Genomic DNA, 47,572 nt, shown 5'->3' on the forward strand with positions numbered 1-47,572 from the left:
CCCTACCGGCGGTCACCGCATTGGCCATCGGCCTCGCAGCCGCCACGGCACAGGCCGAGGTCGCCACGGCGGTCACCCGCGGCGGACCGAGCTGCCTGTGGGCCGGTGCGCCGTACACCCAGGGGTCCGTGGTCGTCGCGGGCGGGCGGAGTTTCACCTGTGGCATCGACAATGCCGCCGCGCCGCACTGGTTTCGCGGCGCACCGACCACCCAGCCGAGCACCGTCGCGAATCCGGGCGCCTACACCGATCCCACCGGACTGTTCAGCGGCGGCGCGCGCCAACCCGGAACCAGCTACACCGACTACTGCACGGGCAATCAACTGATCGCGGGCACCGAGGACATCTACCAGGCCGTCGCGCATCGGGACGGCAGGCTCTACTGGAAGGCCGTCGCGCCGATCTCGGAATGGAACTTCGACGCCGCCTCCCAGCGCCCCGAACCCACCTGGCGCACGGGTTCGCTGTGCCACAACGGCAATCTGACATAAAGGAAACGCTCTGTGCGGCAGCGGAATCGCTGCCGCACAGGGCGATCGTCCCACCGCGGATCAGCACCAATTGGCATGCGGACGACACAGCTTGTCACCCGCGCCGACACCGCCCCCGGGACCGACGTAGCGGGTGTCGAGATCCTGAACGCGGTCGCGGTGGTAATCGCGGCGATTGTCGCGATGCTGGGCCTGCCACGTCGAATTCGAGTCGGTATGGCGATAGCCGTTGGGGTCGGCGACGTGATCGCTCCACGAGGAGCCCTTCGAATTACCCTCGCGCACAGTGGATTCCGCCCCGGCGGTGGCCGCCTGGGCCGTCAAGGCCGCGGTGGCGATGGCGAGAATCGCGGCGAATGCCGATATCCGTCGGCGACTGCCGTTTGCCCTGCGTGCGCTAACGGATGAAATCTGCTGCGTTGCCGACTCGGTCGTCAGAACACTTCGCGTCATGGCCACATTGCCTTTCTGCCGTCGTGTTACCTGGTCACCACCGGCATAGCGACCTATCTACGTAGTCGGATAGTAGATCATCAACCTGAGATCAGCCTGAGATGCGAGAAGTTAGCCCTAAGCGATGGCGGCGCGCCGCCAGCCAAACCGACCAGCTTGGACCATATTTCACTGAAACTATCGATGAACTCTCGCGTAATACACTGGGCAACAAACTGTTCCGAGTGTTCATAGGAACCGGGCGGCGTGATGCAAGTCACCTTGTCAAAAACATTGCCGCGCAGGGTTTTTTCATACCAAAAGTACGGTATTGCAAGGCGCGCAACAAGATGCGTGCGCAGACATATCGGGCTAACTTCTTCATTCAGCTTTACACCCGACAGCCGGATGAGGAGGGAACGTGCGGATCCTGTTGGTCGCCAGCGCATTCAACAGTCTCACGCAGCGCGTCTACACCGAGTTGCGTGAACGCGGTCACCGGGTGGGGGTCGAACTGGCGCTCGGCGACGATTCGCTGCGCGGCCGGGTCGCCGAATTCGAACCGGAGCTGATTCTCGCGCCCATGTTGACCACCGCGATTCCGGAGGATATCTGGACCGCGTACCCGGTGCTGATCGTGCATCCCGGACCGAAGGGCGATCGCGGGCCGTCCTCGCTGGACTGGGCCATCCACGAGGGCGCCTGGTCGTGGGGGGTCACCGTACTGCAGGCCGTCGCCGAGATGGACGCCGGGCCGATCTGGGCCACCGAACCGTTCGCGGTCGCCGCGTGCGGTAAGAGCGAGCTCTATCGCAACGAGGTCGCCGACGCCGCGGTGCGCGCTGTGCTGACGGCCGTGCGTCGTTACGCCTCCGGCACATTCGAGCCCGAACCGCTGGATTACACCCGGCCCGATGTGCGCGGGCGGCTGCGCCCCTATCACGACCAGACTCAGCGGCGGATCGACTGGACCGCCGACGACACCGCCACGGTACTGCGCAAACTGCGCGCCGCCGATTCGCAGCCGGGGGTGTTGGACGAACTGTTCGGCCGGGAGTACTTCGTGCACGGCGGCCATCCCGAGGATCGGCTGCGGGGTGTGCCCGGCGCGGTGCTCGCGACCCGCGACGGCGCGATCTGCCGCGCCACCGTCGACGGCGCGGTGTGGTTGCCGCAGTTGCGATCTCGCCGCACGCCGGGCGGCCCGCCGACGTACAAACTACCCGCGACGCTCGCGCTCGGCTCGGATCTGCCCGCCGTCCCCGAGGCGCCCGTCACCCCAACCGAGGCCGCCGGTCGCGACACCTGGTCGGAGCTGCGCTACCGCGAGGAGAACGAGGTCGGCTACCTCGAATTCGCCTTCCCGGGCGGTGCGATGAGCACCGCGCAGTGCCGCCGACTGCTGGCCGCGTACCGCCACGCCTGCACGCGTCCGGTCGAGGTCCTGGTACTGGGTCCGGGCCGCGACTTCTTCTCCAACGGCATCCATCTCAATGTGATCGAGGCGGCCGCGGATCCGGCCGCCGAGTCCTGGCACAACATCAACGCCATGAACGATCTGGTGGAGGCGATTCTCACCACCACCGACAAACTGGTCGTCGCGGCGCTGGCCGGTAATGCCGCGGCGGGCGGGGTGATGCTCGCGCTGGCCGCCGACGAGGTGTGGTGCCGCGAATCGGTCGTGCTCAATCCGCACTACCGCCTGATGGGCCTGCACGGCTCGGAGTACTGGACCTACACGCTGCCGCGGCGGGTGGGCGCGGCCGAGGCCGAACGACTCACCCGCGAGGCCCTGCCCGTGGGCGCCCGGGCGGCCGCGCAGCTGGGTCTGGTGGATCGCGCCCTACCCGGCGACGCCGAGCAATTTTGGTCCAGGGTGCGTCGCGACGCCGAAAATCTAGCGGCCACAATGGAATTGGCAGATCGACTGATCATCAAGAAGCAGCGCCGCGCCGCGGACGAGGCCGAGCGACCGCTGTCGGCCTATCGCGCAAGCGAATTGGCGCATATGCGCCGCAACTTCTCCGAACCAGGCGAGCCCTATCCCGAGCTGCGTCGCGATTTCGTACACAAGGTGCGTCCGGCAACCACGCCGCAGCATCTGACTGTCATATAACGGATAGATCACATTGGAGTTCCGTGTTGCTGCAACTGGACCATTTCAATCATGGCTGGATCACCCCGGCCCTGTCCTATCTGATGTCGGTCATCGGCTCGGTGCTCGGTCTGCGCTGCGCCTTCCACGCCCGCACGGCCCGCTGGCCCGGCGGCTGGTTGATCGCCGCGGCGGTGGCGCTCGGCGGCGCGGGCATCTGGGTCATGCACTTCACCGCGATGCTCGGCTTCGCGATCGTCGGGGTGACCATCCACTACGACATGACCATCACACTGCTCAGCGCGGCCATCGCGATCCTGGTGGTGTGGGTCGGCCTATCGATCGTCGTGCGCTGGCGGCGTGAGATCTTCGCGCTGCCGATCGGCGGCGCGGTCACCGGACTGGGCGTGGCCGCGATGCACTACCTCGGCATGTACGGCATGCGGTCGACGGCGGTGGTGCACTATCGGCTCGGCCTGGTGGCGCTGTCCATCGTGATCGCCGTGGCGGCCTCGACCGTGGCGCTGTGGTTCGTGCTGCATCTGCGCGGCTTCGCGGCCACCATCGGCGCGGCGCTGATCATGGGCGTGGCGGTATGCGGAATGCATTACACCGGAATGGCCGCCATGAACGCCAAACACGGACATCACGATTCCGTGCCCGGTGGTTCGGATCCGATGCAGTTGCTCACGCCGTTGATCGTGATCGTCACCCTCGTCACCATGATGCTGATCGTGCTGGTGGGTCTGGCGGAGATCGACTCCGCCGAGCGGAGCTCCGCCGAACGGGCCCTGCCGGTGGTCGATCCGGAGTTGGCCGCCAGCGGGCGGCAGTGGCCGCGTCAGGACATCTCGCGGCACTGAGCCGATTCGCTCAGCCGGAATGATGGCCGTTGCCGATCCACTCGTCCGCGGAGGTCTTGGCGTCGTCGACCGATCGCGCCGAGGCCTCCCGCAGGAGGCTGCCGTCCTGTCTGCCGATTCGCCACGCGCAGGTGGTGCGGGTGGTCGCCTTCACCCGAGCGCGATAGTCGCCGAAATTCTTGGTCAGCCACCATTCCGCGGGACCACCGGCCAGCGCCCAGCCGTCGGTCGCATGTTCCGGGCGAATCGGGCCGAACGGCCCATCGCCGGAATTCGCGCGGTTGTGGTCGACCACCTGCTTCCCCTCCACGAACCCGCCGATCTTTCTCAGTATCCTCGCCTGCCTTGTGCCGCAACGTGATTTCGGCACCGAATAGATAGTCGCAGTCGAGACGAGATTCGACCAGTCCCTCGATTCGAGCATCGCGAAAGGCCATATGCAAGCACATTTGCAGACGTGATTTGATTGGCGCGCAGAGTGATTCAGAAACGGCGCGCTCCGGTCACCGGCATCTCCGTAATGGGCGACATCACCACTCCGGTTCCGCTGGTGGCGGCGTGGATCACCTGGCCGTCACCGGCGTAGAGCGCGGAGTGATCGCCGCCGTAGAACGACACCAGATCACCCGGCTGCAATTCGTCCAGGCCGACCGGAGTGCCCGCGTCGAGCTGTTCGTAACTGGTGCGGGGCAATTCGACGCCGGCCTGTTCGTAGGACCACTGCACGAGTCCGGAGCAGTCGAAGGAGTCCGGGCCGGCGGAGCCGAAGGAGTAGGAGGAGCCGAGCTTGGATTCGGCGGCCTCGACAGCGAGCTGTCCGTGACTCTTCTCCGGCGTCGCGGCCGGGGCGGAGGGCTCCGGCCGCGGGGCCAGGCCGGGAAGCTGTGGCAGAGAACGGAAGTCGAAGCCCGGCACGAGCGCCTGGACGGCGGCCTGGACATCGGCGGGCACCGCGTCGGCGAGTGTGCCCGGAATGGCTTCCGGAGCGCCGATCTGCTGGGCCTGCGAAACGGCCGCTGGGGCAACGTCTTCGGGAATGGCGATCAGCGCACCCGGCACGGGGCCGGGGGTCGCGATCTCACCGGGAATATCGATGACGCCGATACCCGGGAAGGTGATCGTCTGCGCCGAAGCCTGCCCCGCACTGAACATCAGGGCGCCGATCGCGCCGAGAACGATTACCGCGGCCGCCATGATCCACCAGAACAACGGCCGCAGTATGCGGGTAGTTCGGCCTTCGCTGCTTCCTGCCATGATGCGGTCCTCCGATTCTTCCTTCGAAAGCCCGGGCGGTCGCCCGGCGTTCCGAACAGTTTCGAAAAACGTCGCGATGTGCATTCGCTACAGCGGATCCGAGAAACCATCATTCGCCCGCCCCAAAACAATTACAAACACCGAACGTGCATTTATTGATAACAACGCGATAAACAATCGAAAACCAACAGATTACGAAGAAATGCCCCGCTGTGGATTGTTTTTCCACTGCGGGGCATTTTCTGCGGTTCGGTCAGGCGCTCAATTGCTGTTCGATGCGCGCAGCCAGATCCCGCAATTTCGCGGCGAATTCGCGAGCCGCATTCGGATCGTCGCTCGAACTCTTCACGACCCGGCGGCTCAGCGCGGCCAGGCGTGATTCCACGGTGCTGAACAAATCCACCGGACGATCCTCTGCGGGCTGATGCAATTCGCCCCGCAGCCAGGACTGCAGATGGCGCACCACCTGATCGCTCTCGAATTGACGAGGCAGGACCGAAATCGCCTCGCGGATCTTTCCGGCGGTGACCTTCTGCTCGCTCGCGGCCAATGTCGCATAGACCGTGACCGCGGCCTCTTCGCCGTGCTCGGCCGCCACCGGGAGTAATTCCCGGATCTGACCCTCATTGATTCCCGGCGCCATCGGATGCAGTCGGGCGGCCAGCGGCCAAGCGCGAATCAGCTTGTGGGCGTAGGAGCGTTGCATATCCCACCGCTGTTCCACGTAATCGTCGAAGGTGGCGTAGGCGTCGCGATACAACCGGCCGTCCCGCACGATCTGCAGCGCCCGTCCGGCCGCCCAGAACGCCAGCCGTAACGTGCCGATCGAGGTTTCGCAGGCCGCGAGTTGATCGTGCTCCCGCTCGTCGAGCGGGCCCTCACCGGCCGTGGGCAGTGGCATGTTCAATACGGTGGCCGCCGGATCCGGCACCGCCGGGACCACTGTCAACGTGGCGCCGGAACGACGCCATTCGGCATCGCGCAACGGCGATACCGGCGGAGTGTGCTCGGCCGTATCGGCCAGCGGATTGGCGGCGGCGGCCCCGCCGATACTGGATTTCCTGCGTTGCGGAGGCATCAGGCGGGCACCCCCAGCGCGACGCGGTACGGGCTGACCAATTCCTCGCCCACCTGCTGATATTCACCCAGATCGTGGAGTGGATTCTCGGCGCCCTCGCCGACTTCCCCGTCGGCGGCTTCCCGATACCATTTCCACGCACTGAGATAGGACTCGAAAACCTCATACCCGGCATCCTCGAGATGCGAACGCTGGGTGCGATATTCCGTGGAGACGTTGACACCGTTCTTCATCGTCACCGGAACTTTTGTCATGAGCACGCGGACCCGTATTTCGCGGGCCGCGTCGGCGGCCGCCTCCTCGGCAGCCCGATAGGTACTCGGCACTCGTTTCACCTCCGATGGACTCACGCTCGTCAACAGGATGAGCTCGTCGGTCGAGGGGATTGCGGCCTTGAAGATCTCCGCGGATTCACCACCGGCGTCCACGATCACCACGTCGTAGTCCGCGGCATTGTCGGCGATGCAATCGTCGACATGTCGGGACGGGAATGCGATGAGGGTGAACGGCACTTCGATCTCGCCCTTGAGCAACCTCCGGTACCAGGAGTATCCGGTCTGACTGAGTGGGTCGGCGTCGATCACCAGCACGCGCAGCTGATGCACCTGCGCGAAGTAGCCGGCGAGGAAAAAAGCGGAAGTGGTCTTACCGACGCCGCCCTTCAGATTCCCCAGGGTGATTACCAGGGGTTTGGGCAGATCGAGCGGTGCAACAGAATTCGTCATAGACGGTCCTCCTGTAATGAGGAGAGCATTACTGTGCATCGCCAGTCTTACACGCGTGTAACTCGAACTCGTTTCATTTCCTCGGCGTGTCCAATTGGACACACCGTGTCCAATTGGACACAGTCACTCGGCGAGCAGTGCCGCGGCCAGTTCGCGCGCGTAGGTCTCGTCGGTGCCCGGCATCGAGAACACGACGCGGAAGTAGAGCGGGGCGACGATCCGATCCAGCACGGCCTCGAGCGATGGCGGATTCTCGCCACGGGCGCGCGCCGAATCGAGCACCGTGTCGAATCGGGAACCGACGCGAATCAGGCACTCGCGCAGGCCCGCTCGCCGCTCGTCGACATCGGTGGCGACCTCGGCGCGGAAGAAGGCGATACCGCCCGGGCGGGACAGTTCGGCGAGGGTCCACGCGGCATGGTTCGCCAGATCTCCGGCGAGCTCACCCGTCGGCTCGGGGGCCCGCTCCGCGGAGTGGGCGGCGATATCGGCGAGTAGGGCGGCCAGGGTGCCCCAGCGGCGATAGACGGTGCTCGCGGTGACACCGGCTCGGTTCGCGACCACCGGGATCGTCACCTGATCGGCCCCGAGTTCGGCGACCAGTTCCGTTGCGGCGCGATGGACATCGGCGCACACCCGGGCGCTGCGGCCGCCCGGTCGGCGGGGTCGGGTGTCGCTGGTCATGCTGTCCATATTAACGCAATGATGTTTGCGTTAGACCGAAGCTCGGCGTAGCGTTCGGTAACGCAAAGTTCTTTGCTTTAGTTTCACGCCCGATCGAGGAGTATCGATATGACCGTCACCGAGACCGTCGGCCGCGGCCTGCACACCGCACTCACCTCCGGAGACTGGGCCGCGCTGCGGTCGCTGCTGCACGAGGACGCCACCTGGACGCTGCCCGGTGACAATGCCATCTCCGGTACCGCGGTCGGCGCGGACGGCATCGTCGAGCGAGCGCGCGCGATCGCCGGATACGGCCTGCGGTTCGAACTGCTGCACATCCTCACCAGCCGGGACAATGTGGCGCTGTCACTGCACAACACGGCCCGGCGCGCGGACGTGGCGCTCGACGAGTACGTGGCGACGGTGTGCCGGGTGCGCGACGGGCGGATCGCGGAGATCGAGAGCTTCCTGTCGGATGTGCCGGGGATGAACGCCTTCTTCCGGTGACCGAGGTTCGTCTAGAGTGTCGATCGTGCACCGAATCTTCACAGTCACTCCGCCCCCCGCCGCCTGAGCGGGGTGGTTTCCGAGTCGAGTAGGTAGATCCGCTCGACTGATTCGCGGTATCCGCTCGCGGTACCGGCATCGGTTGCATCCGCCCCGCGTCGTCGATTCCCACATCCTTCGACGCAGGAGCACTTCCTCATATGTCCATCGACGTCGTCGCGCCCGCGCGCGACCGTTCTTCGGCGGCCCTGATAATCGCCGCAATCCTTTGGGGCACAGGCGGTTTGGCGGGCAATCTGCTCGCCCTCCAAACCGGTCTACACCCCCTGTCCGTCGCCGCCTACCGGCTACTGCTCGGCGGCGGGCTCGCGGTGGCGCTGCTCGCGCTGTCCGGCGGCCTCCGGCAACTACCGCGCACGCGCGCCGCGGCACGTCGGATCCTCGTGACCGGCGCCCTGCTCGGCTTCTATCAGTCAGGCTATTTCATTGCGGTGCAATATATCTCGGTAGGCATGGCCACCATGGCGACCATCGGCATGCTGCCGGTCTTCGTAGCGATCGGCGCCGGAATCCGCAACCGCCGCAGGCCCGACCCGACCAGCCTCCTCTCGATAACCATCGCCCTCACCGGCCTCACCCTCCTCACCTGGTCCCGAATCGGAACCACCACCGGCTGGCACCTCCTACTCGGCACGGCCTTCGCCTTGGCCTCAGCCGTGGGCTTTGCCGCCCTGACCCTGCTCACCACCACCCCGGTCCCCCATCTGAACCCCTTGCGCACCACGGCATTCGGCATGCTGACCGGCGGCCTCCTCCTAACCCCCCTGGCCCTCACAGTAGGCATGCCCCTCCCCCTCACCCCCACCACCCTGACCACAGCCGCCTACCTGGGAGCCTTCCCCACCGCAATCGCCTACACCGCCTACTTCCACGGCCTACGCACAGCCACCCCCCTCTTCGCATCCCTGGCAGCCCTCCTCGAGCCCCTGACCGCCACCCTCCTGTCCATAGTCGTTCTCCACGACCACCTCTCCCCCTGGGGCTGGTCCGGCGCAGCCCTACTGATCACGGCCCTGACCCTGAACCCCCGCCGATAACCCGTTCCCCGCCCCGCCCGCTGCGCGGACGGGGCGGGGAACAAGGCGAAGCCCTGGCCTGGAACGGAATTGGAAACTGCACGGGAGAAGGCCGACGCTCACGCAGGAAAGATGTTGGAGCCCTCGGCAAGACAGCAAGCTCAACGGGAAACGAGTTGGCCCGTAAGAGAACTCGGTTGGACTCAAACAAACAACATGTCGCAGCCCTCCCACTCTCCCCGACGCAGCCCTCCCACTCTCCCCGGCCCGGACGGAGTCCGGGCCGGGGACTCGTCAGCTGACCGGGGCCGATTCCGATGTCGGCTGGTCCCCGCCGGTGGCGAGGATGGAGTGGCGGCGGCTGTAGGCGAGGTAGATGATCATGCCCAGGATGAACCAGGCGGCGAAGCGGAGCCAGGTTACCGGGTCGAGGTAGGTGATCAGCCAGATGGAGAAGGCTATGCCTACCAGGGGGATTACCGGCATGAAGGGGGTGCGGAAGGTGCGGGGGAGGTCGGGCTGGCGGTAGCGCAGGACGATTACCGCGGCGCAGACCACCACGAAGGCGAGAAGGATGCCGATATTGGTGAGCTCGGCCACCTGGCCGATGGGGAGCAGGCCCGCGATGATCGCCGAGGCGATGCCGACGATCCAGGTGATGCGGGTCGGGACCTTGCGCACGGGGTGGGTCTTGGCGAACCACTTGGGCAGCAGGCCGTCCCGGCTCATCGAGTACCACACGCGGGTGACGCCGAGCATGAACGTGAACAGCACGGTCATGATGCCGACGATCGCGCCCGCCGCGATCAGGCTGCCCAGCCCGGGCAGGCCGACCGATTGAAACGCCGAGGACAGCCCGCTCTTGGGATTGATCTCGGAGTATTTCTGCATACCGGTGAGCACCAGACACACCAGTACGTACAGCACCATCGAGATGATCAGCGAGTAGATGATCGCCTTGGGCATATGCCGTTTGGCGTCCACCGACTCCTCGGCCGCCGTCGACATGGCGTCGTAACCGAACACCGCGAAGAACACCGTCGACGCACCGGTCACCGCGCCACCGAAGCCGAACGGGAAGTACGGCGAGTAGTTGCCGGACTTGATGTAGAACGCCCCGGCCACGATCACGATCAACACCACCACGACCTTGATGGCGACCACGATCGTCTCGAATCGCGCCGCGGCCTTGATCCCGCGGTTCAGCATGAACGCGATCAACAGGCACAGCAGCGCCGCGAACACGTCCACCTTGTGTCCGGCCCCGGTGCCGGGCGCGCCCAGCATCCACACCGGCAGGTGAATATGCAACTGCTCCAACAGGAACGAGATATAACCGGAGATACCGATGGCGACCACCGCGACGATCGCGGTGTACTCCAGTAGCAGATCCCAGCCGATGAACCAGCCGACCGGCTCACCGAGCACCGCGTAGCCGTAGGTATAGGCCGAGCCCGCTCTCGGGATCAGCCCGGCGAATTCGGCATAGGACAGGGCGGCCGCGGCGCTGGCGACACCCGCGATGAGGAATGAGATCAGCACGGCGGGCCCGGCCTTCTCGTTCGCGACCGCACCGGCGAGGGCGAAGATACCGGCGCCGATGATTCCACCGACGCCGATCGCGGTCAGCTGCCACAGGCCGAGGGCCCGCTGCAGGCCGCTGGCCTCGTCTTCGATCAACTCGATGGGTTTGCGACGGAAGAAGCCGCTCGTGGCTGGACTAGCTGGCATGTCGATTGCTCCTTGTACTACTGATCGGGGCAGTGTAAATGTGAGCGCCAACACCTCGCTTGTCCAGGCCTATGAATGACCCGCGTCGATTTCATCCGATAGAACAAGCCGAGAGTCCGATCGGTGTGCTTTGTCCGAGTGGTAGCACTGGTGGACCGGACCCGACGAAAGGCAGCGTCATGCAGATCGCGATCGTCCTCTTCGACCGGTTCACGGCCCTCGACGCGGTCGGCCCCTACGAGGTGCTCAGCCGACTCCCCGACGCGAAGACGGTTTTCGTCGCCGAACAGGCCGGACCGCGGCGCAGCGACACCGGCTACCTGACCATGGTCGCCGACCGTTCCTTCGACGAGGTGACCAGCCCGGACATCGTCGTGGTGCCCGGCGGCCCGGGCCAGACCGAGCAGATGACCGACAACCGGCTGCTGGACTGGCTGCGCGATACCGACGCCACCAGCCTCTGGACGACCTCCGTCTGCACGGGCGCGCTGCTGCTCGGCGCCGCGGGCCTGCTGCGCGGCCGCCGGGCGACCACCCATTGGCTGGCGCTGGACGAGCTGGCCCGGCTCGGCGCGCGTCCAACCTCCGATCGGGTGGTCGTCGACGGCAAATACGTGACGGCCGCGGGCGTCTCGTCCGGAATCGATATGGGACTGCGACTGCTCGGCACGATCGCCGGTGACGAGCATGCGCGGGCGATCCAGCTCATGATCGAATACGATCCGCAGCCACCCTACGACGCCGGTTCACCCGCCAAGGCCCCGGCGCAGCTGGTCGAAACACTGCGGGCCACAAGCCGTTTCACGCAGGAGGCTCGACCGTGAGGGTGATGGTCGTCCAGCCGCCCACGTGAATACGCGCACCGGCCTCGAGCGGCACCGGGGTATTCGGCGGTATGAGATCGTCGGTGCCGTTGAGGGAGGTGCCGTTGGTGGAACCCAGATCGGTGACCGTGATGCCGTCCGGGGTGAGGCGCAGTTGCGCGTGCGCGCGGGAGACGCCGATGTCGACCGGGGCGATACCCAGATCGATCTCGGGCTGCACGCCCTGGGACACGCTGTGCTTGCCGATCAGAAAATCGCTGCCGTGCAGGATGATTCGGCGCGGCGGATAGTAGGACGGGAATTCGACGCGATCGGCGTCGGGACCCTTGCGGGCCAGCACTCGCTCGTAGAATTCCTCATCGGCCACCACCGTGGCCACCCAAACCGGTTGCACCACAGTGGGTTGCGCCGCAGTACCGGTGCCGATCACCACGGTCGGCGCGACCCGCGAGGGCGGCGGCAGGGCCGAATCATGACCGCACGCCTCGCAGAACCGGCCCGCGATGGGCGCACCGCAGGCCGGACATTCGCCCATCGCCTCCTGCCGGGGCGGCTGCGCGCCGATCGCCTCGCCGCAGACATCGCAGTAGTCGGTGGTCGCGCTGGGATGCCCCTCCGGACAGGTGACCATCACGATTCCTTTCGTACCCGAGCCGTTTTCGTCGATCGCGCGTCGAGGGCGGCCTCGTCGAAGGCGTCGACGGTACGGCGCAACCGCACCGTATTGGTGTGCTCCTCCACCTCGACGACATTGCGCAGCAGTTTGGCGGTGTCGTCGTTACCGGATTCGGCGGCCAGGACCACCGCGCGCTGCAGCATGGCGGTGGCGGCCTCGATATCGCCGTGTTTGCGCGCCGCGAGTCCCTCCTGCACCGCCTGGGCCAGCTCCGCCTGACCGGTGTAGTGGGCCACCCGACGGCTGATGCGCGCCGAGAGTTCGGTATCGGTGGTCCAGACCGCCTTGACCAGGCCCTGACCGACCACCTCCGCGCCCGAGACCACGCTGATGCGCGCCGCGAGCTTCTCCCGACCCGCCGCCGCGGGTTCGACGCGGACCTGCACGTGATAGTCGCGCTCCTCCGCGCCCCACGCGCCGAGCGGGTACTCCCCCACCTGCGCACCGGCCTCGACCCGGCGAGCGGTGAGATCCTCGATGGTCGGCGCGACCTGCTTGACGAAGCGCACCGTCGCGCCCGCCGGAGTCCAAACCCGCAGCGTCAGTTCGGGAATGGTCTTGGCGAGGGAGGTGCGCATCATGGCCTGGAAGTCGGCGGCCAGTTCCGAGCCCGCCTTCACCACATCCACCGAACCGTGCAGGGCCGAGGCGATCGAACGCAGCTCGGCCACCACGTAATCGGATCCGACGCCGCGGCAGTCGCAGGTGAAATGCCCCTGCGACTGCGCGATCTCGGTCGCGAGCTGTTCGGGTGATTCGTGTTCGTTCTTACCGTCGGTGAGCAGGATCGCATGCGCCATCGCCTGCGGATGCTGTTGCGCGACCTGCCGGGCCAGCCCCAGCCAGGTGCCCATGGCCGTACCGCCGTAGGGCTTCAGTTTGTCCAGCGCATGCTTTGCGGCCGTACGGGATTCGCGATCGGCGCGCTGCAGCGGGCCGCGCCGGGGATAGACCACCTGCGCCTCCGAGGTGCCCGACACGATGGCGAACAGGGTGCCGTCCGGCAATTCGTCCAGGGCGGCGACGGTGGCCCGGCGCGCGCCCGGGAACCGATCACCCGCGCCCATCGAACCGGAGCAGTCGATGATGATGATCTCCAACCGTTCCGGCGCGGGCGCGGCCACCGCGAACTCGCCGCCGGTTTCCACGGTCACGACCGCGTCGACCGTATCCGCACCCTCGGCCAGATAGGGATTCTGGTCCACGACGACCGAAATGCCCTCGCGCTGCTCTGAACTCACGATTGCTCTCCTGGCTGTTAGTTCACCGGAGCGACAGCGACGGTGATGTTGTCCCCGCCCCCGCAATGCATGGCGTAATCGGCGAGGTTGCGGGCGGCGGTGGCGGGCGGCGCGGTGGTGGCTATGGCGGCCAGGTCCATGGGATCGGGCAGGTAGTTCCACAGTCCGTCGCTGCACAGCAGCAGCACGCCCGGCCCGCGGACCCGCAGCGTGCGGACGGCGGTATCGGCGGCCTTGTGATCGGAATCCGCGCCGAGCCAGCGAACCAGGGCGTGGGCGCGCGGATCGCGCATGGCCGCGACCTCGTCCATCGCCCCGGCGTCGACCAGCGCCTGAGCCCACGAATCATCCACGGTGAGCCGCCGCGAGGACGGACAGGCGGTGGTGCCGTCGGTGCGCAGCCAATACGCGCGGCTGTCACCCACATTCGCGACCGTTATATCGAATTCGCCTGTCCCGCTGGGCCGTAACACCGCGGTGACATAGGTGCACGACGGGCTGTGCCCCGCGGCCATCGATACCTCGCGCACGGCCTGGAAGGCCGATTCCAGCCCGGCCATCACCGCCTCCTCCACCGGGCGGTCGGCGGCGAGTGCGCCCAGGCAGGCATCCACACCCGCCCGCGCCGCGGCCCCGGAGGCGGCCTGCGGATCCTCGGAGGTCGACACCCCGTCGCATACGGTGATCACCACGGCCGAGGCGGTGGCGGAATCGCCGCCTGTCGGATCCACGGCGGTCCGCGTCGAGTCGTCATCGGATGGCGCCGATTCCTCGGCCGAACCGCCGCCGGGATCGCCGAGTACGGCCGCCGCGACGGCATCCTCGTTGCGGGCGTGCACCTTTCCGCGATCGGTTACCAGATGCACCCCGCCCAGATCCGCGCTGCTGCGATCGGGCGGGCGGCGCAGTTCACCGCATGCGGTGCAGTATCCGTCGGCATCGAAGTCCCCGGCCCCGCAGGCCCCGCAGACCGCGGCGGGATCGATGACGAGATCGGGCAGGGCCGCCCGGCTGATCGCCAGCTCCCGCCCGCATTCCTCACAGAACCGATCGGTGATCCGCACCCCCGCCCCGCAACCGGGGCACACCCCGCTCACAGCGTCGACCTCGGACGTACCGCATTCGCGCGGTCGACCAGTTCGAACCGGTCCCACATATCGTCGGTCTCGTGGGCGAGTTCGCGATAGCACCGTTCCATTCCGGCCCGCACCCCCGCCTCGTCGAGTGGCCTACCGAGTAGTGGATCACGCTGCGCCGGAGCGTGTCCCGACGTCAGCCAGGCCAGCGCGGCCTCCAGAACTCGCAGCCGGATCCGGGCCGCGCGGCGTTTCGATTCGATGGTCAGCCTTTCGATACGGCCGCCGCATTCGCGCAACAGCGTTTCGGTGATCGCGTCCGGATCATCCTCGGCGAGCAGGGTTTCCACGGCCGCGATCCCCGCCTCGGTGTACAGCGAGGAGGACGGCTGTACCTGATCCAGGGCGGCGACCGCGCCCGCGCCGTCCCCTTCGGCCCGGCGCAGCCGCGCGAGACCGAAGGCGGCGCTCACATATCCCCGATCGGTGCGCCACACGAGCTCGTAATAGCGTGCGGCCCTGGCACTCTCGATCTCCGGTTCGACGCCGTGGCGCGCCGCGAGTTCGGCCGCGACGGCCAGCGCCAGTTTGGGCGCGGCCTCACCGGGCAGCGTGGCGTAGACGGATTCGAATTCGGCCGCGGCGCTGTCGTATTCATTAGCCAGCAGGCGGGCCTGCCCTCGATACCACGACAGTCGCCAGTCCTCGCCCAGCGTTTCGGTCAGCTCGTCGATGCGGCGCTGCGCCTCCGGCGCGTCACCGGCCTCCAGGGCCGCGCGCACCAGCCGCAGCGGAATCTCCACCGATTCGGCCGTTCCGGTGACCACCGAACGCAAGCCGGCCTCGAACGCGGGTTCCAGCTCGGCGACGGTATTGCCGTCGGTGGTGGCAAGCAGGCCCGCACCGGAATCGCCCGGATCGACCAGCGGCACGGGCTGGGCGGCCACGATCGCCCGCATATCGCCGAGAGAGTCCCCGGACGCGCCGAATACCGCGCGCGGCGGACCGAAGTTCACCGACAGGCCGGGCCGCGGGGTGTCGTCCTCGACCGCGAGGACCTCCCGCAGCACCCCGGTCAGCTGATCGGCCGCCTCCTCCATCGACGCGAAACGCGTTCCGGCGTCGGAATCGGTGGCGCGCAACAGGAATCGGTACAGCGAGTCATGCCGGGCCAGCAGCGGTTCGGCGGCCGGGCCGGGCAGTTCGGCGAAATGTCCGTCGCGCTGCGGGATGGTCAGCATGAGGACGGCCAGCGTACGGCCGACGGTGTAGACCTCACTGGCGACGGTCGGCCCGGTATCGGCGATCTCGGGGGCCTGATATCCGGCGGTGCCGTAGATGGCGCTGTTCTCGTCGTCCATCGCCATGACCGCGCCGAGATCGATCAGCTTCAGCTGTTCGTCGGTCTGCATCACATTGTCGGGCTTGAAATCGCAGTAGGCCAGGCCGAGGGAATGCAGATAGCCCAGTGCCGGAAGCATTTCCAGCACGTAGGCGATGGCCTGGGCGGGCGGCAGCGGGGAGCCCTCTGATTCGCGGCGGCGGCGCAGCAGCTGTTTGAGCGATATGCCGCCGACGTATTCCATGACGATGTAGTCGGTGCCGTGATGTTCGACGAAGTTGAAGATCTTCACGATATTCGGATGCTCGACCTGCGCCAGGAACCGGCGCTCGGCCACCGCGGCCGCCATGGCGTCGCGGTCGCCCGCGTTGAGCAGGCCCTTCAGCACCACCCAGCGATCGTCGACCTTGGTGTCGGTGGCCAGATAGATCCAACCCAGTCCACCGTGCGCGAGCGGACCCGCCACCCGGTACTGTGCGCCCACCAGATCCCCACCGGACAGCTTGGGCGAGAAGGAGAATCGCGTCCCACAGTGCGCACAGAATCCCTCGGTGCGTCCCGCCGAGCCCTCGCGGGACCGCCCGACCGGCCGTTCGCATCCGGCGCAGAACCGCTTGTTCTCCGGCACCTGCGGATCGTCGAGCACGGCCGTGGCCGGATCGACCCGCGCAACCCGGGGCACCTCGACCATGCCCGCCCCGAGCCGACCGCGCCGCGAGCGACTCGAGGTGGATCGAGTACGCACCGACCGCGAGGTGGCCGAGGTCCGCACGGTTCCGGTCGACACCGCGACGCTCGGCGCGGTGCCGCAGGTATCGCAGTAGCCGTCGACGACAGTCCCGCCGCAGCCCGGCTCACGACAGGCCGGATCGGGGGCCGTCGGCGCGGTGCCGCACGTATCGCAGTAGCCATCGACAATCGTTCCGTCGCAGCCCTTTTCATCGCAGTTCATTCGCGCCTCCCAGATTTCTCCGCGATGATCTGCCGGTAGTCCGCCACCGCACGCGTTACCGCCGCCAGATCGCACGGTCGCCGCGACAGCAGGCCGGTGGCGATTCGGTTCGACGACAGCACGTCCTGATCCTCGCTCACCCCCAGGCGGGCCGCCTTGGCCTGGTAGGCCACCAGCCGGCCCTGCAACTCCGTCCGCCGGTCCAGCAGCCCGCGCCCGAGCTGCTCATCGGCCAGCGCCGTCTCGAGCGCACCGGAGATCCGGAGGCGCAGATCCAGCAGGGCGGCGGCCGCGGACAATGGCGGCACACCTGAAATGAATTGCGCGGCAAGCGCTTCGAGTTCCGCGCGAAGGGAAGCGGCGAGGTTCTCATGACGCGGGATCGGAGCGGTGAGGATCTTCCGTTCCGCTTCCACCCGGGCGGCGTCGGCGCGCTCGTAGGCGGTGCGCAGGTCGATCAGGCGGGCCCGGGTCTCGGCGACGCCCGGCTGCCAGTTCTCGGTCAGATCGCGCAGTTCGGCCAGCGACATCGCCTCCCGGCGCAATCGTTCGGCCAACCGCGCTATCCGGGCATCTATTTCGGTCACCGTGAAGGCCAGCGGATCCGTGGCCGAGTGCGTGGCCAGATCCGCGACGCCCTCGGCGATCGCCCGCAGTTCCGCGGTCGCGCCACCGAATCGGTCGAGCTGGGCTTGCAGCGGCGCCAGCCCCGACAGCACGCGACTGTTGACCGCGTCCACGGCGTCGAGGAATTCGGCGATCTCGGGGAAGGTCGCCCGCATTCGGTCCAGCGTGTCGGCGATGCCGACGAACAGCACGCGCTCGCTGGGTCCGGTGAGGGAGCGCTCGGCCATCGGAATCGGCACTCGCGACAGCTCGTGCGGGCGGTCACGCAGCAGCCGCGTGAGTTCCATCCGCTCGGTATCCCCCGGTCTGGCGTGCTGGGCGCGCAGGGTTCGAGCCTGGTCCAGAATCGACTGCAACCGCCCGAAGTCCTCCCACATCAGATCCAGCCGCTGCCGCATCGAAACCCAGCGCGAGGCGGTGGCCCCGGTCGGGGTGTAGCCGCGCAGCAGCGTCAGGCCGGGATGTTTGTCCAATTCGAGCAGGGTCGCGGTGATGGCGTCGATTTCCCGTGCGCGCACGGCCAATTCGTTATCGATCTCGGCGACGGTGAGCACATTCATCGGCGGCTCACCCGCTGTAGCTCGGAACGGGCGGACCCGGGCTGGGGCCCAACTGGGTCAGATGTTGATCGTAGAGACGCTGCCAGGTGCCGTCGGCGCGAATGCGTTCCAGCACGCCATTGACGAAACGCACCAGCTCGGGTTGATCCTTGGGCACGCCGACCGCATAGGATTCCCGGCCCAGCGGCTCGCCGACCACGCGCAGATTGCGATCCTGGGCGGCCAATCCGACCAGAATCGGCTGGTCGGTGCTGACCGCGTCGACCTGTCCCTGCTGCAACTGCACCAGGCAGTCGGTCCAATTCTCCACGCCGTGCACCTCCGGCGGATCGGGCATATCGAACAGCGGGCGAGCCGAGGTCGCGCCGAAGGTCACACATACCCGTTTACGGCTCAGATCGGCCTTACCGTTCACCTTCGAGTCCAGTGGGGTCAGAATGCGCTGTGCCGCCTGGTAGTACACGGCCGAGAAGTCGATGTCGCGACGCCGATCGCAGGTGGTGGAGAACGTGCGCACGACCAGATCGACCTGATGCTTCTGCAACGCGGGCACCCGATCGGCCGTGGAGACCGACCGCAGTTCGATCCGATCCGGATCGCCGAACAGATCGCGGGCGATCTCGCGGGCCAGATCGATATCGAAACCCTCGAGCTGACCGGTGGCGGGATTGCGGAAACCGAACAGATAGGTGTTCTGATCCACGCCCACGGTCACCCGGCCCTTGGCTACGATCCGGGCCATGGCCGAATCCGGCGGCATCGCACCGGGTTTGGGTTGCGGACCCGGCCGCAGGCTGGCCTGAGCGTCGCAGCCGCCGTCGGCCGCCGGCGCCGAGGTGATGCGCGCGGCCTTGGGCGGCGCGGGTGCGACCGCCGATACCGCGGGCGGCTGCGGTACCCCCGGATCCGCGCCGCAGCCCGCCATCAACCACGCGATCGCGACCAACGCCAGCGCGCGCGACCCATGCCCGCCACTCACAGAAACTCCTTCAGTCGCGGCCACAACCCGGCGACGACGCCGGCGGCCGCGAACACCATCAGCACCAGTGTGCCCGCCGCGGAGCCGAACCAGGCATCCCCGGCCGCACCGAGCTGAGTGCGCAGCTCGGCGCGGGTGGCGGCCAGATCGTCGCGCAGCGAGGTGTCCAATTCGGTGAATCGCCGCGTCGAGGCCTCCGGACCGGGACCGATGGCCTGGTCCACGGCCTCGCGATACCGCGCCGCGTTGTAGTGATCGAGTTGGATTCGATGGCCCTCCAACCATCGCAGGAGCTGTTGATGCGCGGGCGAATCGCCGCGGCCGACCTGGGTCAGGACAGCGCCCAGCCGCTCGGATTTCGCGCCGAAATCGCGCTCGGTGTCGGTGGTGTCGCCGCGGGTGATCAACTCCAGCATCTCGTCGGTGCGCGCCTGCTGCGCGAGTATTCGGGCCTGCGCCAGGTTTTCGCCGCGCACGGCCGGGCCGCCGCGGCCGGTATCGATCGCGCCCCTGGCGACGACCGTGCCCACGATGATCCACAGCAGCGCCAGCACCGCGGCGCACGCACCCACCGCCAGTCCGAGATTCACCCGGCGATTGGTGCGTCGCAGCAGAATTCGCGAGGCCGCGATCGCGCCGCCGATCACGATCAGCAGCAATATCACCGCGAACCAGGGCGGTCCGGTGAGGGCCCGCTGATCGTCGCGCACCGCCGCCATCCGCTGCGCGGTCAGTCGGGATGCGTTGGGCAGCAACGAATTCTGCATGACATCCGAGGCCTCGCGCAGATAGGCGGATCCGACCGGAAAACCTTGCCGATTGTTCGCCCGCGCCGTTTCCACCAGTCCGGTGTAGACCGGCAGATCGGCGATGATGTGCGCGACGATCGCTCGACTGTCGGCATCGTCGGCGCCCGCGGTCGTCGTCGCCAGCGCGGCGGCGGCCTCGGACAGGGCCTGCTGGTAACGCCCACGTACCTGCGGGGATTCGACACCCCCGAACAGGAACGCGGTGGCCGCGGCGGCATCGGCGCTCGACAGCGCGACATACAGTCGCTGCGCGGCGTCGGCCAGCGGTTCGGAATGTTGCAGCGCGGCATCGCGGCGAGCCGTCCGGCCATGCGATTCCGTTGCCCCGACCAGACCCGAAATCAGGCACAGCACGACGGCTGCCGCGACAATCGCGACGATCGCGCCGGGCGTGGTCGCCGCGAAACGGCGCAACCAGTCGACCCAGCCGCGAACCGCTGCGGGTACGCGAAATCTCACGCTCCCTCCCCCTCCTCCTGTGCTGCGCGGAGCCCTGTCCCGCGATCGTACGGGAGCTCGAAGGGGTTCGCCCACGATGCCGTCGCGATGCGGTGACCAGGGCATCCACGCACCGAACCGATACCGAATGGGAAGGAGTTCGCGATCAATTCGCCCCATGACCGGGCGGATTGCGCGTAGAGTTGCCAGCTGTCTTCCCGAGTCCAGAACCGCGGCTCACCCTTTCCACTCTCGACTGCCTGGTGTGAGAATGCCTTTCCTCGACCGCCGCGAAGCCGGCCGCCGACTCGTCGAACGTCTGCGCGCGTTCAGTGGGCCGGGCACGGTGGTGCTGGGGTTGCCGTGCGGTGGCATACCGGTGGCGTACGAGGTGGCATCCGCTCTGCGCACCCCGATGGATGTGGCTGTCGTGCACAAACTCGAGGTGCCGGGACGTCCGCGACTGATATTCGGGGCGGTCGCCGAATGCGGGGTACGGGTGGTCGACGACGAGTTGCTCGTGCGGGCCTTCATCGGACCGCAGGAGCGCGTGCGGCTGGAGCGCGATGCGCGAGAAGCGGTGCTGCGCAAGGCCGCTCGCTTCCGGCGCATTCAGGAACGACTGTCGCTGGCCGATCGCACGGTGCTGCTCGTCGACGACGGCGTCGCCAGCGGCGCGACCGCGCGCGCCGCCTGTCTGCTGGCACGCAAGCGCGGCGCGGCCCGGGTGGTGTTCGCGGCGCCGGTGGGTTCGTGCCGACCGGTGCGGGCGCTGGCCGCACATGCCGACAATGTGATCTGCCTGGAGACTCCGGCGCTGTTCCACGCGATCGCGCAGTGGTATCACAGCTTCGATCCGGTGACCGAGGCGACGGCCTGTCAGCTGCTGGAACGGGCCGCCGAGCGGTTACGGACCCCGCCGACCGAACCCATATTGAAACAAGTTCTAGACAACTGACACGCGCCGTCTTATCGTCGAGACATGCTCGACGAGATGTCTCGCGCCGCGCGCTTCGAACTACGCTCAGGCGAGAGCTGGCGCGATCCCTGGCCCATGTATTCCGCTCTGCGCGACCATGATCCGGTGCATCACGTGTCGCCGCCGGGTCGCGACGGCGAGGACTATTACGTCCTGTCCCGGTACACCGACGTGTACGAGGCGGTGCGTGATCCCGAAACATTCTCCTCCGCGCAGGGTTTGACCGTCGACTACAACAATCTGAGCGAGATCGGCCTTGGCGAGAACCGGCCCTTCGTATTCACCGATCCCCCCGATCACACCGAGTTCCGCCGCCGGGTCGCCAAGGGCTTCACGCCGCGCCAAGTAGCCGAGATCCGACCCGCCGTAACGGATTTCATCGTCCATCGGATCGAGCAACTGCGCGCGGCGGGCGGCGGCGACATCTCGATGGCACTGTTCAAACCGCTGCCGACCATGGTCGTGGCGCATTATCTCGGTGTGCCCGAACCGGATCGGCCCAAATTCGACGAGTGGAGCGAGGCCATCGTGGCGGCCTCGGCAACCGGCGGCGTCCAGCACGCGCAGGATGCGGTCGGCGAGCTCATGGGCTACTTCACGACCATGATCGAGCGCCGCCGCGTCGAGCCGACCGACGACACCATCTCCCATCTGGTCACCTCGGGCCTGGGCGCGGACGGCGATACCGGTGGCATCCTGCGCATCCTGGGCTTCGCCTTCACGATGATCACCGGCGGTAACGACACCACAACCGGAAACCTCGGCGGCGCGGTGCAATTGCTCACTCGCTACCCCGAACAGCGCCGCCGCCTGCTCGACGATCCGGAGCTGATCCCCGGCGCGGTCGACGAATTCCTGCGCCTCACCTCGCCGGTGCAGGGCTTGGCCCGCACCACCACCCGTGACGTGAACATCGCGGGCGTCACCATCCCCGCGGGCCGCCGGGTCCTGCTGCTGTACGCCTCGGCCAACCACGACGAGCGCCGATTCGGTTCGGACGCGGGCGAACTCGATGTGACCCGCAATCCGCGCAATATCCTCACCTTCGGCAACGGCAACCATCACTGCCTCGGCGCGGCCGCGGCCCGCATGCAGGCCACCATCGCACTGCGCGAACTCCTGTCCCGCTGCCCGGATTTCAGTGTCGATCTCGACGGGGTCCGCTACGCCGAGGGCTCCTATGTGCGATGGCCGGTCAGCGTCCCGTTCCGGGCGGCGTCGTGAACTGGCTCGATGATTCGCGCTCGTTGCGGGCGGCCGAACGCATTCTGGACGCGGCCGCCGAACTGTTCGCCGAGCGCGGGGTGGCCGCCACCCAGATGGCCGATATCGCCCGGGCCGCGGGCTGTTCCCGGGCCACGCTCTACCGGTATTTCGACAGTCGCCAGGCCGTGCAGTCGGCCTTCGTACATCGCGAGGCTCATCGGGTCGCCGCCGCGGTCACCGACGAGATCCGCGGTATCGAGGATCCGGGCGCGCGGGCCGTCGCGGGTATCCGGGCCAGTCTGCGGCTGGTGCGCTCCGATCCCCTGCTGATCGCCTGGTTCCGCCCCGATGACGCGGGCATCGCGCTCGGCATCGCGCAGACCTCCCAGGTCATCGAGGCCATCTCCGGATCGCTGTTCGGTTCGCGAGCCGGATTCGACGATCAGGCCCAGCTCGCTCGCTGGCTGACCCGGGTCATCGTCTCGCTGCTGACCGTGCCCGGCCACGACGACGCGGACGAGCGGGCCATGCTCGAACGCTGCGTGGCCCCGCTTTTCGATCCGAACCACGCCGCACGGTTGCGCGACGGACCGCCGCGCTGAAGGCTGGGGCCATGGCATCGCTCATCATGTCCGCCCGCGATCTCGAGTTCCTGCTCCACGAGTGGCTGGACGTGAGCCGGTTCACCGACCGCGATCGCTACCGCGAGCACTCCCGCGAAACCTTCGACCAGGTACTCGAGCTCAGCCGGGAGCTGGCCGAGCGGTATTTCGCGCCGCACAATCGCGACAACGATCTGCGCGAACCCACCTTCGACGGGGAGAAGGTGCATCTGCTGCCCGAGGTGAAGCAGGCGCTGGACGCCTTCGCGGCGGCCGGACTGGTCGGGGCCGGAATGGACGAGCGGGTCGGCGGAATGCAGTTGCCGCACACCGTGTTCACCGCGTGTATGGCGTGGTTCTACGCCGCGAACGTGGCCACCACCAGCTATTCGATGCTGACCATGGGCAATGCCAATCTGCTCGCCGCGCACGCCTCGCCCGACCAGATCGACCGCTTCGTGCGGCCGATGGTGGAGGGTCGCTGGTTCGGCACGATGGCGCTGTCGGAGCCACAGGCCGGATCGAGTCTGGCCGATATCACCACCAGGGCGGTGGCCCAGGACGACGGCGGCTACCGGATCTTCGGACGCAAGATGTGGATCTCCGGCGGCGATCACGAACTCGCGGACAATATCGTGCATCTGGTGCTGGCCCGCATTCCGGGCGCGCCGACGGGCACGCGCGGCATCTCGCTGTTCATCGTTCCCAAATATCTTGTCGCCGAGGATGGTTCGCTCGGCGAGCGCAATGATGTGGTGCTGGCCGGCATCAATCACAAGATGGGCTGGCGCGGAACCGTCAACACCGCACCGGTTTTCGGCGACGGCGCGTTCACCCCCGGCGGTGCGCCCGGTGCGGTCGGCTATCTGGTCGGCGAGGCCAACCGCGGGCTGACCTACATGTTCCACATGATGAACGAGGCGCGCCTGGGCGTCGGCCTGGCCGCCACCGCGCTCGGCTACACCGGCTATCTGAAATCCCTCGACTACGCGCGCAATCGGCCGCAGGGCCGGGCGGTCACCGCCAAGGGACAGGAGACGCCCCAGATTCCGATCGCCCGGCATCCGGACGTGCGGCGAATGCTGTTGGCGCAGAAGTCCTATGCCGAGGGCGCCCTGGCTCTGCAGCTGTACTGCGCCACCCTGATCGACGAACAGCGCAGCGCCACCGACGAGGCCGAATACACCCGCGCGAGCACCCTGCTGCGCCTGCTGACCCCGATCGCCAAGAGCTGGCCGAGCCAGTGGTGTCTGGCCGCCAACGATTTGGCCATCCAGGTGCACGGCGGCGCGGGCTACACCCGCGACTACGACGTCGAACAGCACTACCGCGACAACCGGCTGAACCCGATTCACGAAGGCACCCACGGCATTCAGAGCCTGGATCTGCTCGGCCGGGCGGTGATCGCCGAGAGCGGCGCCGCGCTGGCGGTGCTGCTCGAGACCATCGGCGCCACGGTCGCGGCCGCCCGCGCCACCGCCGATGCCGAACTCGGCGATTTCGCCGACGCGCTCGCCCGGGCCACCGGCCGCATCGCCACCACCACCGCCACCCTCTGGAAGGACGCCGATCCCGATCTGGCACTGGCCAATTCGGCGGCCTACCTGGAGGCGTTCGGCCATGTGGTGCTGGCCTGGATCTGGCTGTCGCAGACCGTCGCCGCACACGGACGAACCGGTTCGTTCCACGACGGTAAGCGGGCCGCCGCGCGCTATTTCTTCCGTTGGGAATTGCCGCGCACCACAGCCCAATTCGATCTTCTGGACTCCCTCGACCGCACCACCCTGGACCTGGACGACGACTGTCTGTAGGGAAATCGCCTGGATGGTAAGGTAATCAGAAGTTCACCCACACGGGGGCAATGGAGCCGTTCCGTACGCGCAATCGGCCAGCACAGTCCACCCGTAGGCGGAACCATGGACCTTCTGAACCCTATCGACGCGATCTTCCTCACCGCCGAATCGCGAGAGCATCCCATGCATGTCGGTGGTCTGCAGCTGTTCGAACCGCCCGCCGACGCGGGTCCGGACTTCGCCCGCTCGCTGTATGCCGAGCTGATGCAAGCCACCGATGTGCGCCCGCGTTTCCGCAGGCAGCAGCGGCGGATCCTGGGCAATTTCTCCAGTGTCGTCTGGTCGCACGCCGACCGCGTCGACCTCGGCTATCACCTGCGTCGCTGCGCGCTGCCCGCGCCCGGCGGCGATTCCGAACTGCTCGATCTGGTCGGTCGGCTGCACTCGAGCCTGCTCGATCGGCATCGTCCGCTGTGGGAGGGGCGGCTCATCGAGGGGCTGTCGCGGGAGCGGTTCGCGGTCTACATCAAGGTCCATCACGCGCTGATGGACGGGGTATCGGCGCTGCGGCTACTGCAGCGCACCCTCACCGAGGATCCGCTCGATTCCCGGCTGCGGGCGCCCTGGACACTCGGCGGGCGTCGGCCCGAACCGAGCGAGAGCGTCGATGTGTGGGATCAATTGCGCCGGGCCGCACCGCGTTTGGCGACCGGGGTGGGGGCCGCCTCGGCGGCGCTGCGCGCGGTGACCGAGGGCCGGTTGGAACTGCCGCTGTCGGCGCCGCCGAGCATGTTCAACGTGCCGATCGGCGGGGCGCGCAGCGTGGCGGTGGGTTCCTATCCGCTGGAACGCATTCACGCGGTGCGCAAGGCGACCGGCGTGACGGTCAACGATGTCGTACTCGCGCTGTCGGCCGCGGCGCTGCGGGCCTATCTACTGGAACACAATGCCCTGCCGGACAAGCCGCTCACCGCGATGGTGCCGGTGAACATCCGCGGTACCGCCGAACCCGATTCCGACGGCAACAAGGTCGCGGCGCTGCTGTGCAATCTCGGCACGCATCTGCCCGATCCGATCGAACGCCTGCAGACCATCAGCGCGTCGATGCGGCGGTCCAAGGAGGTGTTCGCCCAGCTGCCGCCGCTCGAGGCGATGGCGCTGTCGGCCCTGCTGCTCGCGCCGCTGCCGCTGGTGTTCGTCCCCGGCTTCCAGTCCCTGCCGCGGGTTCCGTTCAACCTGGTCATCTCCAATGTGCCGGGCCCGCGCAAACCGGTGTACGTCAAAGGCGCGCGGCTGGACCGCAACTATCCGCTGTCCATCCCGTTCGACGGCCAGGCCATGAATATCACCGTCACCAGCACGGCCGAGAATCTGGACTTCGGCATCGTCGGCTGCCGCCGCTCGGTTCCGCGGCTGGCCAGCCTCATCGATCACATCGAGACCGCGCTCAAGGATCTCGAACGCGCGGTCTTGTGAGGTAGCCCCCGACCGCCCATTTAGGGTGGTCGGGTGGATACGAAGTGGCCGGAACTGCGGGAACGGCGCCGGGTCGAGGAGGACGAGGCCATTCTCGCGCTCAATAAACCCGCCGGAATCTCGGTGACCGGGGAGCGGCACGACACCGATCTCGTGGAATTGGCGGCCGCCTGCGGCGAAACGCTGTATCCGGTGCATCGCATCGATAAGGTCACCTCCGGGCTGGTGCTGCTGGCCAAGGATCTCGGCGCGCACGGGCAGCTCACGCGGCAGTTCAACAAGCGCACCGCCGACAAGACGTATCTGGCCATCACCGCCTCGACCGGCCTACCCGACAGCGGAGTCGTCGAATTGCCGCTGAGCGTGGGCCGCAAGAACCGGGTCCGCATCGCGGCCCCGCGCGAGACCATCACCCGTGACGGCGACACCTGGACCGTCGACGAGCGAGATCTGCTGGCGGGCAAGAACTATCCCTCGCGCACCGAATTCCGCACCGCGCTGCGCACCGATACCCACACCCTGCTGGTGGTCCGCCCGCTCACCGGGCGGCGGCATCAGATTCGCGTTCATCTGGCCTGGATCGGACATCCCATCGCGGGCGATCCGCTGTTCGACAAGTCCGCCAGCCATCCCCGCACCTATCTGCATTCCTGGCGATTGCGGCTCGAGGCCCCGTGGCGCGCGTCCGGCGAACTCGCCCTGACCGCCGAACCGGATGCCGATTTCTGGCTCATCGGCGACGCCTCGGTCCCGAGATAGCGGTCACATCTTATCGTTTCGCCTCCCGCCTGCGGCCCATATACCCTGGTAGGGTGCCTGCGGGCATGTCGGGCGCAACGACGCGGTCCCCTCGAGAAAGCGAACGCCGATGATCTTGCTGGCACAGTTCAGCGATACCCACTTCGACCTGGGTGCGCGCAATTTCGAGCGGGTCGAGCGGGTCATGGGTTATCTGGCCGATCTGCCGCGCAAGCCCGACGCCATACTCGTCACCGGCGATATCGCCGACTCCGGCAAGATCGAGGAGTACGAGCAGGCCCGCGCGGCACTGCGAGCCGATGTACCGCTGTGGGTGCTGCCCGGCAATCACGACGACCGCGGTCATCTGCGCGAAGTGCTGCTGGGCGAATCGGCCTCGGGCGCACCGCTGAATCGGGTACTGCGGCTGGACGGACTGACCGTGGCGCTGCTGGATTCGACCATCCCGGGTGAGGGCGGCGGCGAACTCACCGAGGATACCTACGACTTCCTGACCGATCTGCTGAGCGAGACTCCTTCCGACACTTCGGTTCTGGTGGCCATGCATCACCCGCCGGTCCCGATGTACAGCACGGTCGTCGATCCGATCCGGCTGGCCAATCCGGCGCGGCTCGAAAGGATCGTCGCCGGCGACGAGCGCATCATCGGCGTGTTGACCGGGCATATGCATGCCATGGGCGCCACACTGTTCGGCGGTCGGCAGCTGATCGTCGCGCCCAGTGTCGCCTCGCAGATCGGCGGGGAGTGGGAGGTCGAGCGGCCCGGACAGGTTCCGATCGACTACGCGCCGGATCCGGCGCTGATCCTGCACAGCATCGACGGGCGGCGGCTCACCTCGATCCTGCGCGCGGTGCCGATGGGCGGCTGGCTCGGCGAGCAGCCCAACTGATCAGACCCGCTCTCTCCGGTAGGCCGAGGGCGTGGTGCCCGTCCAGCGCTTGAACGCGTAGATGAATGTCGACGCCTCCGCATATCCCAGCCGGATCGCCACATCACTCACCGAAAGCGGTGTGGCGCTGAGCATTTCCTCCGCCAGCGCCCGGCGCACCTCGTCCAGCAGCGCCCGATAGCTGGTCCCGGCCGAATCCAGATGTCGTCGCAGCGTACGCGTGCTCATATTGAGATCCTTTGCTACGGAGTCGATTCCGGGTGGCGCGGCATAGCCGTCGGCACCGCCGCGCGGCACCAGTCGCTCGCGCACCTCGGCGGCGATACCGGTGCGGGCGCGCCGCCGGTGCACCAGATCCCGGCACTGCGCCAGGCACATCGCCCAGGTGTGCTCATTGGCCTGGGGCAGCGGCTGGGTCAATGCCGCCGGGTCGAGGGCGAACAGATTCCGCGGTCGCCCGAACCGCGGCCGCAGCCCGATGATCTCGGCCATCAGATCGGCGTATTCCGGTTCTGGATAGTCGAATTCGGCGCTGGCCAGCCGGGGCCTGCGGCCGAGTAGATCGCTCATCACCTGGTGCATGGCCAGCACATCGCGTTCCACCAGAAATCGCCGCACGTCGGCGGGCACCTGCTCGTCGCGGATATAGGCCGTGAATTCGCCCGGTTCCGTGCGGATCTCCGGAATACAGAAGGTGAAGCTCAGTTCCAGATAGCGCATGGCGAATGAAATCGCCTCGCCCAGTGTGGGACTGGATACGCAGGCGAAACCGAAGATACCGAAGGTGGTGATGCGATAGCGCTGCCCGACCTCCACGCCGAGCGCGGGTCGCTCCTCGGCGAGTGCACGCACCAGATTGCGGATCACCGCCAATTCGGTGTGCGCGTCGATCTGCGCATCCGGATCGGCGAGCGCCCGCTCACCGAGCCCGGTGCCGCGCAACATGCGGCCGGTCGGAACCCCGTGTTCGCGCGCGTAACCGATCATCAGCGCCGCACTGGCCACGCCACGCGGAAAGTCCCAGTTCCGTATCCCAGGCTGCTGCACCGTCGCCATGGCCCGATTATGGCCGGAAATGTCGATTGTGCGTCAATTCCGCGCCGTAGCGATGATGCGATTCGCCGTATCCCGTGGACTGGCAGACTTGATCCGTGACCGCTCCACCCGACGTCGGCGATGTTCCCTCGACCCTGCACGGCCCGTTGCGGCCGATCGAACTCGCTACCGGAGCGGTGCTGGGTGGGGTGACCATCGGACTGGTGACCGTCGGATCGGTCGTTCCGGCGGCCGCCGCGCTGAATCTCATCGCGGCCGTGCCGTTCGGTCTGCTGGCTCAGCGCTATCGACTGCGGGCCACGGCCGCGGCGACCACGGCCGCCATGCTGGTGACCTTCGTCGCCGCCGGGCTGCTGCCCGCCGGGGCCCTGCTGGCCGCGGCCACGATCGGCGGCATCATCGGCACGGTCAAGCGGCGCGGGGGCGGTCTGCCCCTGGTCCTCGGGCTGTCGACCGGTGCGGGCCTGGTGTGGGCCGCCATTCCGGTCGGCCTGCTGCTGCTGTTCGGGACGACGCGCAGGCTGCTGTTCGACAATGTGCGCAATGGCGCGATCGGCTTCGCGAAGATTCTCGAGCGGCAGCCACAACTGGAATCGTTCGGCCGGGGCGTGGTCGACGTGACCGAAGTACTGTTGCGCTGGTGGTGGCTCTACATCGGCGCGGGCACCTTCATCGGAATCATCGTCACCGCACTGTTCTCCTGGTTCGTCCTCGGCTCGGTCCTGGACCGGCTGACCTGGCTGCCCGGCCGCGATCGGCTCGACGCGCCGCGCGACGACCGGCCGGTCGAACCGCTGCCGGTCACCCTGCGGCAGGTCCGCTTTCGCTATCCGGGCGCGCGCACCGACGCGCTCAGCGAGATCGACCTGACCGTGCGGGTCGGCGAATTCGTCGCGATCGTCGGCCACAATGGATCCGGCAAGTCCACGCTCACCCGGGTGCTGGCCGGGCGTCCGCCGACCGCGGGCGCGGTCGAGCGGCCCGGTTCGGCCGGATTGGGTCTGCTCGGCGGGACCGCGATGGTGTTGCAGCGCCCCGAGAGTCAGACCCTGGGCGTGCTGGTCGCCGACGATGTGGTCTGGGGTCTGCCCGCCGAATTGGCCGGACAGGTCGATGTGGCGGCGCTGCTGCGCGAGGTCGGCCTCGAGGGTTTGGACGGCGCCGAGACCGCGACCCTGTCCGGCGGACAGCAGCAGCGGCTGGCCGTCGCCGCGGCCCTGGCCCGGCGGCCCGCCCTGCTCATCGCCGACGAGGCCACCTCGATGATCGATCCGGACGGCCGCCGCGAACTGGTCGCCCTGCTGGCCGATCTGCCGAAACGACATCCGATGGCGGTCGTACTGGTCACCCATCACGAGGCCGATGCCGCGGCGGCCGATCGCGTGGTCCATCTGGCCGACGGTCGACAGGTGGACCGGCTGCCCAGTTGGCCACGGCCGGTCCGCGATCCGCGCCGGCGGCCGATGGGTGAGGCCCTGCTGGAACTGCGCGATGTCCGCCACACCTACAACCGCGGCACCCCCTGGGCCGCGCCCGCACTGCACGGCGTGGATCTGACCGTGCGCCGCGGCGAGGCGCTGCTCATCGTCGGCGGCAACGGCTCCGGCAAGTCCACCCTGGCCTGGATCATGGCCGGTCTGGTCGTACCCACCTCGGGCCGCTGCGAACTGCGCGATTTCGCCTCCGCACGGCCGGTGCACAAACGCATCGGCCGCGTCGCGCTGGCCTTCCAGCATTCCCGTCTGCAGCTGCAGCGCGAAACCGTCGCCGCCGAAATCGAGGATTGGGGCGGAAACGGCACCGGTACGGGCGCGGTCGGGCGCGCGCTGGACGCGGTCGGCCTGGATCGCGCGATGGCCTCGCATTCGGTCGAGGAGCTGTCCGGCGGCCAGGCCAAGCGGGTGGTGCTGGCCGCCATCGTCGCCAGCCGCCCGCAGGTGGTGGTGCTGGACGAACCGCTGGCCGGACTCGATCCGCAGGGCCGCGCCGAGGTGGTGGAACTGCTTGCGCGCCTGCGCGATTCGGGCCTGACCCTGATCGTCATCTCACACGATGTGGAGGATATGGCGGGCGTGTGCGACCGGACCGTCCAGCTGCGCTCCGGACGCATCGACGATCCGCTGGTCAGCGCGCCCCACGCCGATGATCGGATTCGCTACGCGACGGGAGATTCGCGATGAGTATGGTGCTGCTGCGCCAGGTCCCGGTCGACAGTCCGGTGCACCGGCTGTGGGCCGGAACCAAGATGATCGCCGCCTTCGCCATCAGCGTGGTGCTGATGTTCCTGCCCGCCTGGCCGGTGCTGGGCGTGATGACCGCCTTCCTGATCGCGATCTTCGCCGCCGCCCGGCTACCGCTGGGCACGCTGCCGCGGTTGCCGTGGTGGTTCTGGGGGTTGATCGCATTGGGCGCGCTGGTCACCGCGCCCGGCGGCGGCGCGGCGCTGCTGCGGTTCGCGCAGACCACGGTGTTCACCCTGATCCTGCTGACCGTCTCGTTCATGATCGCCTGGACCACCCCGATGGGTGAGATCGCCCCGGCGCTGGCCAGATTGGGCGCGCCGCTGCGCAGGCTGCGGGTGCCGGTGGACGAATGCGCCGTGGTGGTGGCGCTGACGCTGCGCGGACTGCCGCTGCTGCTCGAGGAGATGCGCGTATTGCGCGCCGCGCGGCGGCTGCGGCCCAAGACCGATCTGCTACAGCGCGCCACCGACAACCAACTGGTCGACATCCTGACCGCGTTCATGGCGGTATCCACTCGTCGCGCCGGGGAATTGGGTGAGGCGATCACCGCGCGCGGCGGCACCGGCCAGCTCACCGCCCGTCCGAGTGCGCCCGGGCGCCGGGACGCACTGGCCCTCGCGCTGGTGTTCACCGTCTGCGCGGTATCGGTCGCAATCACTTTGATCTGGTAGAGCAAACTTACCGGTCCGGCGAAACACGCTGCGATAACCCGAATTTCATGGGCTATCCGCCCCCAGTAAAGGTAGGGTTACATTCGAGAGTTGGCCGTATCTCGGCCACGCGGTCCTCGGGGTGGTGAGAAGTACAAGAGGGGGGTGAGTCAGTTCGCCCTGCGCGCAATCTCTCCGGCGGTTCGACCGCTCGTTGGAACCTGATGAAGATTGGAATATCGCGATGAATCTGCACAAGCTCACTGCCGCCGTGGCACCGGCGGTCGTGGCCGTGACCCTCGGGGCGGGTACGGTCCATGCAGACGCGGGCGCACCCGAGGTGCGCTATGAAGCCAAGTTGGTGGGCAATGTCGTCGAGACCACACTGGACGGTGGATACTTCCAAGTGGCCGGCGATCAGCAGACCGTAGCGATCAAGGACACCACCGGTAACACACTGGTGACCCTACCGCTGTCGTTCCGACAGGACGGGCTGGAATACCCTCTCGCACAACAGATCAGCGATTCCGGACGCACCCTGGATCTGACCGTGGTCAAGGACGCGGCCGCGGCCCGCCCGGCCCCGGCGCTCACCCCGGTGGCGTCGAATGCCGAGAATCAGCGCGCCATGGACGCATTCGCCACGCAGTTCGGCATCGCGACCGCCATCGGCGGTTTCATCGGCACGGCGATCGGGGCGGTGGCCGGGGCGATCATCGGGTTGAGCGTACTTCCGATCGAACCCGCGACGATCATCACCGGGGCCGCGATCGGCGGCATCATCGGCACGCTCGTGGTGGGCGGCCCGACCCTGATCATCGCCGGGATCGATCTGATCAACACCCTCACCGCGGCGCCGGGTACCACCAAGTGGATGGACAACACCGGACGCTGAGCGAAAAGCGCCCGCCCGCACCCGAATTCAGCTCACCGGCACCCGGGTGCGGGCGGGGCGCCCGCGAAGCGATCGGACAGGAAGTTCATCCCGCCCAGGAATTCACCGACGGCCCCGCCATTGTGGGTCGGGAACGGTGAGTGCACGGCGGTGAGGGTGGCCCCACCCGCGCAGTAGCGATCGACCAGCGCCGAGAAACCCGGCACGGGAATCACATCGTCGGTGGTGCTGTGATAGAGGTACAGCGGCGCGTCCGGAACCGCCGCGCCCAGTTCGTTGACGGCCGTCGCCTCGCTAAAAGCCGGACTGGCCAACACATTCGGAACCGCCGCGAAGTCGTCGACGTGCGCGCCCACATATTTCGGCACCAGATCCGATCCGCACGCGGCCGCATTCTCCGCCAGCGCGGCCCGGCCCCGATCGTTGAGCAGATCGGCCAGACCCGTCTCGGGTTCGTTGCGGGCGAGGCTGAGCAGGATCAACATGGCCAGACCGGCCTGACCGCCGCCGTCGACCCGCCGGGCGATGGCGGGAATATCGGCCGGGACGCCACCGGCGCTGACACCCGCGAACACCACATCCGGAGCGTAGGCCGGGCGCAGCTGCGCGGCCCACAGCGTGGCGAACGCGCCGCCCGAATAGCCGTATGCCCCAATAGGACTCGCCGCGGTGATCCCGGCCGGACCGAAGGCCCGCGCGGCGCGAATGCCGTCCAGCACGCCGTGCGCGGCGTTCACGCCGTCGAAGAAGCGCGACCGCGGACCCTCGTAATCGCTGACCACCACGGCCCAGCCGCGGCGCAGCGTCTCGATCAGGAACGGCACATCGATCACGGTGTTCACCACGCCGAGATCGCGTCCGCCGCGCAGGGCGTAGGACGGTGCGCAGCGGGTGCCCAGACTGTCCTCGGGGATCTGATACGACAGCAGCGGGCGCGGGCCCGGCCAGGGCAGCGGCGAAACCAGCACGGTCGCCACATCGGCGACCGCGTTGCCCCTGGAATCGGTTGTTCGGTAACGCAATTGCCATGCCGAAACCGGAATCGGCAAACCGAGCAAGGCGATCGAACGCGATCCGAGGACGGCGCCATCGGGCCGAGCGGCCAGATCGGCGGGCGCGGCGTAGAACGGATCGTCGTCCGGGAACGGAATATCGGCCCGGGCAACGGGTGTCGAGATCGTGGCCATCAAGGCTACGACGCCCAGCGCCAGGGCCGTACTCGCCCGCCGGGCCGTCACCGCCGCGGCGAACCGCGCACCGGGACCACGCTCACCGGCCGGTTGACCGAAAATAGCTGCGCCGCAAAGCTTCTTCAGATACGCCAATCGAGGTAGCCCGGATCCCATCGCGACCTCCCGCGTCCGTTATCGGAAAATCACGGTATCTCTGCGAAAGACCCAGGTCAACGACCGCGAGGCTGATTTCGCACGATTGCGAAGATTTGCCGCCCTTCCGTAACCCGCAGTCAGCCATCGTTATCCGCCCCTTACCACAGGTAGATTGGCGAAGGTCACTGCGGCGAAACGGAGGCAGGCGTGCGGCACGGCAACGGGCTGGATATTCCGGAGGACCTCGGCGAGTTGTGCTCGCCGAACCGAATGGCCTTGATCGTGTACGACATGCAGGTGGGTGTGCTGACGCAACTCGACGACGGTCAGGAGATCGTCGAGCGGGTGGCGCGGCTGGTGGAGGCGGCCCGGCGCGGCGGCTATCCGATCATCTACCTGCGACACATGTTCCTGCCCAAGCGGCTCAGCGGCCGATTCGCATTGCGGATGGCCATGGCCTGGCAGGGCGTCGATTCGGTCGAGCAGGTCACGCCGATTCTGCAGCGCGACACCGCGGGCTTCCAACTGGTTCCGCAGTTGCGGCCCGGTCCGGACGAGATCGTCTTCGACAAGACGAGTATGTCGGCCTTCGAGGGCACCCCGCTGGCCTCCACGCTGCGCGATCTGGGCATCGTGTCCTATGCGATCGCCGGTGTTGCGCTGGAGATCGGCATCGCGCCGACCGTCACCCACTCCACCGATCTGGGATTCATACCCGTGGTCGTCGAGGACGCCTGCGGCGGTAAGGATAAACCGGCCATGGCCCGCGCGCTGGCGGATTTCGACTTCCAGGGCCATGTCGTGCGAACCGATGTGGATTCCCTTGTCCCACTGCTGGAGAAGGGTTAATCCGAGGACGGGATCCAGGCCGGGTGCCACATGCGGCCGGATTCCGTCCAGTTCATATAGCGGACGGTGCCGACCAGTTTCGGGGTGACCCAGACGGCGTCCTTGCGCTCGTCGGGGGTGAGGTCGTTGTCGAACGGGGTCGTCTTGCGCTCCAGGCGATGCAGGCGCGCGGCCAGTTCGGCCATCTCCTGATCGCTGAAGCCGGTGCCGACCCGGCCGACGTAGAACAGCCGCCCCTCATGTCGCACACCGACCAGCAGGGAGGCGAATTGCCGTGAGTCACTGCGTCGATAGCCGCCGACCAGCACCTGCTGGGTACGCCAATTGCGGGTCTTGACCCAGGCGTGGCCGCGTTTACCCGGCAGGTACACCGAATCCCTGCGCTTGGCGACCACACCCTCCATACCGTGTTCCTGGCTGTAGCGCAGCGCATTCGCGCCCGGCCCGTCCAGCCGCGGCGGCACCACCAGCGAGGGCGCCCGCCCGGCCAGCGCCTCCAGGACGCGGCGGCGATCGGAATAGCGTTTGCGCAGCAGCGATGTGCCGTCCAGATACAGCACGTCGAAGGCCACGAATCCGGCCTGGGCCGCATCGGCCTGCAGCAGGCCCAGATTGGCGACGCCGTGATCGTCGAACACCACGGCCTCCCCATCGAGAACCACACTGTGCCCGGACAATTCGCGGCCGAGCGCGGCCACGCGGGGATAGCGGCCGGTGACGATCAAACCCTTGCGGCTGCGCAGTGTGACCGCGCCGTCGGCGATCTCGGCGATCAGCCGGAAGCCGTCCCATTTCGTCTCGAACGCCCATTCGTCGTCGTCGAGGATCGAGACGTCGCCGGGCGTGGCCAGCATCGGGGTCAGTCCGCGCGGCAGCTCCACCGGCCCGGATCGGCGGCCGGACCGCTCGCCGTTCTCGGGTTCGGCCACGGGTTCGGACTTCATCAGATGCATGAGCCAGTTCTTGCCGTCGGTCTGGATCAGCGCGTAGCGGCCCTCGACGCGCTCACCGTGCAGCCGAACGATGACCTCGTCCGCACGCCACTTCTCGGTCTCGTAGGTGCCGGTGTCCCAGATCGTCATCTCACCCCCGCCGTACTGACCCCTCGGGATGCTGCCGTGGAAGGTGAGGTACTCGAGCGGATGATCCTCGGTGTGTACGGCCAGCCGGTTCTCGTCGCTGGAGGTCGGCGGGCCCTTGGGTACCGCCCAGGACACCAGCACCCCGCCGCGCTCGAGCCGCAGATCCCAATGCAGCCGTCGCGCATGATGTTCCTGGATGACGAAGCGATTGCCCTCCCCCGTGCCGGGCGGTCCGGGCGGCACCGGTTCCGGGGTGCGGGATGCGTCGCGCATCGAGCGATAGGTGCGCAGCGGATCCGAATCCTGTTGCGTCACGGGCGGATCCAGTCCGTCCAGCGCGTCGCCGTATTCGCGCCAGCGGGCGAGAACCTCGTCGAAGGTCAAGTGCCGCAGGCGTTTGCGATCCTCGATCTCGTCCCAGGTGCGCGGGGCGGCGACCGTCGGATGGGTTCGGCCGCGCAGTGAATAGGGCGCGATGGTCGTCTTGGCCGGATTGTTCTGGCTCCAGTCGAGGAAGATCTTGCCCGGCCGGGCCGCCTTGGCCATGGTCGCGGTGACCAGATCGGGATGCAGGCGTTCCAGGCCGGTGGCGAGCTGTTTGGCGACGGTGGACGCGCCGCCGGGGCTGAGCTCGCGCTCCAGCGGCACGTAGATGTGAATGCCCTTGCTGCCGCTGGTCACCGGATAGGCCCGCAGGCCCGCGTCGGTGACGGTATCGCGGATCCACAGCGCCACCCGGGCGCAGTCGGGCAGACCCATATCGGGTCCCGGATCCAGATCGAAGACCAGCCGGGTGACCGGACCCATCTCATCGCCCGCGAAACGCCACTGCGGCACATGGATTTCCAGCGCCGCCTGCTGCCCGAGCCAGGCCAGCCCGGCCACCGAGTCGATGACCGGATACACCACCCGGCGATCGGAGTGTTCGACCTGATGGCGGTGGATCCACTTCGGCGCGTGCGCGGCGAGATTCTTCTCGAAGAACGACGGCTCGTCGACGCCGTTGGGCCAGCGCTTGCGGGTGACCGCGCGCCCGGCGATATGCGGTAGCAGCGCGGGGGCGATGGTGGTGAAGTACTCGATGACCTCGCCCTTGGTGGTGCCGGTGGCCGGATACAGCACCTTGTCGAGGTTGTTCAGCTCAACCTCGATACCCCCGAAATCCCGGCGGGACACCATATTCGAAGTCTAGAGGCAGGCGCCGACAAGGACAGGCCGCTCGCGTCGCGAACGGCCTGTCACCGGGGGAAATCAGCCCTGCGGAGGGGCGGGCGGTTCCGGTGCGGGCGGCGGCGGGGTCTGCGGCTGGTCCTTCTCGGGGATGGCGTTCTTGATGGCGTCGGCGCCCTTTCCGATCTGGTCGGAGTACTTGCCCCCGGTCTTCTCATTGATGAACCCCCCGGCCTTGTCCACGGCGCCGTGGACCTTCTCCGCATTCTCGGAGGCCGCCTCGCGACCCTTCCCGACCAAGCCCTTCAGCGTATCCATCAAGCTCATCGGCCCAACTCCTCACTAATCGGTCTTCGTCACAGCCTTTCGGACATCTTCCCACCACCGGACCTGCGGTGATACCGCATTGACATCGATACGCTGACCGGGCAGCGGCACCGCGACCTGCGTTCCGGCCGCCTTCGCCGCGGTCAACAGCCGCTGCACCGGCTCCGACCAGCCATGGAACGCCAGGTTGAAGGTCGCCCAGTGAATCGGCACCAGCAGTCCGTAGCCGGGATCGCCGGCGCAGACATCGCCGTGCGCCTGGACCGCCTCCTCCGGATTCAGGTGCACATCCGGCCAGTGCACGTCGTAGGCCCCGATGGGCAGCAGGGTCAGATCGAACGGACCCGCGGTCTCGCCGATCTCGGCGAAAGCCTTGGTGTAGCCGGTGTCGCCGCCGAAATAGACCCGCCGGGTCGGCCCGGCGAACACCCACGACGCCCACAGCGTGGTGTTGCGGATCAGGCCCCGACCGGAGAAGTGCCGGGCCTCGGTGCAGGTGATCACCAGATCACCGGTATCGGGGCCGATACCCGTGAGGCAATACGAAGCGCCCCAATCCAATTCGACGATCCGCCGCTCGGGCACCCGCCACTTGCGCAGATGCGCGCCGATTCCGATCGGCACCACGAACGGCGCGTCCTGCGAACGCACCAGCTGCCGCACGGTTTCCCGGTCGAGGTGGTCGTAGTGATCGTGGGAGATGACGATCGCGTGCACCGGCGGCAGCTCCGACAGCGACACCGGAACCGGATGCAACCGCGTCGGTCCGACCACCTGCGACGGCGAAACCCGTTCGCTCCATACCGGATCGGTGAGGATGCGGTAGCCGTCCACCTCCACCAGCGCCGAGGCGTGGCCGTACCAGGTGACCGCCAGCGTGGCGGCCCGCTCGGGCACCTCCGGCGTCGCGAGCGGGATGGCATTCGGCGGTCGTCCGACATTGCGTCGGGTCAGGGCCGAAAGAATAAGCGACACAGCCGATCCCGGTGCGACCTGAGTGCTGGGCTCGGTGTTGTGGAACTGTCGGTTGCGATAGCGCGCCGAGGCGACCGCGACGGGCGCGATCGCCGAGACCGAGGCGCCCATGGCCGAAGGAATTCCCCAGGCCGCCCGCACGATCCAGGTCAGTCCGACCGCACCGGCGGCACCGACTGCCGCCCGGCGCGCCAGGCCGAACGCGGTATTTGCAGCTCCCATCATCGCCCCTCGAATTTCGCCGCGCGCTTCTGTTCTCGGGCCGCCCGCGCCTCCTGCGCGTCGGCGCTGGACCAGGCCGCCGCGAGCGCGGCCACCTGATCCGGGGTGTCCTCACCATGGCTGCCGTCGTCGTTGAGCACCAGTTTGAGATGCCGTAGCGACAGCGGGGCCAGTTCGGCGATCGACTTCGCCCAGGCCTGGGCGTCCTCGACGGCGCCGAGCCGGTTGGCGTAGCCGAAAGCGTAAGCGTCGGTGGCCGATACCGGCTCGGCCCCGAGCAGAATGGTGCGCGCCGGGCCGCCGCCGATCAGGGCGCTCAGCCGCCGGACGGTCCAACCGTCCACGGACAGGCCCAGTTTCGCGGCGGGAATCGCGAGGTAGGAGTCGGGGGCCATTACGCGCAGGTCCGCGGCCAGCGTCAGCTGTACGCCCGCGCCGAAGGCCGCGCCGTTGATCGCGGCGATCACCGGAATCGGCGTGGATTCGATGGTGTGCAGCAAGTCCAGCAGGCCGCCCAGGAAATTCTGCGAGTACACCCCGTCCAGATCGGCGCCCGCGCTGAAGATCGGTCCCTGACCGGTGAGCACGATCGCCCGGGCCGTCGCGGCCGCCTCGGTGACGGCCTCGCGCAGCCGGGTCACCAATTCCTCGTTGAGGGCGTTGCGGCGCTCCGGGCGCTGCAGTTCGATGGTGATCACATCACCATCGCGGCTCACTCCCAGCATCTGGCCTCCCCAGTAATGCGGTGTCGGTTCCCTTCACTCTATGCGGCGTAAGGTTGCTTACCCGCACCCGACGCACCCCGCGTAGGGTGACGTCGGTGACGGCACCCGATTTCGAGATCCTGGTGATCGGCGCCGGCCAGGCCGGATTGTCGGTCGCCTACCATCTGCGACGCCTCGGATTGCGGCCCGCGCAGGACTTTCTCGTGGTGGATCACGCCCCCGCGGCGGGCGGCGCCTGGCAGTTCCGCTGGCCCTCGCTGACGCTGAGCACGGTCAACGGCGTGCACGATCTGCCCGGTATGACATTCGCTGAAACATTGCCGGAGGGTTCGGCGGATGTGCCCGCCGCGACCGCCGTGCCGCATTACTTCGAGCTGTACGAGAAGCGCTTCGAACTGCGGGTGCGCCGCCCGGTATCGGTCCGGGTCGTCTGCGACCGCGCCACGGTGAGCACCTGTCCGCAGGCGGAGGTCGACGGCCTGCTGCATGCGGAGACCATTGCCGAGGAAACCGAGACATCCACCGCCGCAACAGATTCGGACCGATCGCCGGATGACGATATCCGGGTGCGCGGGATCATCAATGCCACCGGCACCTGGGACAAGCCGTTCATCCCCTACTATCCGGGCGCGGAGACCTTCGCGGGCCGTCAGCTGCATGCCCACGACTACCGCAGCGCGGACGAATTCGCGGGTCGGCATGTCGTGGTCGTCGGCGCGGGCATCACCGCGGTGCAGCTACTGGACGAGATCTCGCGAGTGACGACCACCACGTGGGTGTCGCGGACCGAACCACGTTGGCGGGATGGGCCTTTCACTCCCGACGTGGGTCGGCGCGCGGTCGCGATGGTCGAGGACCGGGTGCGCCGCGGACTGCCGCCGCGATCGGTGGTGTCGGTGACGGGTCTGGCGGTCGACGAGCGGGTGCGCGCCGCCCGCGCCCGCGGCGCGTTGGACTGGCATCCGATGTTCCAGCGCATCGAACCCGATGGGGTGCGCTTCGCCGACGGAACCCTGCAACCGGCGCAGATCATCCTGTGGGCCACCGGATTTCGCAGCGCTCTCGATCATCTCGCACCGCTGCGGCTGCGGAGCCCGGGCGGCGGGATCACCATGACAGGTCGGCTGGCCACCCAGGTCGCCGCCGACCCCCGCATCCATCTGATCGGATACGGACCCTCGGCCAGCACCATCGGCGCCAACCGCGCGGGGCGGGCGGCGGCGGTGGAGCTGACCGAATACCTCGGGCTCAGTTGATTTCGAGCGGATCGCCGCCGATGCGGGTGTCGTTGTCCAGGGCGGCGATGCGCTGCATCTGTTCGACGGACAGTTCGAAGGAGAACACGTCGAAGTTCTCCTCGATACGCGAGGGCGTCACCGACTTGGGAATCACGATATTTCCCAACTGCAGATGCCAGCGGATGACCACCTGCGCGGGCGTGCGTCCGGTCTGCTGCGCGATCTCGGAGATCACCGGATCCTTCAGCTCCGCGCCCTGCCCCAGCGGACTCCACGCCTCGGTCGCGATGCCGCGCTCGGCATGGAAGGCGCGCAGTTCGGACTGGGCGAAATACGGGTGCAGCTCGATCTGGTTGACCACGGGGACCTCGCCGGTCTCGGCGATCACGCGCTCGAGATGGTCGGTATTGAAGTTGGAGACGCCGATCGAGCGGATGCGGCCCTGGGACTTCAGTGCCTGGAACGCCCGGAAGGTGTCGACGTAGCGATCGCCTGCGGGGCACGGCCAGTGGATCAGGTACAGATCCAGATAGTCCAGGCCGAGTTTGGTCATGCTCTCGTCGAAGGCGCGCAGCGTCGAGTCGTAGCCCTGTTCGGAATTCCACAGCTTAGTGGTGATGTAGACCTCGTCGCGAGGCAGCCCGAATTCGGCGATGGCGCGGCCCACTTCGGCCTCGTTGCCGTAGATCGCGGCGGTGTCGATGCTGCGGTAGCCGACCTCCAGCGCCTTGGTCACGGCGGCCACGGCATCGTCGGTCGAGACCTGGAATACACCGAAGCCGAGCTTGGGAATCACGTTTCCGTCGTTCAGGACGACAGAGGGTGCGGCGCTGCTCTCGCTTTTGAAGGTCACGTTCCGACGGTAGAAGCGCTGGGCCGACCGGTCAAACAACCCGGTCAGTGTGTTAGCTCGGCCTTGACAGATCGTTGGGTTTTTACAACACTATGTTGTGTGAGTCCGGTGAGAAGGGGAGAAACCCTACCGATCTACAACCGCATCGCCGTCCTACGTGCCGAACATCGCATGACCCGGGCGGCGCTGGCGGAGGCGGTGAACGTCAATCCGCAGACGATCGGCGCGCTCGAGCGCGGCGATCACTATCCGAGCCTGGATCTGGCCATGCGGATCTGCGAGGTGTTCGGACTGCCGATCGAGGCGGTTTTCGCGCGCACCGAATTCACACCGCTGTCGGCCGAGGTCTACGCCCGGCCGCGGCCGACGGGAGAAGAACAGGAAGGACAGCCATGACCTACGCGAGCACCGGTCTGCTCGACCGCTATCAGAGCTATCGACTACGGCGCTGGGAGGCGCAGGGCCGCCGCACCGCGGGCATGCTCCCGAGCTGGCGCACCCGCGAACGCCGACGCGTACTGGTCGTGGTGGTCGCCGCGGCCATCGGCACGCTGTTCCTCACCGGCCTACTGTGCGCCTTCGATCTGCGCTGGGCCCCGCTGATCTGGGCCCCCGCGACGGTGATCTTCATGCCGGCCTGGGCGATGCTGCGCATCGCGGCCGAACGCCTGGACAACGCACCCACCCAGGCCCTCGACGAAATGCAGATCGAACAGCGCGACGCCGCCCGCTCGATCGGGCTGGCAATCACCCAGTCCTTCACCGTGATTCCGGTCTTCTATCTGATCCTGTCGGGCGCCTTCTTCCCGGACAGCAACGCCTTCCACACCGCCTACGCCGGCGGCGCGATGGCCCTGGCCGCCCTGCTCGCGGGCGGCTGCACCCCGGGCATGATCCTGGCCTGGACCCGCCCAGACCCGGACCCTGAGCCCTGACCGGCACCATCCCGGCACAATCGGGGGGCATGCGGAGACAGCGGGCCGCCTTCGGCGCGGTCCGGCTGGTCGGCGGCGCGAACCCCACAACACCGACAGTGCGCCCCTCCGACGCGATCCGGTGTCCGGCGGCACGAACGCCGAAAGGCCGATACGGGCCGCCTTCGGCGCGGTGCGGCTATTCGGTGGCGGGGAGGCCGAGGCGACGGTAGCGGGCCTGGCGGTTGGCGCGGAGTTCCGGGAGGGGGCGGCGGGTCAGGTCGGCCAGTTCGGTCGCGATGGCCGCGACCATGCGGTGGGCGAAGTCGGTGGGTTCGTCCGCCGCGTCCGGGTGTTCGGCGACTATGCGGTCCACTATTCCGTCGGCGAGTAGGTCGGTGGCGGAAATGCGTTGGGCGGTGGCCAGATTCGGGGCGTGGGCGATATCGCGGTGGACTATGGCGCTCGCGCCCTCCGGAGGGAGCGGGGCCAGCCAGCCGTTGGTCGCGGCCAGCACTCGGTCGGCCGGGAGCAGGGCCAATGCGCCGCCGCCGCTGCCCTGGCCCAGCAGCACCGAGATCGTCGGGGTGTCCAAGGTGACGAGATCGGCCAGGCAGCGGGCGATTTCGGGGGCCAGGCCGCGTTCCTCGGCCTCACGAGACAGGGCCGCGCCCGCGGTATCGATCACCAGGACCAGCGGCAGCCGCAACTCCGCGGCCAGGTGCATACTGCGCCGCGCCTCGCGTAATGCGGCCGGGCCCATGGTGTTTTCACCGTCGCGGCCCGAGCGATCGTGACCGAAGATCACGCAGGGCTGCCCGCGCAGGCGGGCCAGGGCGTGCACCACGGTGCGATCGGATTCGCCCTGTCCGGTGCCGCTCAACGGAACTCGATCCGTCGCCCGACGCAGCAGGGCGCGAATGCCGGGGCGATCGGGACGCCGGGACGCCAGCACCGACTCCCAGGCCGATAACGGCGAAACAGACTGAGCGCCAAGCGATTCGGCCGAATCCAGTGCGACGGACTCGCTGTCGACCACATTCAGCACCCGATGCACGATCCGCCGGAATACCGTGATCGACACCACGCCGTCGACAACCCCACTGCGGTAAAGGTTTTCGGCGGTCTGCACACCGTCGGGAAACTTGCGCCCATAGAGCGCCTCGTACACCCGCGGACCGAGGAATCCGATCAGCGCACCGGGTTCGGCGAAGGTGATGTGCCCCAGCGATCCCCACGAGGCGAAGACGCCACCCATCGTCGGATGACGCAGATACACCAGATACGGATATCCGGCCGCTTTGTGCGCGGCGACCGCGCCCGCGACCTTGACCATCTGCACGAAGGCGATCGTGCCCTCCTGCATGCGGGTGCCGCCCGAGGCCGGTGAGGCCAACAGTGGCAGACCCAGTTCGGTGGCCCGCTCCACGGCCGCCACGATTCGCTCGGCCGCCGCGACCCCGATGGATCCGGCGAGAAAGCCGAATTCACAAGCGATTACGGCCACGCGCCGACCACGCAGGAGCCCCTCACCGGTCAGGACCGATTCATCGGTACCCGCCCGGCGCTCGGCGGCGCGCAATTCGGTCCCGTAGGCGTCCGACGCGCCGATCGCCAGCGGTGGGCGATCCCAGCTCACGAACGAGCCGGGGTCGAGCAGTCCGTCCAGCAGCCCTCGGGCCGAGATCGTCACGCGCGAAGCCTAACCGGCCCACACCGCAGCCCCGGAAAGCCGCCGCGGTGTCGGCCGGTTCAGTAGCCCTGTACGACCTTGCGCAGCGCGTATTCGGTGACCGAGACCAGCGCCTGCTTCACCGGCTCGCGGCGACGGGCGTCCATCGACAGGATCGGCACATCCGCCGGAACCGCGAGGGCCTGGCGGATGTCCTCGAGCGGGTACCGGGGCGCATCGTCGAACTCGTTGATGGCCACCAGGAAGGGTAGGCTTCGCGCCTCGAAGTAATCGACGGCGGCGAAGCTGTCCTCCAGCCGACGGGTGTCGACCAGCACCACCGCGCCGATGGCGCCGCGGATCAGGTCGTCCCACATGAACCAGAAGCGATACTGGCCGGGCGTACCGAACAGATAGAGCACCAGATCATCGGCGAGGCTGATCCTGCCGAAGTCCATGGCCACCGTAGTGGTGGCCTTCGTCGGCACCGCCGCCAGGCTGTCGACGCCGACGCTGGCATTGGTAACCAATGCTTCGGTGCGCAGCGGAACAATCTCCGAAACCGCACCGACCAGGGTCGTCTTACCCACACCGAAGCCACCCGCGACCACGATCTTGGCCGAGGTGGGCTTACTGGTGCGGGTATCGACCTGGGCCGTCGAATCAAATACGCCGGAGTCCACTGAGAACCCTTTCGATCAGCTCGCGACGTTCATCGTCGCTCGAATCGTCTTTCAAAGTCGCCGAAACTTTCACGTGGCCGGCCTCGATGAGGTCGGCCACGAGTACTCGGGCCACCCCGATCGGAATACCCAGCCGGGCAGCCACTTCCGCGACAGACGGCGATTCTCTGCACAACTCCACGATTGACGTCTCGATGTTGGTGAGTTCGAACTGCCGCTCGAGGGCGACCGGATGCGATGCGACGAGCGCCTCCAACGCCAGATCCACCTTCGGCCGCGTGCGACCGGAGGTGAGCGAATACGGGCGTACGAGGCTTGGCTCGCTCCCCACGCGCTGGTTGTCTATGTCCATCCCGCCATCAGGAACCCATCGTGACGCGAGGTGTGGCCTGAACTGTCTGGCCTACTCGCTCGACCAACAACGCCATCTCGTATCCGACCTGTCCGATATCGCAGGACGTATTGGTCAGCACCGCGAGATAGGAGCCGTCGCCGACCGCCATCAGCAATAGGTAGCCGTGCTCCATCTCGACCACCGACTGCAGCACCGTGCCGCCTTCGAAGAGATTCGACACACCAACCGAGAGGCTGGCCAGTCCTGCGGTCACAGCCGACAGCTGTTCGGCACGGTCGACGGGCAACTGAGCGCTCGCGGCCATCAACAGACCGTCCGCCGAAACCAGCACGGCATGAGCGACGCCCGGAACCTCGTTGGCGAAGTTCGAAACCAGCCAATCCAGCTGACGGTTCGTACCACCTAGATCGGGGTTCATCGGTCTCCTTTATCTCCGGTTAGGTTCATTGCTCTCATTGCGCGGCCATCCCGGACGCCCTGCTGGTGACGACTCAGACTTGACCTGATGGATTCTGGGTCACGACGGGGTGCGCGGTCGGCGTTTCCGGTAACACCACCCGGAACGAGCCGGTTGCCGGGGTCACGCTGTGGCAGTCCGGCCGCGGTTCGCTTCTCGGGCTGTGTCTCCACGGCCCGCCGAGCGGCTTGCCAGCCTTCATCACCCGGTGATTCGAAGGCAGCGGCCACTTGGGACCGGTCCGGATTCGGATCGGACAACCACGCGGACATCATCTCAGCGAAGATCGGACTGTCCATAGAGGCCCCGGAATCGACCGTCGGCTGCAGCCGGGTCTGGAAGAACGAGGCCGTCTTCTGCGGATTCGACCGGAAGCTGTGCCGCCCCCGCTCGCGCCCCTCGCCCGCATCGCCCGACGGCTGTTCGGCCGCCGGAAGTTCGGGCTTGGGCAGGCTCAATCCCGGTGTCGGCGCGGGCCGCGGCGGCAGGCCGGCGCCCGGCTGACGCTGCGGCAGACCCTCCACGGCCGAATGCCGCGGCGTCGACCCGGAATCCCGCTGCGGCAGCCCGTTCCCACCCCGCTGCGGCAGCCCGTTGGCGCCCGGCTCACGCCGCGGCGGCAGCCCGTTGGACGAATCCCGCTGCGGCAGCCCGGTCGCCCCACGCTGCGGCAGGCCGGTGGCACCCGCCCCACGCTGCGGCAGACCGGTATCGCTCGAACCACGCTGCGGCAAACCGTTGTCGGTCGATCCACGCTGGGGCAGACCGGAATCGGAAAATCCACGCTGCGGCAGACCCGAATCGGTCGAACCACGCTGCGGCAGACCCGTATCGGAAGGTCCACGCTGGGGCAGACCCGAATCGCTCGAACCACGCTGTGACAGGCCGCTGTCGGCCGAACCACGCTGCGGCAAACCGGTGTCGCTCGAACCACGCTGGGGCAAACCGGAATCAGCCGAACCACGCTGCGGCAAACCCGAATCGGTCAAACCGCGCTGCGGCAGACCCGAATCACTCGAACCACGCTGGGGCAGGCCGGAATCAGCCGAACCACGCTGCGGCAAACCCGAATCACTCGAACCACGCTGCGGCAGGCCGGAATCAGCCGAACCACGCTGCGGCAAACCCGTATCGGACAGACCACGCTGCGGCAAACCCGAATCGGTCAAACCACGCTGCGGCAAACCCGAATCACTCGAACCACGCTGCGGCAAACCGGAATCCCGCGATCCACGCTGCGGCAGACCGGAGTCATTCGACCCGCGCTGCGGCAGGCCCGAATCGCCGGAACCACGCTGCGGCAGACCGATCACACCCGAATCGCGCGACAGCGGATCCGAATCCGTCGAACCACGCTGCGGCAAACCGGAATCGCTCGAACCACGCTGCGGCAGACCGATCACGCCCGAATCCCGAGCCGTCAAAGGCGAATCCGCGGAACCGCGCTGCGGCAGGCCCGTCGCGCCGGCATCCCGCTTGGGCAGGCCGGTCGAGCCAGGTTCGCGGGACGGCAGGCCGGTCGAACCCGCGTCACGTGACGGCAGGCCCGGGCTACCGGTATCCGAGGACAGACCCGTGGGCGCGGACTCCCGCTGCGGCAGACCATTGGCCCCGCGCTGCGGCAGACCACCGGCACCCGGTTCGCGCGCCGGAACGCCATTGGCGCCGGGCTGGCGCTGCGGCAGACCACCGGCCGCCGAGTCACGCTGCGGCAGACCGCTGCTGCCCGGCTCCC

Annotated in this window: 45 protein-coding genes and 1 pseudogene (1 of these 46 cut by a window edge); 20 read left to right on the forward strand and 26 right to left on the reverse strand. The window is 67.6% G+C overall.

What is annotated here, in order from left to right; all coding sequences use genetic code 11:
* Positions 1 to 491, forward strand: partial view of a hypothetical protein gene (locus tag NP4_RS31745; protein WP_147288092.1) — the 3' portion only. Its footprint begins 43 nt before the window's first position; 491 of the gene's 534 nt are visible here — the last part of the coding sequence; the start codon falls outside the window, past its left edge; the stop codon is at positions 489 to 491.
* 60 nt (positions 492 to 551) lie between these two features.
* On the opposite strand, the gene NP4_RS31750 is transcribed toward NP4_RS31745, so the two are convergent.
* On the reverse strand, positions 552 to 944 hold the full coding sequence (locus NP4_RS31750; RefSeq protein ID WP_147288093.1) for a hypothetical protein: 393 nt from the start codon (positions 942 to 944) through the stop codon (positions 552 to 554).
* A gap of 400 nt (positions 945 to 1,344) precedes the next feature.
* Here NP4_RS31750 and NP4_RS31755 point away from each other — a divergent pair, with 400 nt between their 5' ends.
* Together NP4_RS31755 and NP4_RS31760 are read left to right on the forward strand one after the other, a co-directional pair.
* Positions 1,345 to 3,039, forward strand: coding sequence for a hydrogenase maturation protein (locus NP4_RS31755; RefSeq protein ID WP_068005812.1), 1,695 nt, complete (start codon positions 1,345 to 1,347; stop codon positions 3,037 to 3,039).
* A 23-nt stretch (positions 3,040 to 3,062) separates the two neighbouring features.
* Positions 3,063 to 3,881, forward strand: a complete 819-nt coding sequence (locus NP4_RS31760) for an MHYT domain-containing protein (RefSeq protein ID WP_245998662.1) — start codon at positions 3,063 to 3,065, stop codon at positions 3,879 to 3,881.
* Positions 3,882 to 3,891: 10 nt separating this feature from the next.
* Here NP4_RS31760 and NP4_RS31765 read toward each other — a convergent pair whose 3' ends face one another.
* The 5 genes from NP4_RS31765 to NP4_RS31785 all read right to left on the reverse strand — a co-directional run bounded on the left by NP4_RS31765 (position 3,892) and on the right by NP4_RS31785 (position 7,622).
* Positions 3,892 to 4,191, reverse strand: coding sequence for a hypothetical protein (locus NP4_RS31765; protein ID WP_068005813.1), 300 nt, complete (start codon positions 4,189 to 4,191; stop codon positions 3,892 to 3,894).
* Between the two features lie 173 nt (positions 4,192 to 4,364).
* Positions 4,365 to 4,856, reverse strand: coding sequence for a C40 family peptidase (locus NP4_RS43565; RefSeq protein ID WP_425464089.1), 492 nt, complete (start codon positions 4,854 to 4,856; stop codon positions 4,365 to 4,367).
* Between the two features lie 532 nt (positions 4,857 to 5,388).
* Positions 5,389 to 6,213, reverse strand: a complete 825-nt coding sequence (locus NP4_RS31775; protein ID WP_068005815.1) for a hypothetical protein — start codon at positions 6,211 to 6,213, stop codon at positions 5,389 to 5,391.
* On the reverse strand, positions 6,213 to 6,938 hold the full coding sequence (locus NP4_RS31780) for a ParA family protein (RefSeq protein WP_068005818.1): 726 nt from the start codon (positions 6,936 to 6,938) through the stop codon (positions 6,213 to 6,215). Before NP4_RS31780 ends, NP4_RS31775 begins: the two co-directional genes overlap by 1 nt.
* 123 nt (positions 6,939 to 7,061) lie before the next feature.
* Positions 7,062 to 7,622, reverse strand: coding sequence for a TetR/AcrR family transcriptional regulator (locus NP4_RS31785; RefSeq protein ID WP_068005914.1), 561 nt, complete (start codon positions 7,620 to 7,622; stop codon positions 7,062 to 7,064).
* 108 nt (positions 7,623 to 7,730) lie between these two features.
* Here NP4_RS31785 and NP4_RS31790 point away from each other — a divergent pair, with 108 nt between their 5' ends.
* Both NP4_RS31790 and NP4_RS31795 read left to right on the forward strand, forming a co-directional pair.
* The gene (locus NP4_RS31790; RefSeq protein ID WP_068005820.1) at positions 7,731 to 8,108 is read left to right on the forward strand and encodes a nuclear transport factor 2 family protein; all 378 of its coding nucleotides are present in this window, start codon (positions 7,731 to 7,733) and stop codon (positions 8,106 to 8,108) included.
* A 200-nt stretch (positions 8,109 to 8,308) separates the two neighbouring features.
* Positions 8,309 to 9,205 (forward strand): DMT family transporter, encoded by an 897-nt coding sequence (locus NP4_RS31795; protein ID WP_068005822.1) that lies wholly within the window; start codon positions 8,309 to 8,311, stop codon positions 9,203 to 9,205.
* 273 nt (positions 9,206 to 9,478) lie between these two features.
* Here NP4_RS31795 and NP4_RS31800 read toward each other — a convergent pair whose 3' ends face one another.
* Positions 9,479 to 10,915: an amino acid permease gene (locus NP4_RS31800; protein ID WP_068005824.1), complete on the reverse strand. Its 1,437-nt coding sequence runs from the start codon at positions 10,913 to 10,915 to the stop codon at positions 9,479 to 9,481.
* Positions 10,916 to 11,094: 179 nt separating this feature from the next.
* Between NP4_RS31800 and NP4_RS31805 the strand changes: the two genes are divergently transcribed.
* The gene (locus NP4_RS31805; protein WP_068005827.1) at positions 11,095 to 11,739 is read left to right on the forward strand and encodes a DJ-1/PfpI family protein; all 645 of its coding nucleotides are present in this window, start codon (positions 11,095 to 11,097) and stop codon (positions 11,737 to 11,739) included.
* Here NP4_RS31805 and NP4_RS31810 read toward each other — a convergent pair.
* Genes NP4_RS31810 through NP4_RS31840 form a run of 7 tightly spaced genes read right to left on the reverse strand, consistent with a single transcriptional unit; the run spans position 11,717 to position 20,460 of the window.
* A complete protein-coding gene (locus tag NP4_RS31810) occupies positions 11,717 to 12,370 on the reverse strand; it encodes an FHA domain-containing protein (RefSeq protein ID WP_068005834.1) in 654 nt (217 codons plus the stop codon). The two genes, NP4_RS31805 and NP4_RS31810, sit on opposite strands and share 23 nt — an antisense overlap.
* The gene (locus NP4_RS31815; RefSeq protein WP_068005836.1) at positions 12,370 to 13,656 is read right to left on the reverse strand and encodes a vWA domain-containing protein; all 1,287 of its coding nucleotides are present in this window, start codon (positions 13,654 to 13,656) and stop codon (positions 12,370 to 12,372) included. Before NP4_RS31815 ends, NP4_RS31810 begins: the two co-directional genes overlap by 1 nt.
* Before the next feature lie 17 nt (positions 13,657 to 13,673).
* Positions 13,674 to 14,753 carry a PP2C family protein-serine/threonine phosphatase gene (locus NP4_RS31820; RefSeq protein WP_068005838.1) on the reverse strand — a complete coding sequence of 360 codons (1,080 nt, stop codon included), beginning with the start codon at positions 14,751 to 14,753 and terminating at the stop codon, positions 13,674 to 13,676.
* A complete protein-coding gene (locus NP4_RS31825; RefSeq protein WP_068005839.1) occupies positions 14,750 to 17,026 on the reverse strand; it encodes a serine/threonine-protein kinase in 2,277 nt (758 codons plus the stop codon). The genes NP4_RS31820 and NP4_RS31825 overlap by 4 nt, the downstream gene beginning before the upstream one ends.
* Complete coding sequence (locus NP4_RS31830) at positions 17,023 to 18,213, reverse strand: hypothetical protein (RefSeq protein WP_068005841.1); 1,191 nt, start codon at positions 18,211 to 18,213, stop codon at positions 17,023 to 17,025. The genes NP4_RS31825 and NP4_RS31830 overlap by 4 nt, the downstream gene beginning before the upstream one ends.
* A 7-nt stretch (positions 18,214 to 18,220) precedes the next feature.
* Positions 18,221 to 19,138 carry a glutamate ABC transporter substrate-binding protein gene (locus NP4_RS31835; RefSeq protein WP_068005916.1) on the reverse strand — a complete coding sequence of 306 codons (918 nt, stop codon included), beginning with the start codon at positions 19,136 to 19,138 and terminating at the stop codon, positions 18,221 to 18,223.
* A 50-nt stretch (positions 19,139 to 19,188) separates the two neighbouring features.
* Positions 19,189 to 20,460, reverse strand: coding sequence for a GlnX family signal transduction membrane protein (locus tag NP4_RS31840; protein WP_245998665.1), 1,272 nt, complete (start codon positions 20,458 to 20,460; stop codon positions 19,189 to 19,191).
* Positions 20,461 to 20,710: 250 nt separating this feature from the next.
* Between NP4_RS31840 and NP4_RS31845 the strand changes: the two genes are divergently transcribed.
* From NP4_RS31845 to NP4_RS31875, 7 genes are all read left to right on the forward strand, one after another.
* Positions 20,711 to 21,397 carry a phosphoribosyltransferase gene (locus tag NP4_RS31845; RefSeq protein WP_068005846.1) on the forward strand — a complete coding sequence of 229 codons (687 nt, stop codon included), beginning with the start codon at positions 20,711 to 20,713 and terminating at the stop codon, positions 21,395 to 21,397.
* 24 nt (positions 21,398 to 21,421) lie between these two features.
* Positions 21,422 to 22,642 (forward strand): cytochrome P450, encoded by a 1,221-nt coding sequence (locus NP4_RS31850; protein WP_082876394.1) that lies wholly within the window; start codon positions 21,422 to 21,424, stop codon positions 22,640 to 22,642.
* The gene (locus NP4_RS31855; RefSeq protein ID WP_068005850.1) at positions 22,606 to 23,226 is read left to right on the forward strand and encodes a TetR/AcrR family transcriptional regulator; all 621 of its coding nucleotides are present in this window, start codon (positions 22,606 to 22,608) and stop codon (positions 23,224 to 23,226) included. Before NP4_RS31850 ends, NP4_RS31855 begins: the two co-directional genes overlap by 37 nt.
* Before the next feature lie 11 nt (positions 23,227 to 23,237).
* Complete coding sequence (locus tag NP4_RS31860; protein ID WP_068005851.1) at positions 23,238 to 25,037, forward strand: acyl-CoA dehydrogenase; 1,800 nt, start codon at positions 23,238 to 23,240, stop codon at positions 25,035 to 25,037.
* Between the two features lie 105 nt (positions 25,038 to 25,142).
* The gene (locus NP4_RS31865; protein WP_068005853.1) at positions 25,143 to 26,495 is read left to right on the forward strand and encodes a WS/DGAT/MGAT family O-acyltransferase; all 1,353 of its coding nucleotides are present in this window, start codon (positions 25,143 to 25,145) and stop codon (positions 26,493 to 26,495) included.
* A gap of 33 nt (positions 26,496 to 26,528) precedes the next feature.
* Entirely contained in the window at positions 26,529 to 27,254 is a 726-nt protein-coding gene (locus NP4_RS31870; RefSeq protein WP_068005855.1) for an RluA family pseudouridine synthase, read from the forward strand.
* 109 nt (positions 27,255 to 27,363) lie between these two features.
* Positions 27,364 to 28,143, forward strand: a complete 780-nt coding sequence (locus tag NP4_RS31875) for a metallophosphoesterase (protein WP_068005856.1) — start codon at positions 27,364 to 27,366, stop codon at positions 28,141 to 28,143.
* Here the strand turns inward: NP4_RS31875 and NP4_RS31880 are convergent, their stop codons facing one another.
* Positions 28,144 to 29,199: an AraC family transcriptional regulator gene (locus tag NP4_RS31880; RefSeq protein ID WP_068005857.1), complete on the reverse strand. Its 1,056-nt coding sequence runs from the start codon at positions 29,197 to 29,199 to the stop codon at positions 28,144 to 28,146.
* A 95-nt stretch (positions 29,200 to 29,294) separates the two neighbouring features.
* On the opposite strand from NP4_RS31880, the gene NP4_RS31885 reads away from it, so the two are divergent.
* The 3 genes from NP4_RS31885 (at position 29,295) to NP4_RS31895 (ending at position 32,987) form a co-directional block, all read left to right on the forward strand.
* A complete protein-coding gene (locus NP4_RS31885) occupies positions 29,295 to 31,379 on the forward strand; it encodes an ABC transporter ATP-binding protein (protein WP_211335975.1) in 2,085 nt (694 codons plus the stop codon).
* Positions 31,376 to 32,113 carry a CbiQ family ECF transporter T component gene (locus tag NP4_RS31890; protein WP_068005859.1) on the forward strand — a complete coding sequence of 246 codons (738 nt, stop codon included), beginning with the start codon at positions 31,376 to 31,378 and terminating at the stop codon, positions 32,111 to 32,113. Before NP4_RS31885 ends, NP4_RS31890 begins: the two co-directional genes overlap by 4 nt.
* A gap of 223 nt (positions 32,114 to 32,336) precedes the next feature.
* Positions 32,337 to 32,987: a DUF8020 domain-containing protein gene (locus tag NP4_RS31895; RefSeq protein WP_068005860.1), complete on the forward strand. Its 651-nt coding sequence runs from the start codon at positions 32,337 to 32,339 to the stop codon at positions 32,985 to 32,987.
* Between the two features lie 32 nt (positions 32,988 to 33,019).
* On the opposite strand, the gene NP4_RS31900 is transcribed toward NP4_RS31895, so the two are convergent.
* Positions 33,020 to 34,333 (reverse strand): lipase family protein, encoded by a 1,314-nt coding sequence (locus NP4_RS31900; RefSeq protein ID WP_082876395.1) that lies wholly within the window; start codon positions 34,331 to 34,333, stop codon positions 33,020 to 33,022.
* Positions 34,334 to 34,522: 189 nt separating this feature from the next.
* On the opposite strand from NP4_RS31900, the gene NP4_RS31905 reads away from it, so the two are divergent.
* Positions 34,523 to 35,164, forward strand: a complete 642-nt coding sequence (locus NP4_RS31905) for a cysteine hydrolase family protein (RefSeq protein ID WP_068005863.1) — start codon at positions 34,523 to 34,525, stop codon at positions 35,162 to 35,164.
* Here NP4_RS31905 and NP4_RS31910 read toward each other — a convergent pair.
* The 4 genes from NP4_RS31910 to NP4_RS31925 all read right to left on the reverse strand — a co-directional run bounded on the left by NP4_RS31910 (position 35,161) and on the right by NP4_RS31925 (position 39,665).
* Positions 35,161 to 37,425, reverse strand: a complete 2,265-nt coding sequence (locus tag NP4_RS31910; RefSeq protein ID WP_068005864.1) for an ATP-dependent DNA ligase — start codon at positions 37,423 to 37,425, stop codon at positions 35,161 to 35,163. The genes NP4_RS31905 and NP4_RS31910 overlap by 4 nt on opposite strands.
* Positions 37,426 to 37,497: 72 nt before the next feature.
* Positions 37,498 to 37,743 (reverse strand): antitoxin, encoded by a 246-nt coding sequence (locus NP4_RS31915; RefSeq protein ID WP_062507236.1) that lies wholly within the window; start codon positions 37,741 to 37,743, stop codon positions 37,498 to 37,500.
* A 15-nt stretch (positions 37,744 to 37,758) separates the two neighbouring features.
* Positions 37,759 to 38,940 (reverse strand): MBL fold metallo-hydrolase, encoded by a 1,182-nt coding sequence (locus tag NP4_RS31920; protein WP_082876396.1) that lies wholly within the window; start codon positions 38,938 to 38,940, stop codon positions 37,759 to 37,761.
* Positions 38,940 to 39,665 carry an enoyl-CoA hydratase gene (locus tag NP4_RS31925; RefSeq protein WP_068005866.1) on the reverse strand — a complete coding sequence of 242 codons (726 nt, stop codon included), beginning with the start codon at positions 39,663 to 39,665 and terminating at the stop codon, positions 38,940 to 38,942. The genes NP4_RS31920 and NP4_RS31925 overlap by 1 nt, the downstream gene beginning before the upstream one ends.
* An 86-nt stretch (positions 39,666 to 39,751) precedes the next feature.
* Between NP4_RS31925 and NP4_RS31930 the strand changes: the two genes are divergently transcribed.
* Entirely contained in the window at positions 39,752 to 40,921 is a 1,170-nt protein-coding gene (locus NP4_RS31930; RefSeq protein ID WP_068005867.1) for an FAD-dependent oxidoreductase, read from the forward strand.
* Here NP4_RS31930 and NP4_RS31935 read toward each other — a convergent pair.
* Positions 40,914 to 41,756 carry an aldo/keto reductase gene (locus NP4_RS31935; RefSeq protein ID WP_068005869.1) on the reverse strand — a complete coding sequence of 281 codons (843 nt, stop codon included), beginning with the start codon at positions 41,754 to 41,756 and terminating at the stop codon, positions 40,914 to 40,916. The two genes, NP4_RS31930 and NP4_RS31935, sit on opposite strands and share 8 nt — an antisense overlap.
* A 99-nt stretch (positions 41,757 to 41,855) precedes the next feature.
* On the opposite strand from NP4_RS31935, the gene NP4_RS31940 reads away from it, so the two are divergent.
* Both NP4_RS31940 and NP4_RS31945 read left to right on the forward strand, forming a co-directional pair.
* Complete coding sequence (locus NP4_RS31940; RefSeq protein ID WP_174556194.1) at positions 41,856 to 42,152, forward strand: helix-turn-helix transcriptional regulator; 297 nt, start codon at positions 41,856 to 41,858, stop codon at positions 42,150 to 42,152.
* Positions 42,149 to 42,691: a hypothetical protein gene (locus NP4_RS31945; RefSeq protein WP_068005873.1), complete on the forward strand. Its 543-nt coding sequence runs from the start codon at positions 42,149 to 42,151 to the stop codon at positions 42,689 to 42,691. Before NP4_RS31940 ends, NP4_RS31945 begins: the two co-directional genes overlap by 4 nt.
* 178 nt (positions 42,692 to 42,869) lie before the next feature.
* Here NP4_RS31945 and NP4_RS31950 read toward each other — a convergent pair whose 3' ends face one another.
* The 5 genes and pseudogenes from NP4_RS31950 to NP4_RS41785 form a co-directional block, all read right to left on the reverse strand.
* Positions 42,870 to 44,363, reverse strand: coding sequence for an acetyl-coenzyme A carboxylase carboxyl transferase subunits beta/alpha (locus tag NP4_RS31950; RefSeq protein ID WP_068005876.1), 1,494 nt, complete (start codon positions 44,361 to 44,363; stop codon positions 42,870 to 42,872).
* A 59-nt stretch (positions 44,364 to 44,422) separates the two neighbouring features.
* Positions 44,423 to 45,025, reverse strand: a complete 603-nt coding sequence (locus NP4_RS31955; RefSeq protein ID WP_174556195.1) for a GTP-binding protein — start codon at positions 45,023 to 45,025, stop codon at positions 44,423 to 44,425.
* A complete protein-coding gene (locus NP4_RS31960) occupies positions 45,006 to 45,377 on the reverse strand; it encodes a DUF742 domain-containing protein (RefSeq protein WP_062507252.1) in 372 nt (123 codons plus the stop codon). Before NP4_RS31960 ends, NP4_RS31955 begins: the two co-directional genes overlap by 20 nt.
* Before the next feature lie 7 nt (positions 45,378 to 45,384).
* On the reverse strand, positions 45,385 to 45,798 hold the full coding sequence (locus NP4_RS31965; RefSeq protein ID WP_011207200.1) for a roadblock/LC7 domain-containing protein: 414 nt from the start codon (positions 45,796 to 45,798) through the stop codon (positions 45,385 to 45,387).
* Positions 45,795 to 47,572 (reverse strand): annotated as a pseudogene (locus NP4_RS41785) (MSCRAMM family adhesin SdrC); the annotation flags it as partial. The gene NP4_RS31965 and the pseudogene NP4_RS41785, both read right to left, overlap by 4 nt.

It is taken from the genome of Nocardia pseudobrasiliensis NBRC 108224, assembly GCF_001613105.1.
GTDB lineage: Bacteria > Actinomycetota > Actinomycetes > Mycobacteriales > Mycobacteriaceae > Nocardia > Nocardia pseudobrasiliensis.

What these genes read in the sequence shown, in the direction of transcription:
- NP4_RS31750 (WP_147288093.1), bottom strand. Translation starts at nt 944, where the DNA reads ATGACGCGAAGTGTTCTGACGACCGAGTCGGCAACGCAGCAGATTTCA.
- NP4_RS31775 (WP_068005815.1), bottom strand. Translation starts at nt 6,213, where the DNA reads ATGCCTCCGCAACGCAGGAAATCCAGTATCGGCGGGGCCGCCGCCGCC.
- NP4_RS31780 (WP_068005818.1), bottom strand. Translation starts at nt 6,938, where the DNA reads ATGACGAATTCTGTTGCACCGCTCGATCTGCCCAAACCCCTGGTAATC.
- NP4_RS31785 (WP_068005914.1), bottom strand. Translation starts at nt 7,622, where the DNA reads ATGACCAGCGACACCCGACCCCGCCGACCGGGCGGCCGCAGCGCCCGG.
- NP4_RS31790 (WP_068005820.1), top strand. Translation starts at nt 7,731, where the DNA reads ATGACCGTCACCGAGACCGTCGGCCGCGGCCTGCACACCGCACTCACC.
- NP4_RS31795 (WP_068005822.1), top strand. Translation starts at nt 8,309, where the DNA reads ATGTCCATCGACGTCGTCGCGCCCGCGCGCGACCGTTCTTCGGCGGCC.
- NP4_RS31800 (WP_068005824.1), bottom strand. Translation starts at nt 10,915, where the DNA reads ATGCCAGCTAGTCCAGCCACGAGCGGCTTCTTCCGTCGCAAACCCATC.
- NP4_RS31805 (WP_068005827.1), top strand. Translation starts at nt 11,095, where the DNA reads ATGCAGATCGCGATCGTCCTCTTCGACCGGTTCACGGCCCTCGACGCG.
- NP4_RS31810 (WP_068005834.1), bottom strand. Translation starts at nt 12,370, where the DNA reads ATGGTCACCTGTCCGGAGGGGCATCCCAGCGCGACCACCGACTACTGC.
- NP4_RS31825 (WP_068005839.1), bottom strand. Translation starts at nt 17,026, where the DNA reads ATGAACTGCGATGAAAAGGGCTGCGACGGAACGATTGTCGATGGCTAC.
- NP4_RS31830 (WP_068005841.1), bottom strand. Translation starts at nt 18,213, where the DNA reads ATGAATGTGCTCACCGTCGCCGAGATCGATAACGAATTGGCCGTGCGC.
- NP4_RS31835 (WP_068005916.1), bottom strand. Translation starts at nt 19,138, where the DNA reads ATGGCGGGCTGCGGCGCGGATCCGGGGGTACCGCAGCCGCCCGCGGTA.
- NP4_RS31845 (WP_068005846.1), top strand. Translation starts at nt 20,711, where the DNA reads ATGCCTTTCCTCGACCGCCGCGAAGCCGGCCGCCGACTCGTCGAACGT.
- NP4_RS31850 (WP_082876394.1), top strand. Translation starts at nt 21,422, where the DNA reads ATGCTCGACGAGATGTCTCGCGCCGCGCGCTTCGAACTACGCTCAGGC.
- NP4_RS31855 (WP_068005850.1), top strand. Translation starts at nt 22,606, where the DNA reads ATGGCCGGTCAGCGTCCCGTTCCGGGCGGCGTCGTGAACTGGCTCGAT.
- NP4_RS31860 (WP_068005851.1), top strand. Translation starts at nt 23,238, where the DNA reads ATGGCATCGCTCATCATGTCCGCCCGCGATCTCGAGTTCCTGCTCCAC.
- NP4_RS31865 (WP_068005853.1), top strand. Translation starts at nt 25,143, where the DNA reads ATGGACCTTCTGAACCCTATCGACGCGATCTTCCTCACCGCCGAATCG.
- NP4_RS31875 (WP_068005856.1), top strand. Translation starts at nt 27,364, where the DNA reads ATGATCTTGCTGGCACAGTTCAGCGATACCCACTTCGACCTGGGTGCG.
- NP4_RS31880 (WP_068005857.1), bottom strand. Translation starts at nt 29,199, where the DNA reads ATGGCGACGGTGCAGCAGCCTGGGATACGGAACTGGGACTTTCCGCGT.
- NP4_RS31890 (WP_068005859.1), top strand. Translation starts at nt 31,376, where the DNA reads ATGAGTATGGTGCTGCTGCGCCAGGTCCCGGTCGACAGTCCGGTGCAC.
- NP4_RS31895 (WP_068005860.1), top strand. Translation starts at nt 32,337, where the DNA reads ATGAATCTGCACAAGCTCACTGCCGCCGTGGCACCGGCGGTCGTGGCC.
- NP4_RS31900 (WP_082876395.1), bottom strand. Translation starts at nt 34,333, where the DNA reads ATGGGATCCGGGCTACCTCGATTGGCGTATCTGAAGAAGCTTTGCGGC.
- NP4_RS31910 (WP_068005864.1), bottom strand. Translation starts at nt 37,425, where the DNA reads ATGGTGTCCCGCCGGGATTTCGGGGGTATCGAGGTTGAGCTGAACAAC.
- NP4_RS31915 (WP_062507236.1), bottom strand. Translation starts at nt 37,743, where the DNA reads ATGAGCTTGATGGATACGCTGAAGGGCTTGGTCGGGAAGGGTCGCGAG.
- NP4_RS31920 (WP_082876396.1), bottom strand. Translation starts at nt 38,940, where the DNA reads ATGGGAGCTGCAAATACCGCGTTCGGCCTGGCGCGCCGGGCGGCAGTC.
- NP4_RS31925 (WP_068005866.1), bottom strand. Translation starts at nt 39,665, where the DNA reads ATGCTGGGAGTGAGCCGCGATGGTGATGTGATCACCATCGAACTGCAG.
- NP4_RS31945 (WP_068005873.1), top strand. Translation starts at nt 42,149, where the DNA reads ATGACCTACGCGAGCACCGGTCTGCTCGACCGCTATCAGAGCTATCGA.
- NP4_RS31960 (WP_062507252.1), bottom strand. Translation starts at nt 45,377, where the DNA reads ATGGACATAGACAACCAGCGCGTGGGGAGCGAGCCAAGCCTCGTACGC.
- NP4_RS31965 (WP_011207200.1), bottom strand. Translation starts at nt 45,798, where the DNA reads ATGAACCCCGATCTAGGTGGTACGAACCGTCAGCTGGATTGGCTGGTT.